This window comes from Actimicrobium antarcticum (assembly GCF_039536745.1).
GTDB classification, from domain to species: Bacteria; Pseudomonadota; Gammaproteobacteria; order Burkholderiales; family Burkholderiaceae_D; genus Actimicrobium; species Actimicrobium antarcticum.
Genome location: NZ_BAAAZE010000002.1, coordinates 1 through 57671, shown reverse-complemented (window position 1 = coordinate 57671; position 57671 = coordinate 1). Strand labels below are relative to the sequence as shown.

The 57671-nt window shown below is 58.9% G+C and carries 47 protein-coding genes, 1 tRNA gene and 1 pseudogene (1 of these 49 running past the window's edge); 22 read left to right on the top strand and 27 right to left on the bottom strand.

Annotated elements, in window-relative coordinates; translation table 11 throughout:
• The 4 genes in view from ABD720_RS01570 to ABD720_RS01555 are tightly spaced (at most 30 nt apart) and all read right to left on the bottom strand, a layout consistent with a single transcriptional unit that may run on beyond the window.
• Positions 1 to 2567, bottom strand: partial view of a nitrate reductase gene (locus ABD720_RS01570; RefSeq protein ID WP_344761460.1) — the 5' portion only. The gene continues 223 nt to the left of window position 1, outside the view; the window shows 2567 of its 2790 coding nt (coding positions 1-2567); it begins with the start codon at positions 2565 to 2567; the stop codon falls past the left edge of the window.
• The gene (gene nirD, locus ABD720_RS01565; RefSeq protein ID WP_344761459.1) at positions 2564 to 2893 is read right to left on the bottom strand and encodes a nitrite reductase small subunit NirD; all 330 of its coding nucleotides are present in this window, start codon (positions 2891 to 2893) and stop codon (positions 2564 to 2566) included. Before nirD ends, ABD720_RS01570 begins: the two co-directional genes overlap by 4 nt.
• 20 nt (positions 2894 to 2913) lie before the next feature.
• Positions 2914 to 5349 (bottom strand): nitrite reductase large subunit NirB, encoded by a 2436-nt coding sequence (gene nirB, locus ABD720_RS01560; protein WP_344761458.1) that lies wholly within the window; start codon positions 5347 to 5349, stop codon positions 2914 to 2916.
• A gap of 30 nt (positions 5350 to 5379) precedes the next feature.
• Positions 5380 to 5571, bottom strand: a complete 192-nt coding sequence (locus ABD720_RS01555) for a hypothetical protein (RefSeq protein ID WP_344761457.1) — start codon at positions 5569 to 5571, stop codon at positions 5380 to 5382.
• 15 nt (positions 5572 to 5586) lie between these two features.
• On the opposite strand from ABD720_RS01555, the gene ABD720_RS01550 reads away from it, so the two are divergent.
• The 3 genes from ABD720_RS01550 to ABD720_RS01540 all read left to right on the top strand — a co-directional run bounded on the left by ABD720_RS01550 (position 5587) and on the right by ABD720_RS01540 (position 10039).
• Complete coding sequence (locus ABD720_RS01550; protein ID WP_344761456.1) at positions 5587 to 6801, top strand: nitrate/nitrite transporter; 1215 nt, start codon at positions 5587 to 5589, stop codon at positions 6799 to 6801.
• A 4-nt stretch (positions 6802 to 6805) separates the two neighbouring features.
• On the top strand, positions 6806 to 8515 hold the full coding sequence (locus tag ABD720_RS01545) for a bifunctional protein-serine/threonine kinase/phosphatase (protein ID WP_344761455.1): 1710 nt from the start codon (positions 6806 to 6808) through the stop codon (positions 8513 to 8515).
• A 159-nt stretch (positions 8516 to 8674) separates the two neighbouring features.
• Positions 8675 to 10039 carry an NAD-dependent succinate-semialdehyde dehydrogenase gene (locus ABD720_RS01540; protein ID WP_344761454.1) on the top strand — a complete coding sequence of 455 codons (1365 nt, stop codon included), beginning with the start codon at positions 8675 to 8677 and terminating at the stop codon, positions 10037 to 10039.
• 295 nt (positions 10040 to 10334) lie between these two features.
• On the opposite strand, the gene ABD720_RS01535 is transcribed toward ABD720_RS01540, so the two are convergent.
• Positions 10335 to 10859, bottom strand: a complete 525-nt coding sequence (locus tag ABD720_RS01535; protein WP_344761453.1) for a hypothetical protein — start codon at positions 10857 to 10859, stop codon at positions 10335 to 10337.
• A gap of 226 nt (positions 10860 to 11085) precedes the next feature.
• Here ABD720_RS01535 and ABD720_RS01530 point away from each other — a divergent pair, with 226 nt between their 5' ends.
• The gene (locus ABD720_RS01530) at positions 11086 to 12849 is read left to right on the top strand and encodes a hypothetical protein (RefSeq protein ID WP_344761452.1); all 1764 of its coding nucleotides are present in this window, start codon (positions 11086 to 11088) and stop codon (positions 12847 to 12849) included.
• Between the two features lie 100 nt (positions 12850 to 12949).
• Here the strand turns inward: ABD720_RS01530 and ABD720_RS01525 are convergent, their stop codons facing one another.
• Genes ABD720_RS01525 through ABD720_RS01515 form a run of 3 tightly spaced genes read right to left on the bottom strand, consistent with a single transcriptional unit; the run spans position 12950 to position 15956 of the window.
• Complete coding sequence (locus ABD720_RS01525) at positions 12950 to 13756, bottom strand: ABC transporter ATP-binding protein (protein WP_344761451.1); 807 nt, start codon at positions 13754 to 13756, stop codon at positions 12950 to 12952.
• Between the two features lie 2 nt (positions 13757 to 13758).
• On the bottom strand, positions 13759 to 14691 hold the full coding sequence (gene ntrB, locus ABD720_RS01520; RefSeq protein WP_344761450.1) for a nitrate ABC transporter permease: 933 nt from the start codon (positions 14689 to 14691) through the stop codon (positions 13759 to 13761).
• An 11-nt stretch (positions 14692 to 14702) separates the two neighbouring features.
• Entirely contained in the window at positions 14703 to 15956 is a 1254-nt protein-coding gene (locus tag ABD720_RS01515) for a CmpA/NrtA family ABC transporter substrate-binding protein (RefSeq protein ID WP_344761449.1), read from the bottom strand.
• Positions 15957 to 16179: 223 nt separating this feature from the next.
• On the opposite strand from ABD720_RS01515, the gene tsaD reads away from it, so the two are divergent.
• Positions 16180 to 17223 carry a tRNA (adenosine(37)-N6)-threonylcarbamoyltransferase complex transferase subunit TsaD gene (gene tsaD / locus ABD720_RS01510; RefSeq protein ID WP_344761448.1) on the top strand — a complete coding sequence of 348 codons (1044 nt, stop codon included), beginning with the start codon at positions 16180 to 16182 and terminating at the stop codon, positions 17221 to 17223.
• A complete protein-coding gene (locus ABD720_RS01505) occupies positions 17220 to 18482 on the top strand; it encodes a putative Na+/H+ antiporter (protein ID WP_344761447.1) in 1263 nt (420 codons plus the stop codon). Before tsaD ends, ABD720_RS01505 begins: the two co-directional genes overlap by 4 nt.
• A gap of 151 nt (positions 18483 to 18633) precedes the next feature.
• Here ABD720_RS01505 and plsY read toward each other — a convergent pair whose 3' ends face one another.
• Both plsY and ABD720_RS01495 read right to left on the bottom strand, forming a co-directional pair.
• Positions 18634 to 19248, bottom strand: a complete 615-nt coding sequence (gene plsY, locus ABD720_RS01500) for a glycerol-3-phosphate 1-O-acyltransferase PlsY (protein WP_344761446.1) — start codon at positions 19246 to 19248, stop codon at positions 18634 to 18636.
• 83 nt (positions 19249 to 19331) lie between these two features.
• Positions 19332 to 19829 (bottom strand): aminoacyl-tRNA deacylase, encoded by a 498-nt coding sequence (locus tag ABD720_RS01495; protein ID WP_344761445.1) that lies wholly within the window; start codon positions 19827 to 19829, stop codon positions 19332 to 19334.
• Between the two features lie 36 nt (positions 19830 to 19865).
• Here ABD720_RS01495 and ABD720_RS01490 point away from each other — a divergent pair, with 36 nt between their 5' ends.
• Complete coding sequence (locus ABD720_RS01490) at positions 19866 to 20843, top strand: endonuclease/exonuclease/phosphatase family protein (RefSeq protein WP_344761444.1); 978 nt, start codon at positions 19866 to 19868, stop codon at positions 20841 to 20843.
• 6 nt (positions 20844 to 20849) lie between these two features.
• Here ABD720_RS01490 and ABD720_RS01485 read toward each other — a convergent pair whose 3' ends face one another.
• From ABD720_RS01485 to ABD720_RS01455, 7 genes are all read right to left on the bottom strand, one after another.
• Positions 20850 to 21068: a hypothetical protein gene (locus ABD720_RS01485; protein ID WP_344761443.1), complete on the bottom strand. Its 219-nt coding sequence runs from the start codon at positions 21066 to 21068 to the stop codon at positions 20850 to 20852.
• Between the two features lie 12 nt (positions 21069 to 21080).
• Positions 21081 to 21263, bottom strand: a complete 183-nt coding sequence (locus ABD720_RS01480; protein WP_344761442.1) for a hypothetical protein — start codon at positions 21261 to 21263, stop codon at positions 21081 to 21083.
• Positions 21238 to 22176 (bottom strand): site-specific tyrosine recombinase XerD, encoded by a 939-nt coding sequence (gene xerD / locus ABD720_RS01475; RefSeq protein ID WP_344761441.1) that lies wholly within the window; start codon positions 22174 to 22176, stop codon positions 21238 to 21240. Before xerD ends, ABD720_RS01480 begins: the two co-directional genes overlap by 26 nt.
• Positions 22169 to 22702: a methylated-DNA--[protein]-cysteine S-methyltransferase gene (locus ABD720_RS01470; RefSeq protein ID WP_344761440.1), complete on the bottom strand. Its 534-nt coding sequence runs from the start codon at positions 22700 to 22702 to the stop codon at positions 22169 to 22171. Before ABD720_RS01470 ends, xerD begins: the two co-directional genes overlap by 8 nt.
• 369 nt (positions 22703 to 23071) lie before the next feature.
• The gene (locus tag ABD720_RS01465) at positions 23072 to 24352 is read right to left on the bottom strand and encodes a TRAP transporter large permease (protein WP_344761439.1); all 1281 of its coding nucleotides are present in this window, start codon (positions 24350 to 24352) and stop codon (positions 23072 to 23074) included.
• Positions 24349 to 24912 carry a TRAP transporter small permease gene (locus ABD720_RS01460; protein ID WP_344761438.1) on the bottom strand — a complete coding sequence of 188 codons (564 nt, stop codon included), beginning with the start codon at positions 24910 to 24912 and terminating at the stop codon, positions 24349 to 24351. Before ABD720_RS01460 ends, ABD720_RS01465 begins: the two co-directional genes overlap by 4 nt.
• Before the next feature lie 113 nt (positions 24913 to 25025).
• A complete protein-coding gene (locus ABD720_RS01455) occupies positions 25026 to 26030 on the bottom strand; it encodes a TRAP transporter substrate-binding protein (RefSeq protein ID WP_344761437.1) in 1005 nt (334 codons plus the stop codon).
• Positions 26031 to 26168: 138 nt separating this feature from the next.
• Between ABD720_RS01455 and ABD720_RS01450 the strand changes: the two genes are divergently transcribed.
• From ABD720_RS01450 to ABD720_RS01440, 3 genes are all read left to right on the top strand, one after another.
• Positions 26169 to 28208 (top strand): PAS domain S-box protein, encoded by a 2040-nt coding sequence (locus ABD720_RS01450; RefSeq protein ID WP_344761436.1) that lies wholly within the window; start codon positions 26169 to 26171, stop codon positions 28206 to 28208.
• Positions 28209 to 28258: 50 nt separating this feature from the next.
• Positions 28259 to 28846, top strand: coding sequence for a response regulator transcription factor (locus ABD720_RS01445; RefSeq protein WP_344761435.1), 588 nt, complete (start codon positions 28259 to 28261; stop codon positions 28844 to 28846).
• 95 nt (positions 28847 to 28941) lie between these two features.
• Positions 28942 to 29832, top strand: coding sequence for an AEC family transporter (locus ABD720_RS01440; RefSeq protein WP_344761434.1), 891 nt, complete (start codon positions 28942 to 28944; stop codon positions 29830 to 29832).
• A 373-nt stretch (positions 29833 to 30205) separates the two neighbouring features.
• Here ABD720_RS01440 and ABD720_RS01435 read toward each other — a convergent pair whose 3' ends face one another.
• Complete coding sequence (locus ABD720_RS01435) at positions 30206 to 30415, bottom strand: hypothetical protein (RefSeq protein ID WP_344761433.1); 210 nt, start codon at positions 30413 to 30415, stop codon at positions 30206 to 30208.
• A gap of 566 nt (positions 30416 to 30981) precedes the next feature.
• Positions 30982 to 32076, bottom strand: coding sequence for a tRNA epoxyqueuosine(34) reductase QueG (gene queG / locus ABD720_RS01430; protein ID WP_344761432.1), 1095 nt, complete (start codon positions 32074 to 32076; stop codon positions 30982 to 30984).
• 39 nt (positions 32077 to 32115) lie between these two features.
• Here queG and tsaE point away from each other — a divergent pair, with 39 nt between their 5' ends.
• From tsaE to ABD720_RS01415, 3 genes are all read left to right on the top strand, one after another.
• Positions 32116 to 32601 (top strand): tRNA (adenosine(37)-N6)-threonylcarbamoyltransferase complex ATPase subunit type 1 TsaE, encoded by a 486-nt coding sequence (gene tsaE / locus ABD720_RS01425; protein ID WP_344761431.1) that lies wholly within the window; start codon positions 32116 to 32118, stop codon positions 32599 to 32601.
• Positions 32565 to 33935: an N-acetylmuramoyl-L-alanine amidase gene (locus ABD720_RS01420; protein ID WP_344761430.1), complete on the top strand. Its 1371-nt coding sequence runs from the start codon at positions 32565 to 32567 to the stop codon at positions 33933 to 33935. The genes tsaE and ABD720_RS01420 overlap by 37 nt, the downstream gene beginning before the upstream one ends.
• 95 nt (positions 33936 to 34030) lie before the next feature.
• Positions 34031 to 35764 (top strand): methyl-accepting chemotaxis protein, encoded by a 1734-nt coding sequence (locus ABD720_RS01415; RefSeq protein ID WP_344761429.1) that lies wholly within the window; start codon positions 34031 to 34033, stop codon positions 35762 to 35764.
• 95 nt (positions 35765 to 35859) lie between these two features.
• On the opposite strand, the gene ABD720_RS01410 is transcribed toward ABD720_RS01415, so the two are convergent.
• Positions 35860 to 36513 (bottom strand): VTT domain-containing protein, encoded by a 654-nt coding sequence (locus tag ABD720_RS01410; protein ID WP_344761428.1) that lies wholly within the window; start codon positions 36511 to 36513, stop codon positions 35860 to 35862.
• Positions 36514 to 36747: 234 nt separating this feature from the next.
• Here ABD720_RS01410 and mutL point away from each other — a divergent pair, with 234 nt between their 5' ends.
• From mutL to ABD720_RS01370, 8 genes are all read left to right on the top strand, one after another.
• Positions 36748 to 38610: a DNA mismatch repair endonuclease MutL gene (mutL, locus tag ABD720_RS01405; RefSeq protein WP_344761427.1), complete on the top strand. Its 1863-nt coding sequence runs from the start codon at positions 36748 to 36750 to the stop codon at positions 38608 to 38610.
• 13 nt (positions 38611 to 38623) lie between these two features.
• Positions 38624 to 39583, top strand: a complete 960-nt coding sequence (gene miaA, locus ABD720_RS01400; protein WP_344761426.1) for a tRNA (adenosine(37)-N6)-dimethylallyltransferase MiaA — start codon at positions 38624 to 38626, stop codon at positions 39581 to 39583.
• A gap of 48 nt (positions 39584 to 39631) precedes the next feature.
• Positions 39632 to 39708 (top strand) — tRNA-Met (locus ABD720_RS01395).
• Between the two features lie 165 nt (positions 39709 to 39873).
• Positions 39874 to 40866, top strand: coding sequence for an integrase arm-type DNA-binding domain-containing protein (locus ABD720_RS01390; protein ID WP_344761425.1), 993 nt, complete (start codon positions 39874 to 39876; stop codon positions 40864 to 40866).
• Positions 40863 to 42041: a PDDEXK nuclease domain-containing protein gene (locus tag ABD720_RS01385; RefSeq protein ID WP_344761424.1), complete on the top strand. Its 1179-nt coding sequence runs from the start codon at positions 40863 to 40865 to the stop codon at positions 42039 to 42041. The genes ABD720_RS01390 and ABD720_RS01385 overlap by 4 nt, the downstream gene beginning before the upstream one ends.
• Positions 42038 to 43153 carry a restriction endonuclease subunit S gene (locus ABD720_RS01380; RefSeq protein WP_344761423.1) on the top strand — a complete coding sequence of 372 codons (1116 nt, stop codon included), beginning with the start codon at positions 42038 to 42040 and terminating at the stop codon, positions 43151 to 43153. Before ABD720_RS01385 ends, ABD720_RS01380 begins: the two co-directional genes overlap by 4 nt.
• A 2-nt stretch (positions 43154 to 43155) precedes the next feature.
• Positions 43156 to 46923 carry an anti-phage defense-associated sirtuin Dsr1 gene (gene dsr1 / locus ABD720_RS01375; RefSeq protein ID WP_344761422.1) on the top strand — a complete coding sequence of 1256 codons (3768 nt, stop codon included), beginning with the start codon at positions 43156 to 43158 and terminating at the stop codon, positions 46921 to 46923.
• Positions 46920 to 49328, top strand: a complete 2409-nt coding sequence (locus ABD720_RS01370; RefSeq protein ID WP_425547895.1) for a TOTE conflict system archaeo-eukaryotic primase domain-containing protein — start codon at positions 46920 to 46922, stop codon at positions 49326 to 49328. Before dsr1 ends, ABD720_RS01370 begins: the two co-directional genes overlap by 4 nt.
• A 378-nt stretch (positions 49329 to 49706) precedes the next feature.
• Here ABD720_RS01370 and ABD720_RS01365 read toward each other — a convergent pair whose 3' ends face one another.
• Positions 49707 to 50198 (bottom strand): PIN domain-containing protein, encoded by a 492-nt coding sequence (locus ABD720_RS01365; protein ID WP_344761420.1) that lies wholly within the window; start codon positions 50196 to 50198, stop codon positions 49707 to 49709.
• A complete protein-coding gene (locus ABD720_RS01360) occupies positions 50179 to 51246 on the bottom strand; it encodes a helix-turn-helix domain-containing protein (protein ID WP_344761419.1) in 1068 nt (355 codons plus the stop codon). Before ABD720_RS01360 ends, ABD720_RS01365 begins: the two co-directional genes overlap by 20 nt.
• A gap of 611 nt (positions 51247 to 51857) precedes the next feature.
• Here ABD720_RS01360 and ABD720_RS01355 point away from each other — a divergent pair.
• A complete protein-coding gene (locus ABD720_RS01355) occupies positions 51858 to 52817 on the top strand; it encodes an IS5 family transposase (protein WP_425547897.1) in 960 nt (319 codons plus the stop codon).
• 280 nt (positions 52818 to 53097) lie between these two features.
• On the opposite strand, the gene ABD720_RS01350 is transcribed toward ABD720_RS01355, so the two are convergent.
• From ABD720_RS01350 to ABD720_RS01330, 5 genes and pseudogenes are all read right to left on the bottom strand, one after another.
• A complete protein-coding gene (locus ABD720_RS01350) occupies positions 53098 to 53460 on the bottom strand; it encodes an immunity 8 family protein (protein WP_344761417.1) in 363 nt (120 codons plus the stop codon).
• Positions 53460 to 54134, bottom strand: a complete 675-nt coding sequence (locus ABD720_RS01345) for a hypothetical protein (protein WP_344761416.1) — start codon at positions 54132 to 54134, stop codon at positions 53460 to 53462. The genes ABD720_RS01350 and ABD720_RS01345 overlap by 1 nt, the downstream gene beginning before the upstream one ends.
• 227 nt (positions 54135 to 54361) lie before the next feature.
• Positions 54362 to 54574, bottom strand: a pseudogene (locus ABD720_RS01340) (RHS repeat-associated core domain-containing protein); the annotation flags it as partial.
• Between the two features lie 30 nt (positions 54575 to 54604).
• A complete protein-coding gene (locus ABD720_RS01335) occupies positions 54605 to 54817 on the bottom strand; it encodes a DUF4926 domain-containing protein (protein WP_344761415.1) in 213 nt (70 codons plus the stop codon).
• The coding region (locus ABD720_RS01330; protein ID WP_344761414.1) for an RHS repeat-associated core domain-containing protein at positions 54814 to 57671 on the bottom strand (2858 nt) is incomplete at its 5' end. The genes ABD720_RS01330 and ABD720_RS01335, both read right to left, overlap by 4 nt.

Below are 57671 nucleotides of genomic sequence, written 5' to 3'. Positions count from 1 at the left end.
ACCGAGGTCGGTTGCAGCAGCAGGCGTCCCAGGGCAGCAACCGGTTGCTCGCTCTCCAGATAGTCCTTGAGCCAGCGTTCGGCGGCGATATCACCGGCCAGCGACAAGGCCTGCAACGCGCCGTCGCACACGAGGATATGGCGCGCATTGCCGCGTCGCTTGTCGTCGTAACGCAGCACCGTCGCACCGACAATACCGAACAGCGCTTCGATCGCGGCAGTCACTTCAGCGGCCGCCGGATAATCGTCCGCAGCGCGAAAAAATACCCCGACCCGGTCCCGTCCGAACAGCGTGCACGAGGCATACGCAAATTGCCGCAGGTAGGGCCGCAATGCGCTCTGCAAGCGCAGCACCTGCTCCGGTTCTACCCACCCGAACGCGACGAAGCGCCACGGCAATTCGGCCTTCAGGATTTTGATCGCGGCATGCTTGAGTTCGGGCTGTTTCGAGCTTGGGTCCAGCGCCGGTGAAGTCAGCGCATTGACGCCATGCGCACCCTCGCCGCCATGGCCGCGACCAGAGACATATTCTTCGCCCCAGTGCATGCCGATGAAGGCTTGCCCGGCGCGCATGTCGTCACCCGCCTGCACCGGAAAAATCTGCGAGCCGCGCCGACTGGTCACATGCACCATGTCACCGCCGCTCAACAGGCGACGATCCATGTCGGCTTGCGCCATCACGATGGCCGGTTCGGTGGCATGCGAAAACAGTTGGGCCACCGTGCCGGTACGACTCATGCCGTGCCACTGGTCCCGCAGGCGACCCGTATTCAAGCGAAACGGAAAGCGCGCATCGATCGGTTCAGCCACCGGTTTGTAAGGCGTGTTGACGAAATTGGCGCGTCCGCTGGCGGTCGGAAAAATGCCATCTTCGTACAGGCGCTTCTTGCCCGTCAGGGCACCGGTCGGGAATGGCCATTGTTGCGGCCCTTGCTCGGACAGCATGGCGTACGACAGGCCGGTGATATCGAGATCGCGTCCGCGGGTGGATTCGCGATGTTCGTTCCAGATCGATTCGGCGCTGTCGTAGGCAAACAGGTTGGTGCCGCGATCCAGCAATTTTTCGAGGCGCTGCGCAAAATCGACCACGATTTGCCAGTCATGGCGTGCTTCGCCCGGGCCGGCAATGGCGGCGTCGATGCGGGTGATGCGACGTTCGGAATTGGTGACCGTGCCTTCCTTTTCGCCCCACGATGTGGCCGGCAACAGGATGTCGGCATACGGCGCGGTGGCCGTGGTGGCGTAAGCTTCCTGCAGGATGACCAGCTCGGCATTGACCAGCGCTTCGCGTACCAGCTTCTGGTCCGGCATCGATTGCGCCGGGTTGGTACAGGCGATCCACAGCAGCTTGATCTGGCCGGTCCGTACCGCCTCGAACATGTCCACCGCGGTCTTGCCCGGCGTCGCGGGCACGCTATCGATACCCCACAGGCGCGCGACTTCGGCACGGTGCTGCGGGTTGCCCAGATCGCGGTGGGCCGACAACAAATTGGCCATGCCGCCAACTTCGCGGCCACCCATCGCATTCGGTTGTCCGGTCAATGAAAACGGACCGGCGCCGGGTTTGCCGATCTGGCGGGTGGCCAGGTGCAGGTTGATCAGTGCCGCGTTCTTGGCGGTGCCGGAGGCCGATTGATTCAGGCCCTGGCAATACAGCGACAAGGCCGCCGGCGATTCGCCGAACCAGCGCGCCGCCGTGACCAGGTCGGCTTCGCTGATGCCACAGATATCGGCGACGAATTTTGGGGTGTAATCGCGCACGGTGCGCTTGAGCTCGGCAAAGCCGTCGGTGTGCGCATCGATGAACGCGGTGTCCGTCAACTCTTCCCACAGGCACAGGTGCAGCATGCCATTGAACAGCGCGACATCGGTGCCAGGCAATATCTGCAGGAACAGGTCGGCGTCGCGCGCGGTATCGGTACGACGCGGATCGGCGACGATGACTTTCAGCTGCGGATTGTTTTTGCGGGCATCTTCCAGCCGGCGATACAGGATCGGATGGGCATACGCCATGTTCGAGCCGACAATGAAAATCAGCCCGGCCTGATCGATGTCTTCATAGCAGGCCGGCGGTGCGTCGGCGCCCAGTGTCTGCTTGTAGCCGGCCACCGCACTCGACATGCACAGGCGTGAATTGGTATCGACGTTATTGGTGCCGATCAGTCCCTTGGCGAGCTTGTTGAAGACGTAGTAATCCTCGGTCAGCAGCTGGCCGGAGATATAAAACCCGACACTGTCCGGACCATGCATGCGGATGGTGTCGGCGAACTTCTGCGCCATCGTGTCGAGAGTGGCATCCCAGCTGGTGGCGGTCCGAGGCAGGCTGCGCTCGGTGCGCATTTCGGGCACCAGCGCGCGCGCCTGTTGTTGCAACAGCGGTTGAGCGGTCAGCGCCAGCGTGCTGCCCTTGGTGCACAAGCGGCCGAAGTTGGCCGGGTGATCCGGGTCACCGCGCACGGCGGTAATCTGCGCACCGTCAGTCTCGATCAGCACACCGCAACCGACGCCGCAATAGCAGCAGGTCGCTTTGGTTTCGCGCCGCGCTGCAGTCAAGGATGGTGCACTCATGCAGCAGCCAACTCCTGCACATCAAGCGCAACGTCACCATCCTCGATGTGGACGGCAAAGCGCTGTGTGCAGCCTTCGTCCGGCGCCGTCGCACACCCGCTGCCCAGTTCGATATTCCAGTTATGCAGCGGACAGGCGACCTTTTCGCCGAACACGATGCCCTGTGACAGCGGCCCCCCCTTGTGCGGACACTGGTCCAGCAGCGCGAAGATCTTGTCTTCGCTGTTACGAAAAATGGCGACCGCCACCTTGCCGTCGCGCTGCACGATGCGGGCACCGAGGACGGGAATATCGTCCACCCGGCAAATGACTTTCCATTGATTCATGTGATTTTTCCTGTGCTGGATTAGACGGTCAAGGGCGAAAACTGACGCACGTCCACGCGGGCTTTTTCCGATTCGTGCCATGGGTCCGGCAAGCCATCCAGCGAGAACAGCAAGCGCTCATGGAGCTCCTTGCGATTGGCGTGGTTCTCGATCATCGCCTGCCTGACGTGTTCGAGACCAACCCGCGCCAGATAATGCACGGTGCGCTCAAGATACCAGCCTTCCTCGCGATACAGCTGCAGAAAAGCACCAGCGTATTCGAGCACTTCTTCATGGGTTTTCAGCTTCACCAGAAACTGCGCGACTTCGGTCTTGATACCGCCATTGCCACCGACATAAATTTCCCAGCCCGAATCGACGCCGATGACGCCGACATCCTTGATGCCGGACTCGGCGCAATTGCGCGGGCAGCCGGAGACGGCCAGCTTGACCTTGTGCGGCGCATACATCAATGCCAGCTGGCGCTCCAGTTGCTGGCCCATCAATGTCGAATTCTGCGTACCGAAGCGGCACCATTCGGAACCCACGCAGGTCTTCACGGTACGCAAACCCTTGGCATAGGCCAGGCCGGATGGCATGCCCAGATCGCTCCAGACTGCGCGCAGATCTTCTTTTTTCACGCCCAGCAAATCGATGCGCTGGCCGCCGGTGACCTTGACGGTAGGGATCTTGAATTTGTCGACCACATCGGCAATGCGGCGCAATTCGGCGGCATTGGTTTCGCCGCCCCACATGCGCGGAATGACCGAAAACGTGCCGTCCTTCTGGATGTTGGCGTGGGCCCGTTCGTTGATGTAGCGCGATTGCGGATCGTCCTTCGCTTCATGCGGCCAGGTCGACAGCAGGTAGTAGTTCAGTGCCGGCCGGCAGCTGGCGCAACCGTTGGGCGTGCGCCAGTTCATGAAGGCCATCGTGTCGGCAATGGTCAGCAATTTTTCGGCGCGGATGGCGTTGCGGGCTTCCTGATGCGTGTGGTCGGTACACGCACACATCGGCTTGTCCTTGCTGGCCTGCGAGTAATCGCCGCCGAGCGTAAACATCAGGATCTGTTCGACCAGGCCGGTACACGATCCGCACGAGGCCGAGGCCTTGGTGTGCTTGCGGACCTCATCGAGCGTGAACAGGCCTTTTTCATTGATGGCCTTGACGATGGTGCTTTTGCAGACGCCGTTGCAGCCGCAGACTTCGGCGGTGTCGGGCATGGCGGCGGCCTTCGTGAAGCCTTCGTGGCCGACATCGCCCGGACGGCCGGGATTGGCTTCGCCGAACATCAGCGTGTCACGGATTTCGGTGATGTCGCGGCCTTCACGCACCAGGCTGAAGTACCAGCCGCCGTCGACGGTGTCGCCATACAGGCAGGCGCCGATCAGCTTGTCGCCGCGCACCACCAGCTTTTTGTAGACGCCGCCGATCGGGTCGGAGAGGATGATTTCTTCGGTGCCCTCGCCGCCCATGAATTCACCCGCCGAAAACAGGTCGATGCCGGTGACTTTCAATTTGGTCGAGGTGACCGATCCCTGATAGCGGCCGATGCCGAAATTGGCCAGATGGTTGGCGCAGACCTTGGCCATCTCGAACAACGGCGCGACCAACCCATAGGCCGTACCGCGATGGTTGACGCATTCGCCGACCGCATACACGCGCGGATCATAGGTTTGCATCGTGTCATTGACGACGATGCCGCGATTGCAGTGCAGTCCGCTGGCTTCGGCCAGCGCGGTGTTCGGGCGAATACCGACGGCCATCACCACCAGCTGTGCCGGCACTTCGCTGCCATCCGTAAAGCGGATCGCGCTGACATGGCCATCGACACCGACCAGTTCCTTGGTGTTTTTGCCGAGCAGAAAATGCAGGCCACGGTCTTCGAGGGATTTTTGCAGCATCTTGCCGGCCACCGGATCGAGCTGGCGCTCCATCAGCCAGTCGGGCAAATGCACGACGGTGACGTTCATGCCGCGCAGCTTCAATCCATTGGCGGCTTCCAGTCCGAGCAAGCCGCCACCGATGACGACCGCATCGGTATGCGTCTGCGCCGCGGCGATCATGGCGTTGGTGTCGTGGATGTCGCGGTACGAAATCACGCCGGCCAGTTCCTTGCCGGGCACCGGCAACATGAACGGGGTCGAACCGGTAGCGATCAGCAGACGATCGTAGTCGGCGGTGGTGCCGTCGGCGGCGGTGACGATGCGCCGGGCGCGGTCGATCGAGACGATGGTTTTGCCGAGATGCAGCGTGATGTCGTTGTCGGCATACCAGTCGACATCATTAAGCATGATGTCCTTGATGGTTTGCTCGCCGGCCAGCACCGGCGAGAGCAGGATGCGGTTGTAGTTGGCGTAGGGCTCTGCACCGAATACCGTGATGTCGTAGATGTCCGGTGCAATCTTGCGCAGCTCTTCGAGCGTCCGCACGCCTGCCATCCCGTTACCGATCATGACCAACCTGGATTTTTTCATAGCGCACTCCCGAAGAATTCTTGCTTCACTCTAAGCAAAACCGGTGCCATGATTTTTTACGGACGACGCACCATCAGGATTATGAAACCGCACTGGTTTTGCGCGCACCGTCACTCTGTTTGGTGCAGCCGTGATTTCCGCACCAGAAAATTCTTGCAAACCACGCATGGGTCGAATTTTAGTTGGCACAAGCCTTGCAATAGCAGCTGCACCTTCATTCACTGCGACATCCCCATCATGCAAAAAACCTCGTTCTGGAAAGCCGGTCATACCCCGACCCTGCTGGCCGCCTTCTTTTACTTCGACCTGAGCTTCATGGTGTGGGTCATCCTCGGCCCGCTCGGCGTGCAGATTGCCAGGGACCTCGGCCTGACTGCGGCACAAAAGGGCTTGATCGTGGCCACGCCGCTGCTGGCGGGTGCGTTGCTGCGCATCGTCATGGGTGTGCTGGTCGATCATCTGAAACCCAAACGGGCCGGCGCCATCGGCCAGGTGATCGTGATCGCCGGGATGTTCTGGGCCTGGCAGGGCAAGCTCGACAGCTACCACAGCATCCTCGCGCTGGGGGTGATCCTGGGCGTGGCAGGTGCCGCCTTTGCCGTGGCCTTGCCGCTGGCATCGCGCTGGTATCCGCCCGAGCATCAGGGCACCGCACTCGGGATTGCCGGTGCCGGCAATTCGGGCACCGCCTTTGCCGCGCTGTTTGCACCGACACTGGCGCTGGCGTATGGCTGGCAAAACGTGTTTGGCCTGTGCCTGATTCCGCTCGGCGTGGCGCTGGTGGTCTACATGGTGTTTGCCAAGGATGCGCCATCGGCACCGCCGCCGAAGTCGATGCTGGAATATCTGCAGGTATTGAAAGACAAGGATGCGTGGTGGTTCATGTTCTTTTACAGCGTGACCTTTGGCGGCTTTTCGGGGCTGGCATCCTCGCTGACGATTTACTTCAACAGCCAGTACGGACTGTCGCCGGTCACCGCCGGTTACTTCACTGCTGCCTGCGTGTTTGCCGGTTCGCTGGTGCGGCCAATGGGTGGCCGATTGTCCGACCGCATCGGCGGTATCAAGACGCTGTCGATCATGTACGTGCTGGCGGCGATCTTCCTGTTCATTGCCAGCATCGGCCTGTCGTCGGCGGTGCCGGCGGTGATCGTGTTCGTGCTGGCGATGCTGGCGCTGGGCACCGGCAACGGCGCGGTATTCCAGCTGGTGCCGCAGCGCTTTCGCAAGGAGATCGGGGTCATGACCGGACTGGTCGGCATGGCCGGCGGTATCGGCGGTTTTTATCTGGCGTCGAGCCTGGGTTTCTCGAAGCAGATGACCGGCAGTTATCAGCTGGGCCTGACGATCTTTGCCTCGCTGGCCGTGGTTGCGCTGATCGGGTTGTCGTCGGTCAAGGGCCGCTGGCGCACCACCTGGGGCAGCGCCGCCATGACCAGCGCCCGGATCTGACGCGATGCCATTGACGCTCGCACTCGGCCACGCCACCCAGTCCGGACCGCGCCCGCGCAACGAGGACTTTGTTGGCATGGTCACGCCACGCGAACCTGAACTGTCGACCAAGGGTGTGCTGGCGGCGATTGCCGACGGTGTTTCGGGCAATCAGGGTGGACGGGAAGCCGCCGAGTACACGGTGCGCGGCCTGCTGTCGGACTATTACGCCACGCCGGATACCTGGCCGGTTGCGCAGGCACTGGACCGGGTCCTGAGCGCCACCAACAGCTGGGTCCAGCATCAGGGTTCGGTGCGGGCCGAACTGACCGGCATGGCGACCACGCTGACCTGCGTGGTGCTGCGCGGCGGCTTCTATCATTTTGCGCATGTCGGCGACAGCCGCCTGTATCTGTTGCGCGCCGGCGTGCTGACCCGGCTGACCACCGACCATGTCTGGGACAAACCCGAAATGCAGCATGTGCTGACCCGTGCAATCGGACTCGATTCGCGGCTGGCCATCGATCACGGCATGGGTGAACTGCAATTGCGCGACGTGCTGTTGCTGGTCACCGACGGCGTCTGGAGTGCGCTGCGCGATGTCGACCTGTGCAGCCGCCTGTCGACACTGGCGCTGGGTAATCCCGGCAACAGCAGCGCTGACGATACTGCAGCCGAGCTGGTCCAGGCCGCGCTCGATGCCGGTGGCGGCGACAATGCCAGTGCGCTGGTGCTGCGCATCGATGCGCTACCGGAACAGGATTTGCGCGATGCGCTCTCCAGCCTGCAATTGCTGCCCGTACCGCCGCGCTTCAAGCCGGGCCAGCAGATCGATGGCTACCGCATCGACAGCGTGTTGCACAACTCGCGCAGCACGCTGCTCTATCGTGTCACCGACCTGCGCAACCATCGCGCGCTGGTCCTGAAAACCCTGCAACCCGACTGCGGTACCGACCCGCAGGAACGGGCCGCCTTTGCGCATGAAGAATGGCTGGCCAAGCGTGCCGTGGCGCGCTTTTTTGCGCAGGTGATCCTGCCCGACAATCGCAGTGCCTTGTACTTCCTGACCACCTGGCATGACGGCAGCACGTTGCAGCAGCAGCTCGATGCCGCCACCCACTTCACGATTCCGGAAGTCATCGCGCATGGCACGCGACTGGTACGCGCGGCCGGTGCGCTGCATCGGCGCAGCATCCTGCACCGCGACATCAAACCGGCCAATATCCATATCGGGTCTGATGGAGAACTGCGCCTGCTCGATTTTGGCGTGGCCCAGTCGGGACTGGACGCGCCGCAGCGAGCCACCACCCAGGCCGGCACCCCGTCCTATCTGGCACCGGAGCAATTCGACGGGGCGCCAGCGTCGCGCCAGACCGACCTGTATGCAGTCGGCGTGACGCTGTATCAGCTGCTCACGCGGCGCTATCCGTATGGCGAAATCGAAGCCTTCCAGCGACCACGTTTTGGCGAACCGGTACCGCCCACGCGCACCCGCCCCGACGTACCCCACTGGCTCGAAAATGTGGTGCTGAAAGCCGTGTCCCGGATGCCGTCGGAACGCTTCGACACCGCCGAAGAATTCCTGCTGGCACTGGAGCGCGGTGCCACGCGACCGCTCAACAAGGCGCCACCAGCTCCCCTGCTGCAACGCGATGCACTGTCGATCTGGCGCAGCGTGGCGGTGGTGTCGGTAGTACTGAATCTGCTGTTGCTGTATCTGCTGGTGGTGCGCTGATCGCTGCAGCGCGCCGCCACCTTGTTCCTCGTCAGGCCGTCCTTCGTCAGCAGGCCGTTTTCATCTGTAAGTGCGCTGGCGCACGGCAGCACGATGCCAAATCGGCAATGATGGCAACCTGAGATTCCGATTGCCTCATTCAACCGACGAAGGACACTTATGGCCTACCAAAGCACCAATCCCTACGATGGAAAAGTACTGGAACAGTTCAAAGAATCCGACGCTGCCCAGCTTGAAACCCAACTCGCCACGGCCGTCGATTGCTACGCCGCATGGCGCACCACCAGCTTCACGGAGCGGCGCGAAGTACTCCAACGCGCGGCCGCCATCCTGCGCGAACGCACCGATGAATTCGCCAAACTGATCACGCTCGAAATGGGCAAACTGATCGACCAGAGCCGCGGTGAAGTCGCGCTCAGTGCTGCGATCCTCGACTACTACGCACAGAACGCCGAAGAGTTTTTGTCGGCCGAAAAACTGCACACCAAAACCGGTGAAGCCATTGTCGAAAGCAACCCGATCGGCGTGCTGTTCGGTGTCGAGCCATGGAATTATCCGTACTACCAGATCGCCCGTTTTGCCGCACCGAATCTGATGGCCGGCAATGTGGTGATGGTCAAGCATGCCTCGAACGTGCCGCAATGCGCCCGTGCCTTCGAGCGGCTGATGACTGAAGCCGGCGCACCGGCCGGTGCCTACACCAACCTGTATATCTCGAAAGATCAGGTCAGCCAGGTCATCGACGATCCGCGCATCAAGGGCGTGGCATTGACCGGTAGCGAAGCCGCCGGTGCCGTCGTCGCCGCCCGCGCCGGACAAAACCTGAAAAAAACCACCATGGAACTGGGCGGCAGCGACGCCTTCATCGTGCTCGACGATGCCGATCTGGACGAGGCCGTCAAGCAAGGCGTAATCGGACGCATGGGCAATTCGGGGCAAGCCTGTACCGCCTCGAAGCGCTTCATCGTAGTCGAGTCACTGGCCGACCGGTTTCTGGCGCAATTCACGGCCGCACTGGCAGGCTTCGAGCCCGGCGATCCGATGAACCCGGCCACCACCCTGGCACCACTGTCATCGCAAGCGGCGCTGGACAACCTGCTCGAGCAGGTGCAACGCGCGGTAGCAGCCGGCGCCAAGGCAGTGGTGGGCGGCGCGCGCAGCGACGTACCGGGCGCATTCATGCAGCCAACCATCCTGACCGACATCGACAAGAACAATCCGGCGTACAAGGAAGAATTCTTTGGTCCGGTGGCGCTGTTCTTCCGGGTGGCGGATGAGAAGGCCGCGATTGCGCTGGCCAATGATTCGCCGTTCGGGCTTGGTGGCTCGGTATTTACGAAAGACCTAGAACGCGGCAAGCGGGTGGCACGCCAGATCGAAACCGGCATGGTGTTCATCAACAAACCGAATTCGTCGTCACCGGAACTGCCGTTTGGCGGGATCAAGAATTCGGGGTACGGACGTGAATTGTCGAGTGCAGGGATACAGGAGTTTGTGAACAAGAAGCTGATTCGGGTGGAGTGATGCTCACCGGGACGGTTGCGGTTGCGCTGTGAATCAGCGTGGCGCGGCAACCGGCTCTTTTCATCGGTATTAGAAAAGCCACCCGAAATGTTCAGGGTGGCTTTTTTGTGGGTAACGCTCGGTACGATCAGATTAATTGCCCGGTAGTTACGGAACTGTCTGCCCGGTAGCGTCACACACGGTAACTGCAGCACGCAACCCCCTCTTGTTGCCGATGCCTTGGCAGACAACTTTTGGGACTACCCATGTCAAATTTCATTTTCAGATACTTTACAGGAACGCGCTACGATAACGTTCACAACGGAGAGTCGCGGCGATCGCCGGAAGTACAGGAAACACAGGAAACACAGCAACCAAGACAAGGCACGTCCGAATCGGTCAAGGCGCGGGTCAAACTTAAAGTTGCTTCGACGTTTGCGAGATTGACCGGTCGACGCGGTGTTTCAAGCGCCCGGTCCAAGCCCGAACCTGTCGGGGAAGCAAACAGGGGTGACACCCAAAGTCGTGCTGTCCACAGTCTTGACGCCGACAGGAGCATTGCTTCAACGCAAGCATCGCCCACAAATTCGGACACTTCTTCAGTGCGAGACAGCACCGCCACAATTGGCTTGAGCAGTGTGGGTTCATCATCAGCCAGTTCGGCAAACAGCTCACCGCTGGTTGGTAGCGACTCAGCGCCATACGCAGGGTTCAACCTCAATCCGATGTTCAGCTTGTTTAGCGAACCGCATACCACGGGCAATACACCGCCGCTATCACGTGACAAAAACGCTAAGTTGCGTGAAACGCATACTGGAAACAGTATCGAGGACGAGGACATATGGTCCCCCGCAGCGCTAGGCACGCACTCCGAGGGTTCATCTCCTCTTTTCTCAACGGAGTCAGACACTTCTGTTCAGAACCCAGTCCTGCTATCAACGAATTCCAGCACCGGGAGTAGCAATGGCAGTTGCGACAGAGACGACCACCATGAGATTGGCGCTGAAGGGCGTGACCGCGTCCGGTTAGATCTCGATGAGCTTCCGTTCCGGGCCAGGCAAACGCGAATGCCCCAACCTGAGTTGGAAACCATCCTCGAAAACACGGAGTCACTCCACAGTGAATCCAGCCTTGCGAGCAAAAGTGTCCTGACGACGGACGAGGCGCAAACGTCATCGCGCCACCAAGGCAGACTCCCGATGTCACAGCAGATCATCGCGGCAGGAACGCATCTCGCAGAGTGTCAATTGGCTGTCAATGAGGCACTGACACTGATTCCGATGTCGCAAATCATACGCGCCAGCAGCACGCGCGAGGCGCCACGCGTTCTGATCGAGATCAAGTCGGTAACCGACTACCAGGCCGGTCTCAACGCCTATCTGATGACGCTTCAGGTGCGCCTGGACGCCATGGAGCAGCAAATCCAACTCCCTGCAACGGAACAGACACCAGAAATACTGGCTGCCGAATTGTCAGTCATGAGAGGGCATGCAGATGAGACCGTAGCAAATGCGAGGCAGTGCCAGCAAGACGTCGTCACGAAGCTCAACAGACTGCCGATACCGAGTGACACAAGCCAACTGGCGGAGCCCAGCAACCGGGGCGAAAATCCACCGCCGCGACGGGAAACCGTTTCCGGCTCCGATTTTTTTCCCGGTATGTCCGCGCACGCACCAATCAGTGTGCTGAATACAGAAAGTCCGGAGGCTGCACTCGCACCACCTGGCGGCATTGTCGTGGCACGTGGCCAGACTGAAATTACGCCGCTGCCATCGCTCAGCGGCGAATCACCCATATTGGGAGTCGTTCACCAAACGGGCGTCGTTTTCCCAAGAGACGACCAGACTGAACACGGGTCTTCATCGCGGGATTCTGATTTTTCATCATTGTCGACAGTCTCATCCATCCCGCTTTCCGGGAGCCAGCCGTCTTCATCGGCCAGTGATGCGATTGCCCCTAACCGACTATCCAGGCTTCTGCGTGACATGGAAGCAGGGCTTGCTCGCTCCGAATCAGAGATTGCGGCCTACATCAACGCGGGTGGTCTGAACAAATCTACCGCGGTCAAGATGCGCGACTTGCAATTGGAAATGGAGGATATGAGGACGGCACTTCCGGCGATGACAAAGGCGGAGCTGTTAGAAGCCTCGAAAGAGGCGATGGCGATGGCCGATGAGGTCACATCGCTGGTCAGCAAAACGAAATCTTCCCTAATCACCGAAAGCACAAAAAAACGGGACCAATTCAACGAAATGCGGCTTCACAATCTCGCCGTAGGTACTGTCATTCATGCTTTGAAGAACTTCGATAGAGAGTCTTTGCACACCACGACAACGCCCATCAATCCGGCCAAAGCACTGCAGTACCTGAAGGAGCTGGCTGAAATGCTGCCACCGCCCAGCCTGACAGAACAGCAATACACGGCATCACCGAGCCGTCAGAAAAACCAGAAATTAATGGGCGAGCAGCTCGTTCGCAATTCCGCTTTGGCAGGGCTGGATAAACGACTGCGCAATGCTGCTCGACAAGTATTTGAAAGTAACTTGAGCCAACTAGAGGATCAGTACGGCAATCTCAAACCAGTCGTGATGAATCCGACGGAAGCTCTGGCTTTCAGGAACGCCCTGTCCGGCCTGTTGCAGTTCGCCAGCACGCGGGAGCAACCAGAATTGGCCGCGGTTGCGACGCTAGTGGAACCGACCTTGACAGAGGCGACATCCTCCCGGCGCAGCAAGACTGACGGAAGGTCACGACGTTCGGAGTCGTTGCGTGAGGTCATCGCCTTAAGGCGACAGCTGCAGTCGGATGCGCTACTTCCCCCGCGTGCGTGATAACCATGTACCGATGTCCGAACCATGCAGAGCAGCGCCGTTCGCTCCACGAAGTCCGCACCCCTCGCCAGCCAAGAATGTGCCCCGCCAGAACGCGTCCTCAAGCCGCCTCTTTCGCCACCGGCCGCGCTTGCCGGTGATACAGAAACTCTAGCACCGAGGTCCGGTATTCCATGTACAGCGGGTCAGCCGCCAGCGCCACCCGTTCGCGCGGACGCGGCAGGCGCACTGACAGAATCTCGCCGATGGTGGCCGACGGGCCGTTGGTCATCATGACGATACGGTCCGACAGCAAGACCGCTTCATCCACATCATGCGTGACCATCACCACGGTCGATTGGGTATTGGCGACGATCTTCAGCAATTCATCCTGCAGATGGGCGCGGGTCAGGGCATCGAGTGCACCGAATGGCTCGTCCATCAACAGCACTTTCGGCTCCATCGACAAGGCGCGGGCAATGCCAACGCGCTGCTTCATGCCGCCCGAGATTTCATGCGGGCGCTTGTGTTCGGCGTGCGTCAATCCCACCATCGCGAGCGCGGTGCGGGTGCGTTCCTGCAACCGGGCTTTCGGCTCGACTGCGCCGAACACGCGCTCGACCGCGAGGTAGACGTTTTCATGGCAAGTCAGCCAGGGCAACAGCGAATGGTTCTGGAACACCACGCCACGCTCTGGCGACGGCCCCGAGATTTCGCGGTTAGCACACAGCAGCATGCCGCCGGTTGCGGTGGTGAGTCCGGCAATCATGTTCAACAAGGTCGATTTGCCGCAACCGGAGTGGCCGATCAGCGTGATGAATTCGCCCTTGCGCACATTCAGGTTGACGTTGACGAGCGCCTGGAACGTGCCCTTCTTGACCGGAAACGACATTTCGGCATTCTGGATTTCAATGAATTTGTCGCTCATGATCAGGTCCCCGCGTCGTCGTAAGTAAATGCCCGTGCCAGCGCCACCAGTGCCTGTTCGAGGATCAACCCGACCAGCCCGATGACGACGATGGCGATGATGATGTGTGGCACGTTCAGGTTGTTCCATTCATCCCAGACCCAGAAACCGATACCGACGCCGCCGGTCAGCATTTCTGCGGCAACGATCACCAGCCAGGCCGTGCCGATGGCCAGACGCACACCCGTCAGCATGTACGGCAGCACCGACGGGAACAGAATCTTGGTGAGGATTTTCCATTCCGACAGATTCAGGACGCGCGCCACGTTCATGTAATCCTGCGGCACCCGCTGCACGCCGACGGCGGTGTTGATGACCATCGGCCAGATCGAGCAAATGAAGATGGACCAGATTGCGGCCGGGTCGGCCGCCTTGAACACCAGCAGGCCAATCGGCAGCCAGGCCAGCGGCGAGACCGGTTTCAGGAGGCTGATGATCGGACCAAACATGCCGGCCATGAACTTGAAGCGGCCAATGGCAAACCCGAGCGGTATGCCCACCAGTGCAGCCAGACCGAAACCGACCGCCACACGCTGCAGCGAGGCAAGAATGTTCCAGCCGATACCCTGGTCGTTCGGCCCCTTGCGATAGAACGGATCTGAAAACAGCCGGATCGCTTCCTGCAGCGTCGTCAGCGGCGACGGAAACCCGCTGGTACGAGTCGAGATGATTTGCCACAGCAGGATCAGCAGCGCCATTCCCACGAGCGGTGGCAATAACGCCATCACGTAGGGCCGCAATGGGGATTTGCGCAACGGGCTGCGCACCACGTCGGCACCAACGGCACGTCGGCGTTTGCTTTCGGCCGAGACGTCTGGAGCATGGTCGGTGGACGTGGTGGCGGGATGCGGCGACGGTAGCGCCGCGTGACTCCGGGTGTCGATGACGGCACTCATGGTGATTGTCCTCAGGCGTTGATCTTGAATGAAGCTGCGTAGGCTTGCGGGTTTTTGCCATCCCAGACCGTGCCATCCATGAGCTTGCTGCTGCGCATGGGATCTTTCGGCACGCTGACCTTGGCCATGGCAGCGGCGTCTTTATAGACATCGATGTGGTTGATGGCTTTGGCGACAGCGAGGTAGTCCGGTTCGGTTTTCGACAGGCCCCAGCGCTTATGCTGGGTCAGGAACCACATGCCGTCCGACAGGTACGGAAAATTGACCGCACCATCACCGAAGAACTTCATGAAATTCGGATCATCCCAGGACTTGCCCAGGCCATTCTGGTAGCGGCCGAGAATGCGCTGGTTGATCACGTCGACCGAGGTATTGACATACGACTTGTCGGCGATGGTTTCGGCCATCTTGTTCTTGTTCGACAGCGATGCATCGATCCAGCGGCTGGCTTCCAGCACGGCGGCAGTCAGCGCACGGGCAGTGTTGGGATATTTCCTGACCCATTCGGCGGTGGTGCCGAGTACCTTTTCGGGATGGTCTTTCCAGATGTCCTGGGTGGTCGCTACGGTGATGCCGATGCCGTCGACGATGGCGCGATGGCCCCAGGGCTCGCCGACGCAAAAGCCATCCATGTTTCCGACGCGCATGTTGGCGACCATTTGCGGTGGCGGCACGGTGATGACCTTGGCGTCTTTCATCGGGTTGATGCCGTTGGCGGCCATCCAGTAGTACAGCCACATCGCGTGCGTGCCGGTCGGGAAGGTTTGCGCAAAGGTGTATTCGCGCTTGTCGGTCGCCATCAGTTTGGCCAGCGATGGACCGTCCACGGCGCCCTTGTCTGCCAGTTTTTTTGACAGCGTGATGGCCTGGCCGTTCTGGTTGATGGTCATCAGGACAGCCATGTCTTTCTTGGCGCCACTGACACCCTGATGCACGCCGTAGATCAGGCCATACAGGACATGCGCGGCATCGAGTTCGCCGTTGACCAGCTTGTCGCGCACGCCGGCCCACGAGGATTCCTTGGTGGGCACGATCTTGATGCCGTATTTTTTGTCGAAGCCGAGGACCGATGCCATGACCACCGAGGCGCAATCAGTCAGCGGAATGAAGCCGACCCGGACTTCCTCTTTTTCGGGCTTGTCGGAACCGGCGGCCCAGACGCCCCGGGTGGCGAGTCCGCCGAAAGCGCCAATGCCGGCAGCAGCGCTGGCCTTGAGTACGGTGCGGCGTGTCAGGCTTGGAGTCGGGGCTTGTTTACTGGTCATGGAATCCTCGGGGAATAACAAAGAAAGACATCGCCATTGCTGGCCTCACTGACGTATTGCAATTGGTATGCCAGCCAAAATGGACATTTTTCGATCGGATCTGCGCTGAAACAGCCCACGGACGCATCACGATTGTGCGGCGCACCAACCGGGGGCTCGCACGATTGCCACGGGTCTATCCCTTACAATGTCGTTTCTTAAAAACCTCCCCCCAATTTTCATCATGATCGTTCTTGGCGTTGAATCCTCCTGCGACGAAACCGGGCTGGCGTTGTACGACACGTCCGCCGGCCTGTTGTCGCACGCCCTGTATTCCCAGGTCGCCATGCATGAACAGTACGGCGGCGTGGTACCCGAACTGGCGTCGCGCGACCATATCCGGCGCGCCATTCCGCTGCTGCAGCAAGTGCTGGACGACGCCGCCCTCACGCGCGACCGGATCGATGCGATCGCCTATACACAGGGTCCGGGCCTGGCCGGTGCGCTGCTGGTGGGTGCCTCGGTGGCCTGCGGTCTCGGGCTGGCGCTGGGCAAGCCCGTTCTCGGCATCCACCATCTCGAAGGGCATCTGCTGTCACCGCTACTGGCCAGCGACCCGCCGGCGTTTCCGTTCATTGCGCTACTGGTCTCGGGCGGCCATACCCAGCTGATGCGGGTCGATGGCGTCGGGCGCTATACCTTGCTCGGCGAAACTCTCGACGACGCCGCCGGCGAAGCCTTCGACAAGTCGGCCAAATTGCTCGGACTCGGCTATCCAGGGGGGCCGGCAATTTCACGCATGGCCGAGTTCGGTGATCCATTGGCCTACAAGCTGCCGCGGCCGATGCTGCATTCGAAGGATTTCAATTTCAGTTTTTCAGGACTCAAGACTGCGGTGCTCACCGTCGTCAAGAATCACCCCGGCAATGTTTGCGAGCAGGACAAGGCCAACATCGCACGCGGTTTTGTCGATGCGATGGTGGACGTACTGGTCGCGAAGTCGCTCAGTGCGCTCAAGCACACCGGCCTGAAGCGTCTGGTGGTGGCCGGCGGGGTTGGCGCCAACCGGCAACTGCGGGATGCGCTCAATGCCGCTGCCGTCAAAAAACACTTCCGGGTCTATTACCCCGAACTGGAATTCTGTACCGACAACGGCGCGATGATCGCGTTTGCCGGTGGCTTGCGTCTGAAGCAGGACCCGCGTCTGGCCACGCACGATTATGCGTTCAATGTCCGGCCACGCTGGCCGCTGAGCGAACTGACCGCACCCAATGAAAGCGCCGCATGACTGCACCCACTCTGATCCAGCTGATCGGTACCGCGCTGTTCGGCATTGCGGTATTGCACACTTTTTCGACCAAATGGTTCCAGCATCTCGCGCATACGCAACCGCGTTTTGCCGGAGTCTGGCATTTACTCGGCGAGGTCGAGGTGGTGTTCGGCCTGTGGGCGATGGTGCTGGTGTTGTGCATCGCCGGACTGGCCGGACCGACCGATGCCATCACCTACATCGAAGAACAGAACTTTACCGAGCCGCTGTTCGTCTTCGTCATCCTGGTTATTGCCGGCACCCGGCCTATCCTGGTGCTGACACAAGGCCTGGTCGAATCCCTGACGCGCTGGCTGCCGTTGCCGGCGTCGTTTGCCTGTTATGTGCTGACCCTGGCACTGATTCCACTGCTCGGCTCGTTCATTACCGAACCGGCCGCCATGACGCTGGCCGCACTGATGCTGCGCGAGCGTTACTACATCCGGGGCATGTCCGCCAGGTTCATGTACGGGACGCTGGCAGTGCTGCTGGTGAATGTCTCGATAGGCGGCGTCCTCACGCCCTACGCCGCACCGCCGGTCCTGATGGTGGCCGATGCCTGGGGCTGGGATCTGGCCTTCATGAGCAGCATGTTCGGCTGGAAAGCCGCCATCGCGGTGGTGTTCAATGCCATCGGCGTGGCACTGCTGTTTCGCAAGGAACTCGCCGCGCTGCCAGTACCGGTGGTCGCACCGGTCAGCGCACCGATGCCGGTCGCCATGATTCTGGTGCACGTGCTGTTTCTGGCCGGGGTCGTGTTGACCAGTCACCATCCGGTGGCTTTTCTGGGGCTGTTCCTGTTTTTTCTGGGCTTCACGGAAGCCTTTGAAAAGCACCAGGACACGCTGATGCTGCGTGAAGGATTGCTGGTCGGATTTTTCCTGGCAGGCCTGGTGGTGCTGGGCAAACAACAAACCTGGTGGCTGCAACCGATCCTGGCCGGGCTGGATGCCACCGTTCTGTTTTTTGGTGCGGTGGGGCTGACAGCCATTACCGACAATGCAGCGCTGACGTATCTGGGCTCGCTGGTCGATGGCATGAGCGATACGGCCAAATACGCGCTGGTTGCCGGTGCGATCACCGGCGGTGGACTGACCGTGATCGCCAACGCGCCGAATCCGGCCGCGTTTTCGATTTTGCAGGATAGCTTTGACGAGCAGTCGATCAATCCGCTGCAGCTGTTTTTGTCGGCGCTGGTGCCGACGATGGTGGCGGGGCTGTGTTTTATGGTGTTGTGAGCTTGGGGTGGGCCGATGCTGGGGGTATGCGGCAGCTGGTTCGTGGACCAGCGTTCCTGCAGGTCAGGCTTCACAGCCAAACCCGGCGCAAGCTGGCGCGCACCTCATGCTGCTGGCAGTGAACGCAGGCATCCTTGCTGACCTCTGGCCCTCACTTCTTCGCGCCCAGCCGCCCTTCCTTCCCGCTCAGCAAATTCGCAATATTCGCCCGATGCCGATACACCAGCAACGCGCTCATCACCAGCACCGCCAGCAGCATCGCATCCACCCCGAACAACAAGCCGTAATAGAACGGCGCAAAGATGCTCGCCACCAGCGCTGCCAGTGACGAATAGCGGAACGCAAATACCACCGCCAGCCAGGTCACCAGCGTGCCCAGGCCCAGCCACGGATTAATCCCCAACAGGATGCCCAGCGCCGTGGCGACGCCCTTGCCACCAACGAAGCTGAAAAATACCGGCCACAAATGTCCCAGAAAAACCGCGACCGCGACCAGTGCGATGGCGCCCTCTTCCAGTCCGTATTGCGGCCCGAACCGGTACGCCAGCCAGACCGCCAGCCAGCCCTTGAAACCATCGCCAAGCAAGGTCAGCACCGCGGCGGCCTTGTTACCGCTGCGCAGGACATTGGTCGCGCCGGGATTTTTTGATCCGTAGGTGCGCGGGTCGGACAGGCCGAACAGTTTGCTGACGACGACAGCGAAAGAAATCGAGCCGACCAGATAGGCCGCGATGATGGATAGCACAGTGAGCAGGAAGGGTGACATGAGGTATTCCGAAATGAATTAGGTAAAACGGGCGCGGCCAGGACATTGCGTCACATGGCTACGCAGAATGCCGATGACGCGCATCAGCCGTGCTCTTCCAGCGCGCACGTCACGGCAATTGCACCGACCACGTCGGTCAGCACCGCTGGCGCAATGCCGATCAGGTAACCGCGACGACCGCCGTTGATGTAGATTTTTTCGAGAGCCAGAATACCCTGCTCGACATAGACCGGCATCGATTTACGGGTGGCGAAGGGCGAGGTGCCACCCACCTGATAGCCGGAATGGCGCTGTGCCACGTCGGGTTTGCAGGGCTCGACCGACTTGCAGACGATCTGGCGCGCCAGGTTTTTAGTCGAGACCTTGCAGTCGCCATGCATCAGCACGATCAGCGGTCTGGCGGCATCGTCCTGCATCACCAGTGTCTTGACGACAGCATGTTCGTCGACGCCGAGTTCGCGCGCCGAGACACTGGTGCCGCCATGTTCTTCATAGGTGTACGGATGTTCGGTAAACGCCACGCCGCGCTTGCGCAACAGCGCCGTGGCGGGGGTTTCCGAGATGTGATCTTTCTTTGCCATGCGTGCTACGCTCACTTCAACACAGGGAGCCCGATTATGCCGCATGAACTCCGCTTCGCGACCTTCAATGTATTCAATCTCGCGTTGCCGGGAAGCCGCTTTTACGCAGGTCAGGAGCCGTGGTCGATTGCGCAATACGACGCGAAGATCAGCTGGCTGGCGCAACAAATCGACCGGCTCGATGCGGACGTGATCGGCTTCCAGGAAATCTTTTCGCAGGATGCCCTGAAAGACGTCCTGGCGCGCACCCGCCATTATCGCCATGCGCACCATATCGGTAGCGATCCGCAACCGCGCGACGGCCATCTGTCACCGAGCGTCGCGCTGGTATCGCGCCTGCCGCTGCTGGTACCACCCATCCTGCACGATCGGTTGCCACGCAATTTATCGGTCGTGCTGCCCGATACCCCGTTGCCAATGACCCGCTTCACGCGGCCCGTCCTGCAGGTCGAACTGGCCTTGCCGGGCCATGGCAGCCTGCATGCATTCGTGGTGCACATGAAATCGAAACGCCCGGACTGGAATCCCGATGAAGCCGACGACGATCCATATCATCTGGGCATGGCGTCGTTGCGTTCGCTGATCCGGCGCGGCACCGATGCGCTCGGGCTGCGGTATCTGATGACGGACCTGCAGTTGCGCCAGCGCGTGCCGCTGGTGGTGCTGGGTGACTTCAATGATGATGCCGCCGCAGTCACGACCCAGCTGGTGATGGGCAGCGGGCGACGCGACAGGAGTGCGTTGTATGAACGGCTGTTCGACAGTTACCGGATCCAGTCAGGCCGCGATCCGTCGCGTGACGTCGGTTTCAGTTACCTGCATGAGGGTGTTTACCAGACGCTGGACCATGTCCTTGTCTCGGAAGAATTCCATCCGCGTTCGCCGTATGCGATCGGCGAAGTGCTGGAAGTGATCTACCTCAATGACCATGTCGGACTCCGCCTGGCGGCGGCATCGGATCATGGTCAGGTGGTTGTGCGGGTGCGGTTGTTTGATCAGGACGGGGTGTCCTGACGGGGCTTACTTTGGCTCGGCGACCGGTTCGGCGTCACCGTCTTTGTTTTCTGCATCGTCATCATCGGGCGCTTCGGTTTCTGCGCCGGCTACGTCTTCAGCACCTTCGACACCCTCGCCCGGCTCATCTTTCTTGTCGGCCTTGCGCTTGAGCTTTTCCTCTTTCTTGCGCTTTTTTTCCAGGTCTTTTTGTCGACGCTCGTATTGAAAATTAGTCTTTGCCAATGTGTCACCCTCTTAAGCAATACCGATAGTAGGAATTTGCCACCAGTCGCGCTGTTCTGTCGCTAGCGGCACCGTGGACGCAGGATACAGGATTAAGCCGGGCCGAGAAACCATCGCCGTGAAATCGTTTATATCGATTCCTGTGCACGTCCAGCGAATCAGGTCGGCTTCAGCCACGCGGATGATGCGCGGCATGCAATACCTTCAGCCTCTCGCGCGCGACATGGGTATAAATTTGCGTGGTCGAGATATCGGCATGCCCCAACAGCAACTGCACCACGCGCAGGTCGGCGCCGTGATTGAGCAGATGGGTGGCGAAGGCATGGCGCAGTGTGTGCGGCGACAGCGGGGCATGGATCTCGGCCAGCGTGGCGTATTTCCTGACCAGTATCCAGAACATCTGGCGTGTCATCGGGCCGCCGCGCGCCGTCACGAACAGGGCGTCACACATCTGACCATCGAGGATCGCCGCACGTGCGTCCTTCAGATAACGCTCGATCCAGCTGCGCGCTTCTTCACCAAACGGAACCAGGCGGGTTTTACTGCCCTTGCCGGTCACGCGCAGCACGCCGTCGTTCAGGCTGACTTCGATCGATTTCAGCAGTACCAGTTCGGTCACCCGCAAGCCACTGGCATACATCACTTCGAGCATGGTGCGGTCGCGCAGGCCGAGCGGCGTGGTGACGTCCGGTGCCTGCAGCAGCGCCACCACATGGGCCTCCGACAAGGTCTTCGGAAAGCGTGGCGGCTGCCTGGCCGACAACAGCCGCAGGCACGGGTCGTCGCTGATCTGCTGGTTGCGCAGCGCAAGCTGATAAAAGCGCTTGAGCACCGCCAGCCGGCGATTCGCCGAGGTCGCCTTGGACGCATCATGGCGCGCAGCGAAGTAGCTGTTGATGTCGGCACCGGTCACCGCCAGCAGCGCTGTCGGCGTGGCCTGTGCCAGCCAGAGTGCGAACGCGGTCATGTCGCGCCGGTAGGCATCCAGCGAATTCTTTGCCAGGCCATCTTCCAGCCAGAGCGTGTCGCAAAAGGCATCGATCAGGTTGCGGCTGTCGGCGCTGAGCACTGCCGGACCGGGCGGCTTCGCAGCTGGCTGTTCAGACATCGGTCACGCCCTCGTGGGCCAGCAACCAGCGCTTGACACCAAGGTGAAATCCGGTGGCATCGTCTTGATGCGAAAACCCGCCCAGCCCGCCGGCAGCGGTCACGCGATGACAGGGAATCGCCAATGGAAACCAGTTGGCACCGCAGGCCTGGCCGACTGCGCGCGGCGCCGACTGAATGATTCGCGCGACTTCGCCATACGTCAATATGTCGCCGCGCGGAATGGCGGAAATCACGGCCCACACCTTGCGCTGGAATACCGTGCCGACGCTGGCCAGCGGCAAGTCGAAGCGAAAATCAGGATCGGCCAGAAAGCGTTCGATCTGGTACGCGGCTGTTTCGGCCACTGTGCTGCCGGGCGCCTGCGCCGGGAACGAAGGCGGCAGATAGACCAGCTCCTGCACCACATCGGCATCACTGCGTATGCCAACCGCACCAAAAGGAGAAACAACCACAGCCGAGAAGAAGGAATTGACCGGGAAATTTCCGGGAAAATTGCGGGAAGTGAGAGAGGCGGAAGAAGTCATAACCCGGAGCATAAAATAAAAAAGGCGCATCGTGCGATGCGCCTTAAACCATGCTGGTGTTTCCGTGCTGTTAAGACAGCTTTATTGAAACACGCGTCTCCTCGTCACTTCGGTATCGATACCGTTTTTTTGCGTCATCCACCCCATATATTGCATGCGCACTTTCTGCTGCAAGGGCAATAAAGTGGTGCAATTTCAAAACCATTTGCGCACCATTTAATTGCCATTTTCAAATCTTGCCCGCAGTCTCGAACAATTTCCATGCTGCGTCAAGCAAGATATTGCACTATGCAAAATCGCGTTTCATGACGATCGACACCTTTGATTCCATTCAAAAAAATGACTTTCAGGTCAGTTAAAAATCGGCTGTCAGTTGTAGACCAGATTGGGCAACCACAACGAAATTGCAGGCACGTACGTGACCAGTCCGAGGAAGGCCAGCATGGTCAGCAACCACGGCCAGACGGCGATCGTCAGTTCGGTAATGCCCATCTTGGTAATCCCCGAAGCCACGTACAAATTCAGGCCCACCGGTGGATGACACATGCCGACTTCCATGTTGACCACAATCAAAATACCGAAGTGCACCGGATCGATACCCAACTTCATGGCCACCGGGAACAGGATAGGCGCCATGATCAACACGATCGATGAGGGCTCCATCACATTGCCTGCCATCAGCAGCAAGACATTCACCACCAGCAGAAAACTGATCGGCCCCATGCCCATGTCCGTGATCACGCTCGCCATTGCCTGAGGAATGTTCTCGCTGGTGATGAGGAACGAGAACAGCACCGCGTTCGTGATGATGTAGAGCAGCATCGCCGACATCGCCGCCGAATCCAGCAGGACTTTGGGAACCTGCTTGAGCGTCATGTCCTTATAGACAAAGACCGCAATCACGAACGCATAGACCGCTGCCATCGCTGCGGCTTCGGTTGGCGTGAACTTGCCGCTGTAGATACCGCCCATGACGATGACGATCAGCAGCAAGCCCCAGGCGCTCTTGCGGAACGCCGCGCCGCGCTCGGCCCAGTTGGCTTTTGGCAGCTTCGGATAGTTGTGCTTGCGCGCCAGATACCAGGTGGTCAGGCCCAGGAAAAACGCCAGCATCAGTCCCGGAATCACACCGGCCATGAACAATTTTCCGACCGAGGTATTGGTCGAGACCGAGTACATCACCATCACGATCGATGGCGGGATCAGGATGCCGAGTGCGCCGGACGTGGTAATGACACCAGCGCCGAAACCCTTCGGATAGCCTTGCCGCACCATGGCCGGCAAGATGATCGAGCCAATCGCCACCACGGTGGCAGGCGACGACCCCGAGACTGCGGCGAACAACGCACAGGCCAGTACGCCGGCCAATGCCAGACCGCCATGCCAGTGTCCTACCATCGACGAAGCGAAGTTGATCATGCGGCGCGCCACGCCGCCATGGGTCAGGAAATTACCGGCCAGAATAAAAAACGGAATCGCCATGATCTCGAACTTCTCGATCCCGGTGAACAGCTTCAGCGCCACCGATTCGATCGGCACATCGGTCATGGTGAACAGGAACGTCAATACCGTCAGTCCGAGCGAAATCGAAATCGGCATGCCGGTCAGCATCAGCGTGAACAGCAGGACAAAAATAATCAATGCATTCATGCCTTGCCTCCAGCGGCTACTTCTTCATCGAGACCTTCGACAAACGAATGGTCATGCTTGGGTAATTCGCCGGTACGCACGAACGCCCAGGTCACTTGCAGGAAACGGAACGACATCAGATACGACCCGAGCGGAACCGCCATGTAGACCATCCACATCGGTATTTCGAGCACTTCGGACGTACTCGAATGCTGCGCGATCTGGTACACGAAGCTCGCGCCCAGCGTGCCAACGATGCCGGTAAATGTCGCGCCGGCCAGCAAGCCGAAAATCACGAATTTGTTACGCCACGGCGTATTGAGTTGATTGATCAGGACATCGACACCGACGTGGATGCCGGTCCGCACGCCATAGGCGGCGCCAAATTTGGCCATCCAGACGAACATGTAGATACAGAGTTCTTGCGCCCAGCTGGTGTTGATGCGGATCAGTGCATCCTGTACTACCGGAATCGGCAAGCCCGACAGATAGCGATGCACCACGGCGACAAAGATGATCACGGTGGCACTGGCCATCAGGGTGGCGATCAACCACTCTTCGAGATGGTCGAGGAATTTCATGGGGGGTTCTCCCTGAAGGATGATTTTTTGATTGTGAAGCGCTGACGAAGCCACCGCGGGGCACGGTGAGGCCCTGCCCGTGCGGTGTTATTGCAATGAAGGACTACCGATAATTATTTATAACCGAGTGCCGTGGCTTCCTTTCCCACCGCACTGATCAGGTCCTTGCCGATGCGCGACTCCATGTCTTTCTGGACCGGCAGCAAGGCCTTGCGCCATTCGGCTTTTTCCTTGTCGTTCAGGACGTAGACTGCAGTCTTGCCGGTTTTGCGTACCGCTTCGAGCGCCTTGTCGTTCTCTTGCTGCGCGATGGCATTGGCGTATTTGGTGGCATCTTTCATGGCCACTTCAAGACCGGTACGTATGTCCGCCGGCAAGCCATCCCAGAACTTCTTGTTGACGATGACGGCATAGCCCAGGTAACCGTGATTGGACACCGTCACGTTGGATTGCACTTCATGCATTTTCTGGGTGTAGAGGTTCGATGGCGGGTTCTCGGTGCCGTCCACCACGCCGGTCTGCAAGGCCTGGTACACCTCGGAGAATGCCAGCACTTGCGGGTTGGCACCCAGTGCGCGCATTTCGGCATCCAGCACTTTGGACGACTGGATACGCATTTTCAGACCCTTGAAATCGGCCGGGGTTTTCAGTGGCTTGTTGGCCGACATGACCTTGAAGCCATTATCCCAATAGGCCAGTCCGGTGATGCCTTTGGGTTCGAGCTTCTTGAGCAGTTCCTTGCCGATCGGGCCTTCGGTCACGCGATACAGCACGTCCTTGCCCGGAAAAATATACGGCAAGTCGAAGACTTCGAATTCTTTCACGCCGAGCGGACCGAACTTGGCCAGCGACGGGGCCAGCATCTGTACCGCGCCAAGCTGCAGGGCTTCGAGTTCTTCCTTGTCCTTGTACAGCGTGCTGTTCGGATACAGCTCGATCTTGACGCGACCCTTGAGGGATTGTTCGGCCAGTTCCTTGAAACGCTCGGCGGCTTTGCCTTTTGGCGTGTCGTTGGCGACCACGTGGCTGAACTTGATGACAATCGGGGTTTGCGCGAAGGCGGTGCCGGTCAGCAGGGTAGCGGCTGACAAGGCGAGGATCAGGCGACGTAATTTCATGAAGATCTCCGTTGTTTGTTTGGTTGCACTGTTTTGTGTGCGTATTGTCCTGAGCCACTCGATTGCAAACAAGTGTGGATAACCACAATCTGACATGCCTGTCGGCTACACTGAAAACCTCATTTTCTCGGGCTGCCCATGTCGTCATTCACCGCTTTCCTGCTGCGTCCGTTCGGTGTGCCACGCCGCCAGGCATGGCGCTGGGTCTTGCCGGTCGTGCTGGTGCTGCTGTTTCTGGCGATCCTGACCGGCCTGCCATGGCAAGCGCAACGCATGGAAGCCAATGAGCGTCAGGAACAGCTGATTGCCGATACCTTGTGGGTCGAGCAGACGATCCGCTTCCAGCTCGACCGCAATGACGAAAGCCTGCAGCTGATCGCCACCGAAATTCTCGACGGTCAGCTGCTGCCCGCCAAATTCAATGAGCGTGCCGCCACCCTACTGAAAAACGGACGCGAGCTCAAGCATGTGCGCTGGCTCGATGCCAACGGTGACACGCTGGTCAGCACGGACGGCAGCAAACTGTCGGCACAGGAGCTGTCAGCCGCCACCAAAGATGCGATTGCCCGTGCGACCGCCAGCCGCATGCCGCGCTACAGCCAGCCGTCGCTGGTGCCCGGCACCACCAAGTCGTTCCTGCTCGACGATGTCGTGCCACTGTTCGCGGGCAAAAATTATCTGGGCGCCGTGGTGATGTCGTATTCCGCAGTGGCGATACTCGATGAAATGGTGCCATGGTGGTTCGCGCAGGAACATCAGGTCGATCTGCTCGACAGCGACGACAAGCTCATTGCGCGACGTGCTGCCGGTGGTCCCGGTCGCGGTGTCTATACCCATTTGCGCACGCTGGATCTGAAAGGCCAGAGCCTGACGTTGCGCACCAATAGCATCAAGGGCACACCACGCCTGTTGCCGAACCTGCTGGTCGGCTCGGTGATTGCGTTGTCGATTGGCCTGGCCTGGAGTTTGTGGGCACTGTGGCGCGACATCAATCGTCGCCTGGCGACCGAAGTCGCCCTGCGCGAGCAAGTCACGTTTCGTACCGCCATGGAGAACTCGCTGGTGACCGGCATGCGTGCCCGCGATCTGGCAGGGCGCGTGACTTACGCCAATCCGGCATTCTGTGACATGGTCGGCATGTCGCCCAATCAGCTATTGGGCAAGATGCCGCCGATGCCGTACTGGGCACCGGAAGCGATGGACGATTACCAGAAACGCTTTGCCGAAGTGCTGGCCGGCACCGTCACGCAAAAGGGATTCGAGACCATTTTCCAGCGCGCCAACGGCGAACGGTTTCCGGTCCTGATCTTTGAATCGGCGCTGCGCGACGCCGCAGGCAAACAGACCGGCTGGATGGGTTCCATCCTCGATATCTCGGAACGCAAGCAAGCCGAAGAACTCAATCGCCGTCAGCAGGAACAGCTGCAGATCAGCGCGCGCATGGCCAGCATGGGCGAGATCGCCTCGACGCTGGCGCATGAACTGAACCAGCCGCTGGCCGCGATTTCCAGTTACACCACCGGTGCGCTGAATCTGCTGGCGGGTGCCGATGATGCCCGCATCACCCTGCTCAGACCGGCGCTCGAAAAAGCCGCCGCCCAGGCACAGCGGGCCGGCCAGATCATTCGCAGCGTGCATGCCTTCGTCAAGCAACGCGACCCGCTGCGCGAAGCAATCACCATCGAGGCCATACTCGACAGCGTCGAGCCGCTGATCGCACTGCAGGCACAGCCCACCTTCACCACCGTCGAGATCGCCATCAGCGCCGGTCTCGGGCCTATCCTCGGCGACCGCGTGTTGCTGGAACAAGTGCTATTGAACCTGACCCGCAACGCCATCGAATCGATGCAACAGACACCGCCCGAACGCCGCGTCCTGCGCATCGAGGCAACGCGAACCCTGACGGCTGCCAGTCAACCGGCCATCATGGTATCGGTGATCGATCGCGGTCACGGCATTCCGGAAAAAGTTGCAGAGCGGCTATACTCGCCGTTCTTTTCGACCAAAGCGGAAGGCATGGGGATGGGCTTGAACATCTGCCGTACCGCGATCGAATTCCATGGCGGCAGGCTCACGCATGTCATCAATCCGGCCGGCGGTACGATTTTTCAGTTCGCGCTACCGATGGTCGATGACGGCGTACCCGGCAACGGGGCCGACCAGCAAGGGGTTGCATAGCCCCACCATATAGCGCCGACGTTTCCATAGACAACCAGACAGGACACAGCATGCTCCACATAGTCGACGACGAAGAAGCGATCCGCGACTCGCTGGCCTGGCTGGCACGCACACGCAACATCGAAGCCCGGACCTACGAGAGCGCGGCGGCCTTTCTGGCTGCCGTTGATCAGGCGGTGTTCGCGCCACAAGGCGATTGCGTGGTGCTCGATATCCGCATGCCCGACACCAGCGGCGCTGTCCTGTTCGACATCCTGGCCAATCGCAAGCTAACGCACCGGCTGCCGGTAATTTTCCTGACCGGCCACGGCGATGTGCCGATGGCGGTCGACAGCCTCAAGCGCGGCGCCTTCGATTTTTTCGAAAAACCGTTCAATGACAACAAGCTGATCGACCGGGTCGAGGAAGCGCTGGCCGCCTCCCGCGAGGCCGGTGCCCAGGCCGTGGTGCAGGCGCGCCTGGCGAATTTGTCGGCGCGCGAACGCGAGGTGCTGGACCTGATTCTGATCGGAAAAATGAACAAGGTCATCGCCGACAAACTCGGCATCAGCATGCGTACCGTAGAAGTGCACCGCGCCCATATTTTCGACAAGATGAATGTCAAGACCGCGGTCGAACTGGCCGGCTTGCTGAAGTAAAATTCCGCATTGCCACCATTGCCCCATCGCCGCCGGCTTGCGGCGATGCACAGTGTGTTTCCCCCTTTTACCCTGCCCCGCTGATCGCTCCCTCCATGTCGCTTGCCTTCCTGCTGTTGCCCGACTTCACTCTGATCCTGCTGGGTGCCCTGCTGTTTCGATTTACGGACTGGGACGCCGCATTCTGGAGCGGCCTCGAAAAACTGGTCTATTACGTCCTCTTCCCCTGCCTGCTGTTTTACGCCACTGCACGCGCACCGCTCGACTTTGCCAGCACCGGCAAATTGTTGCAGGTCGCGCTTGCCACGACGTTCATCGGAATTGCCTTCGGCTGGCTGGCCAAACCGCTGTTTCGTCCGGGACCGATGCTGTTCGAGTCCGGCGTACAGACCGCCTTCCGTTTCAACTCCTACATCGCGCTGGCGATTGCGTCACGACTGGGCGGTGAATCAGGCACTGCCTTGATGGCGCTGATCATCGGTTTTGCGGTGCCACTGTGCAATCTGGCAGCCGTTCACGCGCTGGTGCATCGCAACGGTGGGCTGTTGCAAGCGCTGGTGCGCAACCCGCTGCTGCTGGCGACGGTGTTTGGCGTGCTTTGCAACTTGCTGGGTGTCCCGATACCGGAGGTGCTCGGCGCCACCCTGTCGCGCATCGGCAATGCGGCCATCGCCATCGGGCTGATTGCGGTCGGCGCCGGCTTGCGTCTATCCGGCTTGCACGAAGCCAAAGGAATGGCAGCGTATTTCATCGCCATCAAATTGCTGGTACTGCCATCCATGGCATGGTTGCTGGGAGTGCTGCTCGGCTTGCCGCCGCTGCAACTGCAGATCGCCGTCATGTTCAGCGCCCTGCCGACGGCCTCTAGCGCGTATGTGCTGGCGGCGCGGATGGGCGGCAACGGACCGTTCGTTGCATTCCTGATTTCGGCGGGGACGCTGATTTCGGTGGTGACCTTGCCGCTGTGGCTGGCGGCGCTGCATTGATCCGAAGCCGAACGGTCAACCACCACCAATCCCCTGCGCCAGCGCCCAAACCACATGCTCCCGGAACAGCGTCGTAGGTTGGGCTGCGAAGCCCAACATGCGTCAGGTTGCTTTGCGGGTCGCCACGACGCGCGGTCTGCGGTAGCTAAAACGGTTGTTGCTCCGTGGTGCCAAGCCGGGTGCGGCCCGGCAGCCGGTCACTTCTTTTTGCTTCGCCAAAAAGCAGTAACCAAGAAAAAGGCGACCGCAAGACCGCTGCCCTGCGGGTTCCCAAAAACCGGGTACGGCAAGAGGGAAGCCCGCAAACTCGCTGCGCTCAGACAGTGCGGGCTTCTGATCCTCTTACCGTACCCGATTTTTGGCAGCGGCCTTTTTATGCGGAATTCAACGTCAAAACCAAGCCCAGCCTTGGAGATTGGTTGATGGCCAGGCTCGCTTTGCGCGAGAAAACTTCCTCGTCGGGATCGACATCGAGTTCAAAACCAACGTCAAAACCAACGTCAAAACCAACATCAAAACCAACATCAAATCCAACATCAAAACCAACGCCAAACTCAAAATCTACAAGGCTTTTACAAGCCATCTTTCTCGCGCAAAGCGAGCCTGGCCATCAATCAATCATCAAGGCTGGGCTTGGTTTTGACCTTGAATTCCGCATAAAAGGCCACTGCCAAATACCGTGTCCGGGCAGGGGATAAGAGGGCCGCACTGTCTGAGCGTAGCGAGTTTGCGGCCCTCCCCCTGACCGGGCACGGTATTTGGGAACCCGCAGGGCAGCGGTCTGGCGGTCGCCTTTTTTTGCTTACTTTATTTGGCGAAGCAAAAAAAGTGAGCGGCTGCCGGGCCGCACCCGGCCTGCATCAACGGAGCGCAACCCGTTTTAGCCACCGCAGACCGCGCGTCGTCGCGACCCGCAAAGCAACGTGACGCATGTTGGGCTTCGCAGCCCAACCTACGACCCAAGGCCGCAACGCCGCTACGCAAAGAACCGGCTGCCGGGCCGCACCCGGCTTGGTTCCACGGAGCGCAACCCGTTTTAGCTATCGCAGACCACAGACCGCGCATCGTGGCGACCAGCAAAGGAACCTGACGCAGGCGGGCACGTTGCCGCTGCGGCTGGCGGCGTTGCATTGATCCGAAGCCGAACGGTCAACCACCACCAATCCCCTGCGCCAGCGCCCAAACCACATGCTCCCGCACCAGCCCGGAGGCATGCTCAGCCCGCCCCTGCAGCGCCGCCACGATCGGCCCGGCCGACGCGCCGGCCCGTAATGCATTCCCCAACCCCACCGCCATATTGCGCAGCCAGCGCTCATGCCCGATACGGCGGATCGCACTGCCCTCCATGCGCCGGTTGAATTCCTCGTCGCTCCAGCCGAACAGCGTGATCAGGCTGGCCGCATCCAGCCCATGCCGCACATCGAAATCCGGCAGCACAGCCAGCTGCGCGAATTTGTTCCACGGGCAGACGGTCTGGCAATCATCACAGCCATAGACCCGGTTGCCGATCAGCGGCCGCAGGTCCACCGGGATACTGCCTTTGAGCTCGATGGTCAGATACGAAATGCAGCGCCGCGCATCGAGCTGATACGGCCCGATGATGGCCTGGGTCGGACAGACCGTGATACAGGCGCTGCACTGGCCACAGTGCGCAGTCACCGGTGCATCCACCGGCAGCGGCAAGTCGGTCAATAATTCGCCGAGAAAGAACATCGACCCGGCATCGCGATTGAGCAGCAACGTGTGTTTGCCGCGCCATCCCAAACCGGCTTTGGTCGCCAGTTCGACCTCCATCACCGGTGCGGAATCGGTGAAGACGCGGTAGCCGAAGTCACCGATTTCAGTGCTGATGCGCGAGGCCAGCTGCTGCAGTCGGGCGCGCAGGACCTTGTGATAATCGCGACCACGTGCATACACCGAGATCACCGCCGCGCCCGGATCGGTCTGGCGCTGGACTTCGCGCTCGCGCCAGTCATCAGCGGTTGCACCCGGCAGATAATCCATGCGCGCCGTGATCACCCGCAAGGTGCCCGGCACCAGCTCGGCCGGCCGCGCGCGTTTCAGGCCATGGGCTGCCATATAATCCATCTCACCGTGATAGCCCGCAGCCAGCCATGCCAGCAATCCTGCCTCGGCATGCTGCAGATCGATATCGGTAATGCGCAGGTCGCCAAAGCCGAGCTCGCGCCCCCAGGCCTTGATCGTCAACGCTAGTGCAGCCAGATCGGCAGCCGGTATGGTCATGAGGCCAGTCACAAGGAAAATGGAAAGGTATTTTACGAGATGCAGCACTTTACAACGCACCTGCACGACGAAGCCGGCACCATCGCACTGGGCGCCTCTCTGGCGCGCGCACTGGCACCTGGTCTGACGATATACCTGCACGGCGACCTCGGTGCCGGCAAAACCGCACTGACCCGCGCTTTGCTGCATGCAGCCGGACATACCGGCCATGTCAAAAGTCCCACCTACACACTGGTCGAGCCGTACACGATTGCATTGCAGGATCGAGCAGTGGAGGTGCTCCACTTTGATCTGTACCGGATGATCAGTGCCGATGACTTTCTGGATGCGGGATTCCGGGAGTATTTCAACTCCAACAACATCTGCATCGTCGAGTGGCCCGAGAAGGCCGATGGGGTACTGCCAGCGGCAGACATCGATGTTTTTTTGACGGTAACAGGAACAGGTCGTGATGTAGAATTGTCCGCGCATTCCGACCAGGGTTATCAATGTCTCGACCGTCTCAAATTCGCACCAAATCTCTGACTGCAGTCTCCGGCAAGACGCGCCGCACCGTCCTGAAAGCTGGCGGCACGTTGCTGCTGTCGGTATTTGCGACGGGCGTTGCGCACGCCGCGCAAATTCTTGCAGTGCGGGTCTGGCCCGCCGCAGACTACACCCGCGTTACGCTCGAAAACGATAGCAACCTGAAGGCCACCCACTTCGTCGTGAAAGACCCCGAGCGGCTGGTGGTCGACATCGAAGGGCTCGAACTCAGTGCCACGCTGAAGGGCCTGGTCGCCAAGATCCAGTCGAATGATCCGTACATCCGGCAGGTCCGGGTCGGACAGAACCGGCCCAACGTGGTGCGCCTGGTATTCGATCTGAAAGAAGAAATCACGCCGCAAGTCTTCACGCTGGCACCGGTAGGCGACTACCAGCATCGGCTGGTGTTCGATCTGTATCCGGCCAAAGAGCTCGATCCGATCGCGGCACTGATCGAAAAAGGCGAATGGTCACGTGACCAGAAATTTGATCCGACACCGCTTGCTCCGCAGGCCGAGCTCAGACCAGCGCCGAAGCTGGAACCCAAACCCGATCCGCTACTGAAATATCTCGATCCAAAAGTAGCGCGACTCGAACCGCGCGAAGAAAAAATTCCGGCCCTGACGCGCCTGTTGACCATCGCGCTCGACCCCGGCCACGGTGGTGAAGACCCCGGTGCCATCGGCCGTGGCGGCAGCCGCGAAAAAGACGTGGTGCTGGCCATCGCCAAACGCCTCAAGGCCAAGATCGAAGAGCAACCGAACATGCGCGTGATGCTCACACGCGACGGTGACTTTTTTGTGCCGCTGCACATGCGTGTCGAGAAGGCCCGCAAGGTGCAGGCCGACCTGTTCGTATCGATCCATGCCGATGCCTTTGTCGAGCCGACGGCACGCGGCTCATCGGTCTTTGCGCTGTCAGAAAAAGGCGCGTCGTCGACGGCGGCACGCTGGCTGGCCAACAAGGAAAACGCGGCCGACCTGATCGGCGGCGTCAATATCAAGAATCACGACAGGCAACTGGCCAGCGTGTTGCTGGACCTGTCGACGACCGCCCAGATCAGCGACAGCATGAAGCTGGCCAAGGCTGTACTCGGCGAGATTGGCGGCATCAACCGTCTGCACAAAGGCGCGGTCGAACAGGCCGGTTTTGCGGTACTGAAAGCACCGGACATCCCCAGCATCCTGATTGAAACCGCCTTCATCTCGAATCCTGAAGAAGAAGCCAAATTGACTGACGATGCCTATCAGGACCAGATGGCGATTGCGGTCCTCAAGGGCATCCGCAAATACTTCGCCAGGAATCCGCCGTTATCCAAAAACCGCATGACCTGAGTTGTGACGCGGGATCCTGCATCACGGTTCGACAACGTTGTTTGCTGCATGCAATGCATGGTCTGAACAACCGACTAATTTTAAGGAAACGACAAATGAAGTTATCAAACATGACCGTCAGAAACCGCCTCAAAATCGGTTTCTCCTTGCTGCTGGCGTTGCTTTTGCTCGTCACGGTTATTGGTTTGAACCGGATGGGACAAATCCAGGCAAGGTTGCATAACATCGTCAACGTCAATAACGTCGAAACCCAGCAGGTACTGACTATGCGTATTACTGTGTATGACCGCATGATTGCCGTACGCAACCTGGCATTGATGACCGAGACCAGCGAGATGCAGGCGGAACTCGACCGTCTCAAGACCAATCTGACAAGCTATGTCGCTGCCGAAACCGAACTCAACAATATGTTGGCAGCATCCGGTCAACCCAGGGCCGAACAAAAAACGCTGCTGGCAAAAATCAAGGAATCAGAAACCGCTGCGCTGCCGCTGATCGCCAAAGCCACCGAACTGGGCTTGCAGAATAAATCGGCCGAGGCCACTACCGTACTCGTCAAGGAATTACGGCCAATACAAAGACAATGGACTGACGGCATCACTGCACTGGTTAAATTCGAAGAACAACAGAATGCGCGCGACATGCAATCTGCCGAAGACCAGTATGCCAGCGCACGCATCCTGATGATTTCGCTGGCGTCGGTCGCACTGCTGATCGGCTTGGCCGCTGCGCTGTTGATTTCCCGCTCGCTGGCACAACAACTCGGCGGCGAGCCAACGTATGCCGCCGAGATCGCCAACAAAATTGCCGGCGGTGATCTGACCGTCGCCGTGCTGGTGCGACCCAACGACACCTCCAGTCTGATCTATTCGATGAACCAGATGCGTGACAACCTCGCCAATATCGTGGGCCAGGTGCGCATGGGGACCGACACCATCGCCACTGCATCAGCCGAGATCGCCAGTGGCAATCTGGACCTGTCGTCGCGCACCGAACAGCAAGCCAGTTCGCTCGAAGAAACTGCCTCGTCGATGGAAGAGCTGACCGCCACCGTCAAGCAGAATGCCGACAATGCGCGGCAAGCCAACATCCTCGCCAAATCGGCCTCCGAGGTGGCCGTCAAGGGCGGCGCGGTGGTGTCACAAGTAGTCGAGACGATGGGCTCGATCAATGAATCCGCCAAAAAAATTACCGACATCATCAGCGTCATCGATGGCATCGCCTTCCAGACCAATATCCTGGCCTTGAACGCAGCGGTCGAAGCGGCGCGCGCCGGTGAACAGGGCCGCGGCTTTGCCGTGGTTGCGTCGGAAGTACGCAGCCTGGCCCAACGCTCTGCCGCGGCCGCCAAGGAAATCAAGATCCTCATCGCCGACTCGGTCGACAAAGTCGATAGCGGCTCGAAGCTGGTGGATGAAGCGGGCCACACCATGATCGAGATCGTCAACAGCGTCAAACGCGTCACCGATATCATGGGCGAAATCACTTCGGCCAGCCAGGAACAAACCGCCGGCATCGAGCAGATCAATCAGGCGATTACGCAAATGGATGAAGTGACCCAGCAAAATGCGGCACTGGTGGAACAGGCTGCAGCGGCGGCGCAAAGCCTGCAGGATCAGGCCGGGGCGCTATCGAGCGTGGTCGGCATCTTTCAGGTTGCAGGCGGGACTGCACAGCGTCTGACGACACCGGTGCGGCAATCGGCACCACAAAGAACGATGACTGCGCGACGCGCTCCAATCATCGCCAAGCCAGCGACATCGACGACACGCGCATTGCCAGGAACCGCAAAAACCGGCACGGACAATTCGGACTGGGAAGAGTTTTAAAAGAGTTTCAAAAGGCGTTGCAAGCGACTTGACCAATACAGCAAAACACCGAGTCGTCGGCACTGGCAATCTCCCGCCAGTGCCGATTCAACCGGTCAGACCGTTTTGACGCCAGTGATTTTTTTGTAGAATTTCCACAATCCGGCCAGGACCACTGGCACCACGGCAGCGCCGACACCGACCAGCACGATTGCGCTCAGGTGATCGCGGATGACCGGGATATTGCCGAAGAAGTAGCCCGCCACGGTCAGGCCGCCAACCCACAATACCGCGCCAGTAATGTTGTAAAACTGGAAGGTGGTAAAGCGCATCTCCGACACACCGGCCACGAACGGCGCGAAGGTCCGCACGATCGGTACGAAACGCGACAGCACGATGGTTTTGCCACCGTGTTTTTCATAGAAGGCATGGGTACGTTTCAGCGCTGCCTGATCCAGCCAGCGGTAATTGTGCGTAAAAACCTTTTGTCCGATGGCGCGTCCCACAAAATAATTCACGGTATTGCCCGCCACCGCGGCAATGATCAGCAGCACATTGAGCACCAGCAGATTGATCTGTCCTTCGGCACTGAATGCACCGGCGATGAACAGCAAGGTGTCGCCCGGCAAAAACGGCAACACGATCAATCCGGTCTCGCCGAAGATAATCCCGAATAGCACCGCGTAGACCAGCGTGCCGTATTCCGCGATGAAGGTGCCAAGGTATTTGTCCACATGCATGACCATGTCGAGCAGTTGCATGAAATCCATAATTTTCCTGGTGAGTCTGACGGGGGGTGTTGGTTGTAGCGGTGCTTGCTAAGTGCGGCGAAATCATACACCACCACTCAAGCGCGACTGGCAATCGCCTTGACCTGTGCCGATAACCAGCGTTCGAACCTATTTACAGCTACCGCATTCTGGCGCACAAGATGTTGCGCAGACCGCGAGTGACACGCTTTCTGCGGCCTCGTTTGCACCGGGACGCAACGGTATAATCCGCCGATGAATCCAACCGCTCCAGATACCGCCGCTGCCCCACGCGCCATTGCCGCCCTGCCCGACCAGCTGATCTCCCAGATCGCCGCCGGAGAAGTGGTCGAGCGTCCCTCGGCCGTAGTCAAGGAATTGCTGGAGAACGCGCTCGATGCCGGTGCCACGCAGATCAGCATCCGCCTCGAACAGGGTGGCATCAAACGCATCGCCATCACCGACAACGGCCGCGGCATTCCGGTCGAGCAAATCCCGCTTGCGCTGGCACGCCATGCCACCTCGAAAATCGGCTCGCTGAGCGATCTGGAAAACGTCGCCACGCTCGGCTTTCGCGGCGAGGCACTGGCCTCGATTGCCTCGGTGGCGCAACTCACGCTGATCACCCGCACCGCCAGCGCCGCGCATGCCTGGGAAATGGGCGCACTGCAGTCCAGCCCGGTACCGTCATCGGGCGCAACCGGCACCACCATCGAAGTGCTCGACCTGTACTACAACACTCCGGCCCGCCGTAAATTCCTCAAGTCGGACCAGACCGAATACGGCCATTGCGCCGAGGTCGTGCGACGCATCGCGCTATCGCGCCCGGACGTGACGTTTTCATTGACACACAACGGCAAGACCATCGACCACTGGAATCTGGCCGACATGGACAAGCGCAGTGCGCAAATCCTCGGCACGGATTTCAGTGCCGCGCGGCTGGCGCTGGACGAACAGGCCGGACCATTGCGCCTGCATGGCTATGCCGGTTTGCCGACCGCCTCACGCGGCCGCGCCGATGCGCAGTATTTTTACGTCAATGGCCGCTACGTGCGCGACAAGCTGCTCACGCATGCGGTGCGCTCGGCCTATCAGGATGTGCTGCATGGCGACCGCTATCCATCGTATGTGCTGGCGCTGGATCTCGACCCGGCGCTGGTCGATGTGAATGTCCACCCGTCCAAAATCGAAGTGCGTTTTCGGGATAGCCGGGCGGTCCATCAGTTCGTTTTCCATGCCGTCACGCGCGCGCTGTCGCAGACCTCGGCCACGGCCGATGGGCAGGTACCGGCACCGCAACCGGCCGGTGCCATGCCGTGGCACAGCAAGCCGTACACGCAACAGGCCGGCTTCGGGCAACAGCTCGGCGGTGGCGTGGCGCAAAATACGACCGCGTATGGCGCGCTGTTTGGCGATAGCAATGAAGCCTTCGAGCAAGTCGCGGTTGGCAGCCAATGGCAATCGGGGCTCGCTACGGGAGCCGCGCAAGTGCCGCAGTTTTCCGGGCAGCCGGCGACGGCGACGCAGGGTGCCGAGTTCCCGCTCGGCTTTGCGCTGGCCCAGTTGCAGGGCATTTACATCCTCGCGCAGAACCTGGCCGGACTGGTGCTGGTCGACATGCACGCCGCGCACGAGCGCATCCTGTACGAACAATTCAAGACCGCGCTCGACAGCGATGCCGTCGCGCTGCAATCGCTGCTGATTCCGGTGACCTTCCACGCCGACGCCATCGAAGTTGGCACCGCAGCCGAGAATCAGGCCACGCTGGCCGCGCTCGGCTTCGACATCGCCGCCCTGTCACCGACCACGCTGGCCGTGCGTGCCATTCCCGCCTTGCTCAAGAACGCCGATGCCCAGTCGCTGGCGCGCGATGTCCTGCGCGACGTGCGCGAATACGGCGGCTCGCGCGTGCTGGTGGAGCGGCGCAACGAATTGCTCGGCACGCTGGCCTGCCACACCGCCGTGCGGGCGAACCGCATCCTGAGCCTGCCGGAAATGAATGCGCTGCTGCGCCAGATGGAAGCCACCGAACGCGCCGACCAGTGCAATCACGGTCGACCGACCTGGGTGCAACTGGCGCTGGCCGATCTGGACCGCCTTTTCCTGCGCGGTCAATGATGCCGGCGAGCGCATGAGTATCCTGCCGCGCAAGCCGCTGGCCATCGCCATCATGGGCCCCACTGCGTCCGGCAAAACCGCCGCGGCTCTCGCCATCGCACGCGCCATCCCGTCAGAAATCATCTCGGTTGATTCGGCACTGGTGTATCGCGGCATGGACATCGGCACCGCCAAGCCCACCGCTGCCGAACGCGCCGCCGCGCCGCATCACCTGATCGACATCCTCGATCCGGCCGAGTCGTATTCGGCCATGCAATTTCGCGCCACCACGCTGCAACTGGTCGACCAGATCATTGCGCGCGGCAAGCTGCCGCTGCTGGTCGGCGGCACCATGCTGTACTTCAAGGCACTGCGCGACGGCCTCGACACGCTACCCGAAGCCGACCCGCAAGTACGTGCCGCGCTGGACGCCGAAGCCGCGCTGATCGGCTCGCCGGCGATGCATGCCAAGCTGGCACGGATCGACCCCGACACCGCCGCCCGCCTCAAACCGAACGACGCCCAGCGCATCCAGCGCGCGCTGGAAATCCACCAGCTCACCGGCCAGCCAATGTCGAACCTGCTGGCCAAAGCCGCGCCGGTCGACCTGCCCTTCAGCTTGCTACAGATCGGTCTGGAGCCGTCCGACCGCAGCGTGCTGCACCAGCGCATCGCCACCCGCTTCGATGCCATGCTGGACCCGTCCATCAGGCCCAACCTGATCGACGAAGTCATCGCCCTGCGCCAGCGCGGCGACCTGCACCTCGGCCTGCCATCGATGCGCTGCGTCGGCTACCGCCAGACCTGGGACTACCTCGACGGCCAGCACGACCTCGCCACCCTGCGCGAGAAAGGTCTCGCCGCCACCCGCCAGCTGGCCAAGCGCCAATTGACCTGGCTGCGCGCGATCCCGGAACGGCATGTGATCGACTGCCTGGACCCGGCAGCCAGCGCGCTGGTCCTCGACACCATCGAAATTGCCCTGCAAACCTAATTTAGCCTTGACAGCAAAAGCCGGAAACACGATACTCTCGGGCTGTTTGGTGATATAGCTCAGTTGGTTAGAGCACAGCACTCATAATGCTGGGGTCGGTGGTTCAAATCCACCTATCACCACCAAGAACACGTTTGAAGACGTCCAAAGACGTACATAAAACCCGCAAAAGCCTAGTGCTGATGCGGGTTTTTTGTTTATTGCCGTACTTTAGCGTCCATGTACAGCCAAAGTTTTAACGGGTACATTTGCGGGTATCAATTCATACCCACAAAAACGGTACCCGCAAAATGCCGAAACTCGCCATTCCGCTGACCGACATTCAGCCGCGAACTGCAAAGCCGAAAGAAAAACCTTACAAGCCAGGCGATGGCGGCGGCTTATACCTGCTTGTGAATCCTGACGGATCGAAGTACTGGCGCATGAGCTGCCGTTTTGAGGGTATCGAGCGCCTGCTCTGGTTCGGTAAGTACCCTGACGTTTCACTGAAGGATGCGCGCAATAAGCGCATCGCCGCGCGCGACAAGATGGACAACGGCATCTACCAGGCACAGGCGAAGCGCTTGGAGAAAAGGCAAAAGGCGATCAGCGCCGCCAATACCTTCGAGGCTGTCGCCCGAGAGTGGGACGCGAACAAGCTAGTGGAAGTCTGCGATCACATCGCGCCACAAGTGAGCACGCCCGATCAGCGTCGCGCCCTGCAACGATCAAGCTTGTATGGCCAAGAAGCAAAGCCGCTGCCATATAGGCTGGCACAAATGAACCTGCTACTGCACGGCCTCGAAGCACCGCAGATCGCCTACGGCAACACACCGCAACGGCGCGTCAGCGAAATCGGCCACAGCGAGCGTGTCGACGTCATCTTCACCAACCCGCCTTTTGGTGGCGAAGAAGAGGCCGGCATCAATGCCAACTTCCCACCCGACATGCAGACGGCGGAAACCGCGCTGCTGTTTCTGCAATACATCATGCGTAAGTTGCGGGTGGCTGGTTTCGGTGCCGAGCGCGGCGGCCCGATCGACACCGTTTGGCACTACGAATTGCCGCTGCCAGAAGGTCGCAAGAAATACAGCAAAACCGCACCGCTGCAATTCGAGGAATTCGCCCCGATGCAAGCGTGGTGGAATGCCCGCGAAGAAAGCCCGCAGGCTTGGAAGATAGATTTCGCTGCCAAGCGTGCCGCTGCCATTGATGCCGCCACGCCGCATTGGCAGCGCGCCGAGGCCGAAGTGATGCGGCTTTTGGGTGAGATTGAAGTGTTGGTGAATGAGGTGCAGGCATGACCGATCTGACACCGAATCAGGCCGATTACGTAACAGTCCACGCCGATATCGTCGCGCTGCTGGAAGCTGCCCGGCGGGCTGCCGCACGCAGCGTCAATGCGGTGATGACGGCCACTTACTGGGCCGTTGGTCAGCGCATCGTGATTTTTGAACAAGCTGGGCAGGAACGTGCCGCCTACGGGGAGGCATTGATCGAGCGCTTGTCTGTTGACCTGTCCGGCCGGTTTGGCCGCGGCTTCAGCAAACAGAACCTATGGCAAATGCGAGCTTTTCACCTCGCGTGGCCTGCCGACCAGATTTTGCAGGCGCCATCTGCAAAATTGTCGGCCCCAATTCTCCAGACGCCGTCTGGAGAATCTTTACCGCCCCAAATTCTCCAGATAGCGTCTGGAGAATCTCCGGATCTGTCCGCACTCGGCCTAGCATTCCCGCTGCCATGGTCGGCCTATGTACGGCTGCTGTCGGTCAAGAATCCGCAAGCCCGTGCCTTTTACGAAACCGAAGCTTTGCGCGGCGGCTGGACCGTCGCCCAACTGAATCGGCAGATCGGCAGCCAGTTCTACGAGCGTACCGCGCTGTCGCTCAACAAGGCGGCGATGCTGCAAAGAGGCGAAGCGACCGAACCGGGCGATGTACTCACGCCCGAGCAGGCCATCAAAGACCCGTTCGTGCTGGAGTTCCTCAACCTCAAGGACGAATACTCCGAATCCGATCTCGAAGAGGCGCTGATCCAGCATCTGGCCGACTTCCTGCTGGAATTGGGCGACGACTTTACCTTCGTCGGTCGCCAGCGCCGCCTGCGCATTGACGACAACTGGTTTCGCATCGACCTGCTGTTTTTCCACCGCCAGCTCAAGTGTCTGGTGGTGATCGACCTCAAGGTCGGCAAGTTCAGTTATGCAGACGCCGGGCAGATGCACCTGTACCTGAACTACGCCCGCGAGCACTGGATGAAGCCGGGCGAAAACCCACCGGTCGGTCTGATTCTGTGCGCCGAAAAAGGCGCTGCCGAAGCCCATTACGCGCTGGAAGGCCTGCCCAACAAAGTGCTAGCTGCCGAATACCAGATGGTGCTGCCCGGTGAAAAACTACTGGCCGAGGAGCTGGACAAGACGCGGCGGGAATTGGATGCACGACGTTTGGATGGTGCTGTCGACGCGGAGGGCGCTGCATGAAGGCGTGGCCCAAAGTGGCATTGGGGGAACTATTTCAGGTTGAAAAAGGAAAGATCGGCATCATGGCCGCCATTCCCGGCGGCTTTCCTCTCGTGACAACCGCAGAAGAGTTTCTTTCTCACGTTGAGCCGCACTTTTCTGGTGATGCCGTTTGCATTCCGCTAATTTCCGCAACTGGTCATGGTCACGCAAGTCTCAAGCGATTGCACCATATCGAAGGCGATTTTTCTGTCGGGTCAATCCTCTGCGCTTGCGTCAATCAGTCGCCCAACCGCGTAATGGCTCGCTTTGCCTATTACTACTTGACCGCTTGCAAGGACTCAACTTTGGTCCCGCTGATGCAGGGCACGGCCAATATGTCGATGAAAATTCAAGATGTTGCTGGCGTACAGATACCACTGCCGCCATTGAAGAAGCAACAAGCCATCGTCGCCCGCTTCGACGCTCTGGCCGAGAAAACCCGCGAACTCGAAGTGCATCTGGATGCAGCAGACAATGCTTCGGCCGCCCTGTTATTGAGCCTGCATCACAAGTTGGGCTCGGACCGGACGGTTCGTTTAGGCGACATCATTGAGTTGCATGAGGTAACGGAACCCATAAGGGCTGAAGGCCAATATACGCAGGTTGGCGTGCGTGGCTTTGGTGGTGGTCTGTTCGCCAAAGCGGCGATCGCCGGTTCGGGTACTGCGTACAAGTCCTTCAATCGCCTCTACACCGACGCCATCGTACTGAGTCAGGTCAAAGGATGGGAAGGCGCCCTTGCGCTTTGCTCTGCCGAACTGGCCGGGATGTTCGCTTCGCCGGAATACCGCACTTTCCGATGCAAACCGACTGTGGCAAACGCAGCCTACCTCGGTGAACTATTCAGAACCGAGTGGTTCTGGCCTCAACTTCAAGCAGCGACCTGGGGGGTTGGTGCAAGAAAGGAGCGCACTCGGCCAGAGCAGTTTCTGAATATCCAGTTGCCCATGCCAGCGCTGGTGGATCAATTGAAGATTGCCGAGATACTGGCCAAGCAAGTTCCATTGAAAGCCAAACACACCGCCATCCGCGCCGCCAACGCCGCGCTGCTGCCCGCCACGCTGGAACGCGTGTTTTCGGAACCGGCCTGACGATGCAGTTTGTTCAACACGGCCCGGACATTCCCGAGCGCTTGCTACAAGCGCAGGAAGAAGGCCGTGTGGTGTTTTTCTGTGGTGCGGGCATTTCGTACCCGGCAGGCTTGCCCGGTTTTTCGCGATTGGTCAGCAAAATTTACGATGCAGTGGGCGAGCCACCGAGTGCGCTTGAGCAAACAGCGATCAAAGCGGGCCAGTTTGACACCACCATTGGCTTGCTCGAAGCGCGCCTTATGGGTGGCCGCGAAGCGGTTCGCCGTGCGGTCGCCTGCATTTTGCAGCCTGACCTCACGGCCCGCCATGCCACATCAACCCATGAGGCATTGCTGACACTGGCCCACTGCCGCAATGGCCGAACCCGGCTGATCACCACCAACTTTGACCGCTTGTTCGAGGAAGTGATCCAGCGTAAAAGCGCAATCGTTCAGCGCTTCCAGGCACCATTACTCCCTGTACCCAAAAACCGCTGGGACGGACTGGTTTACCTGCACGGCTTGTTACCCGCCACACTCAGCGCTGGTGAACTGGACAGGCTGGTACTGTCCAGCGGTGATTTCGGTTTGGCTTACCTCACCGAGCGCTGGGCGGCTCGCTTTGTCAGTGAGCTGTTCCGCAACTATACGGTTTGTTTTGTCGGTTACAGCATCAACGATCCAGTGCTGCGTTACATGATGGACGCGCTGGCCGCCGACCGCCTGTTAGGCGAATCCCCGCCAGAGATGTTTGCCTTTGGCAGTCACGCCAAGAGTAAAGAGGAGAAAACGGCCGATGAGTGGCTGGCCAAAAACGTTACGCCGATTTTGTATCGCGAACACAACCGCCATGCTCATTTGCACAAAACCATCAGGGCTTGGGCCGCGACCTACCGCGATGGCGTGCAAGGCAAGGAGCGTATCGTCAGCGATTACGCCATGACGCTGCCTACCGCAAGCACGCGACAGGATGACTATGTCGGTCGAATGCTTTGGGCCCTGTCGCACGACTCAGGCTTGCCCGCCAAACGGTTTGCTGATTTTGATCCGGCGCCTTCGCTGGATTGGCTGGGGCCATTGAGTGAGGAGCGTTTTCGGCAAGCTGATTTGCCACGCTTTGGCGTCGCGCCCTTGCGCAAGCCAGACGACAAACTGGCGTTTGGCCTGACCCGTCGCCCCGCGCCCTACACTTACGCGCCGTGGATGATGCTGACCGCTCGGGGCAGCAGCGGTTGGGATGATGTGATGTTCCATCTCGCCCGCTGGCTCACTCGTCACCTGAATGATCCGGAACTGGTGCTTTGGCTGGCCAAGCGTGGCGGCCAACTGCATGATCGGCTGGTGTGGTTAATCGAAAGCGAGCTCGACAGATTCACCCTTCTAGAGCGCAAGGGAAGCACGGCTGAGCTTGCGCGCATCCGGGCCAATTCGCCCAATGCCATTCCCGGCCCGTTAATGCGCACGGTGTGGCGCTTGCTGCTTACCGATCGGGTGAAGTCACCGTGGCGTGACCATGACCTTTACCGCTGGAAAGATCGTTTCAACCGTGATGGCATGAGCACCACACTACGCCTCGATCTGCGTGCATTGCTCACGCCCAAGATCACCCTGAAAAAGCCCTTCCGCTGGGGCGAAGATAGCGCGCAGGCAAAGGGACCAACCCGGGTTAAAGATCTGGTCGATTGGGAGCTGGTGCTGGCAACAGACCATGCCCACTCGGCGCTGACCGATTTGGCGCAGTCAGAAACGTGGCGCGCCGCCTTACCGTTGCTGCTGGATGATGTTCAGCAACTGCTACGTGATGCGCTGGACTTGATGCGCGAACTGGACGAGGCCAATGATCAGAGTGATCGAGGGCATTGGGATTTGCCGTCCATCAGCCCTCACTGGCAAAACCGGGGGTTTCACGACTGGATAGCATTGATTGAATTGCTGCGCGATGCCTGGCTCTGTGCTCTCCAGAATCAGCCGATGCAAGCGATACGTATTGCGCACGACTGGAACACTCGCTCATACCCCACCTTCAAGCGTTTGGCATTGTTCGCCGCCACGCACGATGGCATAACGCAACAAGGCGAATGGGTGGACTGGCTGTTGGCCGATGCGTGCTGGTGGTTGTGGTCGGTGGACACGCGACGCGAAACCATGCGCTTGCTGGTATTGCGCGGACAGTCCCTTCCTGCTGACGCGCGGGCGCGACTTGAGATCGCGATTTTGGCTGGGCCACCCCGTCAGATGTACCGGGGCGACATTGAAGCAGAACGATGGCTGGAGCTGGTGGATCGCTCAGTGTGGCGCCACTTGGCAAAACTCGCTTCCGGTGGCGGCATCCTTGGGGATGACGCATCCGCAAAGCTGGCGGCACTTTCTGCAGTCCATCCGAATTGGCAATTGGCGGCCAACGAGAGCGACGAGTTTTCTCATTGGATGAGTGGGACTGGCGATCCTGATTACCAGGATCGGCGCGAACTCGACAGGGCTCCGCGTAGCAGACGAGAACTGGTCATTTGGTTGCAGCAGGAAGCAGTACGCGAGGACGATTGGCGTGACCTCTGTCGGGATAAATTCTCGACAGCGGCCTGCGCGTTGTATGCGCTGGCCGCAGAAAACCAGTGGCCTGCAGAACGTTGGCGCGAAGCACTGCAAGCCTGGAGCGAAGAAAAGCAGACCAAACGCTCGTGGCGCTATCTGTCGCGCTGGCTCATGAAAATGCCAGATGATGTCCTTGCCACCATCGCGCAAAGCGCGACGTGGTGGCTAGAAGCCATTTCAAAGCTTGTGATTGAAAACGAATCCGGCTTTATTGAACTCTGCGGACGCTTCCTGTCGCTCGATCTTCAAGGTAGCGTTGTTGAGGATCGTCCCGTCAGCCGCGCAATCAATCATCCGATTGGGCACATTACTCAAGCATTGCTAAACCGCTGGTTTCAGCGTCAGCCCAATGACGACGATGGTCTGCCTGACGATTTAAAACCTCTATTCTCACTGCTGTGCGATACCCAAATGGCCCAGTATCGCCATGCAAGGGTGTTACTGGCGTCGCGTTTGATCGCATTGTTCCGCGTCGACCGGAACTGGACAGAGCAGTACCTCCTGCCCCTATTCAACTGGCAACTTGCAGAAAATGAAGCGCGCGGCGCTTGGGATGGGTTTCTTTGGTCGCCCCGCCTGTATCGCCCCTTGCTGGCCAGCTTTAAGGCGGATTTTCTGGAAACCGCTCGACACTATGCGGATCTGGGTGACCACGGTCGCCAATACGCCGCAATCCTGACGCATGCCGCTATGGACCCTGCGGACATCTTTACGAGCGCTGAGCTTTATTCAGCGACCAGCGCCTTGCCGCAGAACGGGCTTGTGGAAGCCGCTCAAGCATTGGTTCACGCGCTGGAAGGTGCAGGCGAACAAAGGGAAGCACATTGGAAGAATCGCATTCAGCCTTATTGGCGAGCGGTTTGGCCGAAGTCAAAACAGTTGGCGTCGAAACCAATCGCCGAGCAACTGACGCGCCTTGCCATTGCCGCACGTGGAGAGTTTCCTGCTGCCTTGGCGACTGTGCGTGACTGGCTGCAGCCCCTTGAGCACCCTCACTACACGGTTCATCTCCTGCAGCAATCCGCCCTTTGCACAAGGTTTCCTCGTGAAGCGTTAACGCTGCTGGATGCGATCATCGCTGATCAGCCTTTGCCACCGACGGAATTGGAGGATTGCTTGACCGCGATCATCCAGTCTTGGCCGGAAGCCCAGCCCGACCCACGATATCAGCGGCTGCTGGAATACCAGCGCAGGGGATGACTATCGAGAAGTTACCAATTGCGGCGTCTCTGCCTGAACCCAATCCGCTCACGGCACTGCAAACCGAAAACGCCCGCTTGATCGCGCTGCTTGAAAGTCACAGTATCGAATGGCGTTTGACGCCTCAGCCAATCTCGCTTGAATCAGCTCCGCCAGTCCCGGAGCCAGAACCATCCCGTTTGTCCACCGCCGAGAAAGTAGCACTATTTCGCAGGATGTTTCGAGGTCGCACCGACGTTTACCCCATACGCTGGGAAAGCAAAACTACAGGCAAATCTGGCTACTCACCAGCCTGTGGCAATGAGTGGCTGGCGGGTGTTTGCGAAAAGCCGCGCATCAAATGCGGTGAATGCAACAACCGTCTGCTGATTCCCTTGTCAGATCAGGTGATCTACGAGCACCTCGCAGGCAAGCGCACTATTGGCGTCTATCCGCTGCTGGCTGACGACACCTGCCATTTTCTCGCCGCCGATTTCGACGAGGCAGAATGGCGAGGGGATGCCAAGGCGTTTTGCCAGTCGTGTCACGAACTGGGCGTGCCGGTCGCCCTTGAAATTTCACGCTCCGGCAATGGTGCGCATGCATGGATCTTCTTCACCGGCAGCGTATCGGCCCGGGATGCGCGCCGACTCGGCACTGCCATCATCAGTCACACTTGCGCCCGGACTCGCCAACTCAAACTCGAATCCTATGATCGGCTGTTCCCCAATCAGGATTCGATGCCCAAAGGCGGTTTTGGCAACCTGATCGCGCTGCCACTGCAGAAGCATCCGCGTGAAAACGGATGTAGCGTGTTCGTCGATGCTGATTTGCGGCCTTACCGGGATCAGTGGGCGTTCCTGGCCTCCATCCTGCCAATGCCTGCACACGATATCGAACCCACTATCCTGCGGGCGACGGGCAATGCGCACCCACTCGATGTCACGTTCATCGATGAGGAGGATCACAAGGAGCCGTGGAAGCGATCAGCGTCGGTCAGCAAAAAGCTGGTCGGGCCAATGCCGAAGTCGCTCACGGTGACACTGGCCAACCTGATCTATTTTGAAAAGGCACAACTGCCGCAGTCACTGGCCAACCGACTGATTCGTTTGGCGGCCTTCCAGAACCCGGAGTTTTACAAGAAACAGGCGATGCGATTTTCAGTGTGGGATGAGCCGCGCGTCATCGGCTGTGCCGAGAACTATCCCAATCACATCGCATTGCCGCGCGGCTGCCTGGATGCTGCGCTGGAGCTACTTCGTGACAACACGATCGGTTGCGAACTGATCGACGTGCGATATGCAGGCTCGCCGCTGGACGTGGCTTTTGCAGGTACTTTGCGGCTGGATCAAGAATTCGCTGTGGCTGCCATGTTGCATCACGATGCTGGCGTCCTGTGCGCACCGACGGCATTTGGCAAAACGGTCACGGCTGCTGCGATGATTGCGCGCCGTGGCGTGAACACGCTGGTGCTGGTGCATCGAACCGAACTGCTCAAGCAATGGCAGGAGCGCTTGCAATCATTTCTGGGCGCTGGCAAGGGCGTGGTCGGCACCATCGGTGGCGGCAAAGCCAAGCTGACAGGAAAAATCGACATCGCGGTGATGCAATCCTTGTCGCGTCAGGGTGAAGTCAATTCGCTGGTCGAAAACTACGGCCACGTGATCGTGGACGAATGCCATCACGTGGGGGCGGCATCGTTCGATGCGATTTTGAAGCAGGCTAAAGCCAAATACGTGCTCGGCCTGACGGCGACGCCAATTCGCCGTGATGGCCAACAGCCGATCATTTTCATGCAATGCGGGCCGACTCGGCACACAGCCGCCAAGCCCACGGGTGCGCCGCACGATCTGGCGGTCACGCCGTGCACCTTGCACTCGCGGATTGACTTGCCGCAGGCAACGGGAATTCAGGATGTATTCCGGCACCTTGCCATTGACCAAGCCCGAACCGACGCGATTGCCGCTGAGGTAGTAAACGCCTATGGTCAGGGCCGCAAGGTACTGGTGCTGACCGAGCGCACCGAACATCTCGATGCCATCCAGACCGCCCTGGACGGCAAGGTTACAGCTTTATTTGTCCTGCACGGACGGATAGCCAAAAAGCAGCGCGCCACACTGATTGCGGAACTCAACGCGCTGCCGCCCGACGCCCCACGCGTTCTGCTGGCAACCGGCAAACTGGTTGGTGAAGGATTCGATCATCCACCGCTTGATACCTTGGTGCTGGCAATGCCGGTTTCGTGGAGGGGGACGTTGCAGCAGTACGCAGGCCGACTGCACCGAGAACACGCCACCAAGACCGACGTGCGCATCATCGACTTCGTCGATACCGGCCACCCGGCGCTGCTGCGAATGTGGGAAAAACGCCAGCGAGGATACCGGGCGATGGGCTACCGGATGGTAGATGAAAAGGGTGCGAATTGACCGCGAAACCCACACTGTTCCTCGCAATCCCGCACCATTGCTTCTAATCTGAGGAGTCCCCCAAAAAAGCTTAGTCAGCCACATGCCACCAAAATTCAGAACCTGAAAGCCTCTGGGTCGGCAACGATTCAGAAGCTTTTTTTATGGTGGGGGGCTTGTCTCAAGCCCTATCAAAGACCTCCACTACGTAAGCTGCCAGCCGATCTACCTTCCATAAGCTTTTAATGCTGTGTAGATTTCGCAAACGATAAAAAAGAGTCGATCTTGCTGGCTCGAATACCCAAGGAAAAATCCATCAAGCGCTGTAGTCCAATCGAAATTGGTCGTGCCTCGCGGGTCGCCATTGCCTTTGTTATTCAGTCTAAAAATAGTTTCTTATTAGTATCCAACATCCAATTCCGCCAGCATTTTTTCTGCGGTATCCCACGGCAATCTGCGTCCTTGGGCGCGCATTTTTTGAAATGCGGCACGTGCCACATGCACGGTGATTGTCCCTGCACGCACCATTACACTGACCAGCCAAAGCGTTCCCCGAACTTCAACGTTTTCGCTTTCCGCAGCCATCTTTAAAGCCTTGTCACCTGTCAGCAGCGGACATGTTTCCTTCTCCGCCAATGCCAGTGCAAATAGATCGTTACGACCGGGTCTTGGATATTTTGCGGCCAACGCAATTACTCGCCTCACCATTTCCTCATCGAGAACTCTGGCGGAGAGACCCATTTCAAGCAGGTAATTATGTTGCTCTTCCAACTCCTCGTAAAAGAGAACGTCAGGAACAGCGAATTGATATTCAAGACTGAACATGGGTGCAACAAGCCCGCCAATCTCGATATCAATCAAGATATTTGCATCACTGATGAGTAGCAGCATCGCTGCCCTCCAGAGACCGAATTGCCTGGAACGAAGTCAGGGATAGTTTCATCAGCTCCGCCGCTTTCGACTCGCCGATATACTCTTCGGCCAGCGCGTGAAAAATCATCTGCTCGAAGACATGCGCCTTCTCGGTCGGATATTGCTTTCCCGGTTCCTTGAGGTGCCATCCCTTTATTCGGAACAATTTGGCCTGCTCGTCCCGCCAAGCCGGTGTGACAATGCCGAGATCGCGCGCGCGATAAAGGATGCCGGCCATGCTGAGGCCAAACTCCTCCTTGAGTAATGCGAGTTCTTTAGGTTCAATATCATTTCGGTGTACGCCAAGTTCCCGTTCGACGGATTTTCGGGGAATTAAGAATGCACCGGCAAATCGGTTGCACGCAATTTCCTCGTCGATGTCGTCTGCGAGTAAGCCCGACAGCATGAGATGACCCAGTTCATGTGCTAACGTGAAGCGCTGACGGTCTCCTGGCCAATTGCTGCCAACGACAATGATGGGCATCCGATTGACTGACGCCGCCAGGCCATCGAATTTATGATCTGTATTCGTATCGATCATGAAAACGCGAATGCCGTGAGTTTCGAGAACGTCAATCAGATCGAGGATAGGGTCATATCCCAGATCCCATGCCTTGCGCACATTCTCGACGACACTTTCAATTTGTTCAAGATCGGTGATTTGGTGAGACAGTCCATGAACCGGCGCAAACGGAAAAACAGGAGACGTAGGGAATAAATTTTCCAACTCGATCCGGCGCTCAATCTGATCAATCACTTCGTGCTCGATGGCTTTTAGCTGCTTTTTTGGTAACGAACTACGTTTGCGGTACTCGATGCCATCGAGCGCTACCGTTTCCGGACGGAAGAAATATTCCGTGCGCACATTGAGCGCACGGGCGAGCTTGATCAATGTTGCCGACGTGGGCGTCGCTTGCTCATCCTCATATTTTTTGATTGAGGCATGTGTCAGGCCGACCTGCGCACCGACGTCACGCAGCGAAAGTCCAGCCGCTTTTCGAGCTCGGGAAAGTCGTTGACCAATCATGTCAGCTACTCCTTTAGAGGTTTACATTTTTAAGGATTATAGTTTGTTTTGTAAACCTGAGTCCGGCCCCTGCTGAGATTTTTCAGACCTTTTGCACAGTGTTGTCTTTTTTGACAGCAGCCGTCTTTCTTGGCTTCGGTGGGTGCATCGACATTTCAATTTTGAGTCAATGGTGGCCATGGACTTGAAAAATCCTGAATTGTTCGATGTGTGGCAGACAGTCGAGCCAGATTTTCCCCGGTCAAATTACGTTGCAGACGACGGTCGCCGGGGAATGCTAAGACAAGCAGAAAATGCTCTGTTCAAGGTCGTCACCACAACCGGTAGCTCAACCAAATTCGTAGGGTGTCAGTAAGCCAGGCGCATTGGGAATCGGGCTGTACTTGTATCGGTTACGACCTTGGCAAAGACTCATGGTCAAAAATCCAGCAGTCGTTAACACACCAGTCATGACGGAAGTTCGGCATCGCCAGAAATTGGCACAGACTCGTTGGCTGGACTACACACTCCAACATTTGAAGGCCAAGTTCCTAAGGAAGCGCTGATTTAATCACCCGATTTTTGGCGGTAAAATTCTGCTGACATTCAATTTCAACGAGACCGCCATGGCCATGAAGCAAACCAGTTTTTCGAGTGCCGAATTTGCTGCGAAGAAGCGCGTCACGCGGCGCGAGCAGTTTCTTGCGGACATGGAGCAAGTCGTGCCTTGGGCTGAACTTGAGGCGGTCATCGCTCCCGTCTATCCGACCGGCATGCGCGGTCGCCCACCGATAGGTTTGTCGCGGATGTTGCGCGTGTACTTCATTCAGCAGTGGTACAGCCTGTCGGATGAAGCGGTCGAAGATGCCATCTACGATAGCCAGGCCGTGCGGGCGTTTATCGGCGTAGATCTGGCACGCGAGTCGGCACCGGATGCGACGACGTTGCTGAAATTCCGGCGCTTACTGGAGACCAATGAGCTGACCCAGCGCATGTTCATCGCCATCAACGCCACACTGACCGAGAAGGGCTTGCTGATGCGCTCGGGTACCATCGTTGACGCCACGATCATCAACGCACCACCCTCGACGAAGAACGCTGAACACAAGCGCGACGCCGATATGCACCAGACGAAGAAAGGCAATCAGTGGTACTTCGGCATGAAAGCGCATATCGGCGTCGATGCCGAAAGCGGCCTGGTGCACAGCCTGACCACCACGGCGGCCAACGTTGCCGACATCGTTGAGACGGCAGCGCTGCTGCATGGCGACGAAGAAACGGTGTTTGCCGATGCGGGCTACACCGGCGTGGCGAAGCGCGAAGAAATGAACGACGTCAAGGTGCAATGGCAGATTGCTGCCACGCGTGGCACGATCAAGAAGGTCAACGAAAAGCGACCTCTGCGCGCCATTCTCGACGAACTGGAGCATGCCAAGGCGAGCATTCGGGCAAATGTTGAATATCCGTTTCATGTGATCAAAAATCTCTTTCGTCATCGCAAAACCCGCTACAAGGGTCTGCCGAAAAACACCGGGCACGCCTTCATGTTGTTCGGCTTGGGAAATCATGTCATCGAAAAATCAAGCTGTTGAACTGGCAGGCCCAAGTTCAGTCTATTGCGTGAAAGCAGGACGAAAGGGACATCGCTTGTTCGTTTTTTAGCCCGTTTCTTCGGCTTGTAATCCATTTTTTCGAGAATAAAATTTGCTGGAGGGGCAATCAGCCATTTTCATTCTTGGAGTCGGCTTTATTCAGCGGTTTCCTAGCCTATCATTGCCTTTCCGTCATTGACGATATTGAATAACGCTATGAGTTCAATGATGTACTGAGCTTGAAAGAGCTGGCTTCGTATCGTAGCACCGACCGATTAACTTACGTTGTGCGTTGATAATCTTCAAATTCCCAAGCTGCAAATTTAGCAACTTTCTGTGTGATGGTCGGCCAATCCGTACCTACACAACTTTCAATGCATCGATAAATTTCGTTCTTAATTACATCAAGATCGTACTCAAATACAATCAACATGTGCCGTCCCCAAACAGCTTTCTTAAAGAAGTATTCTTTTTTTAGCCAGTCAGGCGTGCAAACTAATAACTGATAGTCATGCGAACCCTCTTCCTCATTTTGACCCACTCGTAAATTTATCCATAATCCGAAGCATTCCCGATCATTTGGGGAATAGGTCTCTAAACTAATTGTTGCACTGTCAATCCAAATACCTTTAACAATTGCCATCATGGCTTCACTACCAAATGACCATTGCTAATCACTTGTCCTGTTTGAGTTTGTTGCACGAAATTCGCTTGTAATCCAGTAGGATTGAATTCAACTGGAGTGTTTGGTTTGAAACTTGGTGGTCGGTAAACTCTCAATCCATCCGCGCTTATTAAGCATCCAGGGCAGTCTTTCTGGCCACGTATCAGTCGCGCACCATCACCTACCCAGACTTGCCCTAACTGATTTGCCTCCGCTGTTGTACCAGTGCCAATCGTGAAATTTTTGCCCTTGCCACTTAATGCGGCCGCCAATCTTGGGTCTTGAACAGCAATATTCGCAAGATTTTCTTTTGCGAGTTGCGCTTTTAACCCTTGACTCGTTGCGGCATTCGCAGTTCCTTCGGCGGTGACTATTCCATCGACCTCGAGGTTTGTAATTACGCCTTTCGCCCTACTACCTCTCCTATCAAAAATCCGCTGCAACAACGCCTGCACCTTCTCCGTCCGCAACGCCTGCGTACTCCCCGCCAACGCCGCCCCCGCACCCAGCGCATTCATCAAACCGCTGGCCAGCAAATCACCCGCCTTCTGCAAGTCCGCTTCACATTTTGCGCGCAATGTGAATACCGCTGCCTTGAATAATTCCTCCGCCGCAATAACTGCGTATTTGCCAAAAAAATAGTAGCCAGCCACAGCGAGTGCGGCGTCAACAGCCGGACCGATCGGGGTGAGTTGTGTCCGGCCCAGACGCCAAAAACGATCGCTGTCGTTCTGAGGGATTCCGGTTTGACCAGCTCACGCAGCATGTCGCCGATCACGCCGGGAATCTGGCTGCCTGCGCGCAGGAGTACGTATTCGACACGCTGCTGGGTGTCCCACCCTGAAACATCCACCACTGGTTTCGCCTGCAACCCGAGCGGATCAACATTGGCTACCGGATTGTTGTCAGCAAACGCATACAGATTCAATCCGCCCGATAGCCCGCTCGGGTCCGCGCTCAGGTACCGCCCGCTGCGCACGTCCAGATACCGGTGATGGTTGTAGTGCAGGCCGGATTCGGCATCGTAGTACTGGTTGGAGCCGCGTAGATGGAGTGGCATCGCGACGTTTGCGGTATTCGCCCAGCTCTTCAAAATCTGGAGTTAATGCTACTTTGAAAATAATCAACAATCGGCACGCTGTACAAGCTCTAAATCTTCCTCCTTCACTGTCATCACACTAAGCGACTCCCCCGCTGCATCGACAAACTCAACTTCATATTGAGGGTGAGTTGATGAAAATACCATCAGCACGGCTCCAGATGTGCCGCTTGGTACATCCTCACCGAGAGTTCGAATTGATCTTACGACATCATATTCAAAGAATTTGGTATTCATTTTTTGGTAGGAATAGCTGTTGTTAGTCTAACGATGTCGTCCTTGTTGCGAATCCAACCAAATGTGACGTCAATCACTTTGCCATTTGCACCGGTGATGGGAATGACTTGATTAAATTTGACACCTTGTTCAATGACTGCTGTCTGAACTGCTACGGTTTCGTTGAAGACAATTTGCTTTGCAAGCTGGTCAGCATTACTTCGATTAAATCCAAGAGCTGAATCAAACCATTTCGCTTTGGAACCACCGATCGGATGATCGGCATTCAATAGATAGCGAAACAATTTATCATCAACGCTTGCTCGAGTAGCGGCGAGTGCAGCACTATTTGTCCCACTTCCCACCCTACTAAAAACCCGCCACAACAATGCCTGCACCTTCTCCGTCCGCAACGCCTGCGCACTCCCCACTAATGCCGCGCCCGCACCCAGCGCATTCATCAGCCCGCTAGCCAATAAATCCCCCGCCTTTTGCAAGTCCGCTTCACATTTTGCACTCAATGTGAATACCGCTGCCTTGAATAATTCCTCCGCCGCAATAACCGCGTATTTACCAAAAAAATAGTAGCCAGCCACAGCGAGTGCTGCATCGACAGCCGGACCGATCGGGGTGAGTTGTGATCCGGCCCAGACGCCAAACACGATCGCTGTCGTTCTGAGGGATTCCGGTTTGACCAGCTCACGCAGCATGTCGCCGATCACGCCGGGAATCTGGCTGCCTGCGCGCAGGAGTACGTATTCGACACGCTGCTGGGTGTCCCACCCTGAAACATCCACCACCGGTTTCGCCTGCAACCCCAGCGGATCAACATTGGCCACCGGATTGTTATCGGCAAACGCGTACAGATTCAACCCGCCCGATAGCCCGCTCGGGTCCGCGCTCAGGTACCGCCCGCTGCGCACGTCCAGATACCGGTGATGGTTGTAGTGCAGGCCTGATTCGGCATCGTAGTACTGGTTGGAGCCGCGTAGGTTGAGGGGCATCGCGGCGTTGGCGTCCGGGATCAGTTCGCCGAAACCGGTCACGCTCGAACGCCAGACAACGTGCTTGCGGTCGTTGATCAGCGCACGTGGTGCGCCGGTGTGGTCGGCGACGATGGCGAAGACGTCGTTGCGCGTGGCCTGGCCGATGGCGCGGGTAGTGTCTGTCGGGATGCTGTTGAGCGCCTGGCCGGCCAAAGCGGTGATGCCGCTGTCGCGCGCTTGCAGCATCGCGATGGGCCGGCTGCCGCTCTGGTCGTCGAGCCAGACGTACTGGCGCGTGATGGAGCTAGGGCTGTCGGGGTGAGTGGCGGTGCTGCTATGGTTGCCGCCAGCGTCTTTCGGGCTGCCCTGCGCTTCGGCGACCAGTTCGCTGCCATCGTAGAAGTAGTACGTGACGGCTTTTTGGCCACCGGCATAGCTGACTTTTTTGATGCGCTCGCCGAAAGCGTTGTAGGCGTAATCGGCGACAGGCTGGCCGTGCTGGCTGACACGGATCAGGCGCTGCTGGCTATCCCATAAATAGTCGGCGTCGCCGGTTCGGGTGATGCTGCCGGCAGCGTTGTAGTCGTAGGGGATGTTGCGGTCATCGGCCTGCGCAGCGGTAATGCGGTTACTCGCCGGATCGATGGTGTAGCCGGTGGACAGGGTGCCGCGACCATCGGCCAGCAGGTTGCCAGTCTGATCGTATCGGTAGGCGTGGTCGGACGGTCGGCTGCTGCGGTCATCGCCGACATGCGTGACACCCGTCATGCGACCGGCAAGGTCATAACCGTACCGGGTACTTTGCTTGCCAGTCGACTCCGTCGCGTTGCGTTGCGTGAGCTGGCCGAGGGTGTCGCGCTGGTGCTGTTCTTCCCAGTTGCCGACACTGCCGATACGGGTGATGTGCCCGGTCTGGTCGAGTTGGCGCTGGTAATTGGCACCATTGGCCAGTTGATACTGCTGGTTTGCATAACGGTCATCGGCATCGTTGAGCCCGTCGAGCAAGACGGTATTGCCGAACAGATCTTCGCGCGTGATTGCAGTCAGCAAACCGGCTTTCGCATGGATGGCGCCGTTGTACCGGTAGTGCAGAATTTGACCATCGGGCAAGGTTTTACGCAGTAACTGGCCGCGCCCGTCGTAGGCATACCGGGTCTCGACACGCTGCTGGTCGATCAGGCGCACGTGGCTGGTCAGGCGGGCGGCGTGGTCGTAGCTGAACTGTTCTTCGCCAGCGGGATAGCTGATCCGTACCGGTCGTCCCTGCTGACCGTAGACGATGCGCGTGTCGCCTTCTTCGGTACGTTGTCCGGTCACGCGGCCGGCCACGTCATGGCGGAAGCTGACGGTTTTGCTTTGTTCGCTGCCGTGGCCGGTGGTCTTGCTGACCAGATGGTCGGCGGCGTCATAGGCCAACACGGTCACGCCGCCATCAGGGCTGCCGACCCGAACCAGCCTCCCGAAGTCATCGAAGGTCTGGTCAGTCTGGTGCTTGCGCGCATCGGTGACGCGGGCCAGCCGGCTTTGCTGGTCGTACTGAAACCGGGTGACCGTGTTGTCCGCGGCGAAGAGGATATCGGGCACGGCGCCGTCCCGTTGCGCGCCGCTCTTGCGGTCTGCTTCGATATCGAGCAGCGACAAATTCGTGGTCTGCGCGATGCTGCCATCGGGATTGAGGAGCGTGCGCGAAACCAGCGTGCCTTCGGTATCGCGCTGCAGGCGAATGCGATTGCCCTGCACATCCGACAATTCACGCATCCTGCCGTCGGCACCGTAGCGCAGCGTCAATCGCTGGCCCGTCGATTGCACGACACCCGACAATTGGCCGAGTCCGTTGTAGCTGAAGAATTCACTGATGCCGGCGCTGGTGACCCGGGTGAAATGGCCGG

Bases quoted from the DNA above. Each gene is read 5' to 3' on its own strand.
- nirD (WP_344761459.1), bottom strand. From the start codon at position 2,893: ATGAATCAATGGAAAGTCATTTGCCGGGTGGACGATATTCCCGTCCTC.
- nirB (WP_344761458.1), bottom strand. From the start codon at position 5,349: ATGAAAAAATCCAGGTTGGTCATGATCGGTAACGGGATGGCAGGCGTG.
- ABD720_RS01550 (WP_344761456.1), top strand. From the start codon at position 5,587: ATGCAAAAAACCTCGTTCTGGAAAGCCGGTCATACCCCGACCCTGCTG.
- ABD720_RS01545 (WP_344761455.1), top strand. From the start codon at position 6,806: ATGCCATTGACGCTCGCACTCGGCCACGCCACCCAGTCCGGACCGCGC.
- ABD720_RS01540 (WP_344761454.1), top strand. From the start codon at position 8,675: ATGGCCTACCAAAGCACCAATCCCTACGATGGAAAAGTACTGGAACAG.
- ABD720_RS01535 (WP_344761453.1), bottom strand. From the start codon at position 10,859: ATGTCCTCGTCCTCGATACTGTTTCCAGTATGCGTTTCACGCAACTTA.
- ABD720_RS01530 (WP_344761452.1), top strand. From the start codon at position 11,086: ATGCCCCAACCTGAGTTGGAAACCATCCTCGAAAACACGGAGTCACTC.
- ABD720_RS01525 (WP_344761451.1), bottom strand. From the start codon at position 13,756: ATGAGCGACAAATTCATTGAAATCCAGAATGCCGAAATGTCGTTTCCG.
- ntrB (WP_344761450.1), bottom strand. From the start codon at position 14,691: ATGAGTGCCGTCATCGACACCCGGAGTCACGCGGCGCTACCGTCGCCG.
- ABD720_RS01515 (WP_344761449.1), bottom strand. From the start codon at position 15,956: ATGACCAGTAAACAAGCCCCGACTCCAAGCCTGACACGCCGCACCGTA.
- tsaD (WP_344761448.1), top strand. From the start codon at position 16,180: ATGATCGTTCTTGGCGTTGAATCCTCCTGCGACGAAACCGGGCTGGCG.
- ABD720_RS01505 (WP_344761447.1), top strand. From the start codon at position 17,220: ATGACTGCACCCACTCTGATCCAGCTGATCGGTACCGCGCTGTTCGGC.
- plsY (WP_344761446.1), bottom strand. From the start codon at position 19,248: ATGTCACCCTTCCTGCTCACTGTGCTATCCATCATCGCGGCCTATCTG.
- ABD720_RS01495 (WP_344761445.1), bottom strand. From the start codon at position 19,829: ATGGCAAAGAAAGATCACATCTCGGAAACCCCCGCCACGGCGCTGTTG.
- ABD720_RS01490 (WP_344761444.1), top strand. From the start codon at position 19,866: ATGCCGCATGAACTCCGCTTCGCGACCTTCAATGTATTCAATCTCGCG.
- ABD720_RS01480 (WP_344761442.1), bottom strand. From the start codon at position 21,263: ATGCCGCGCATCATCCGCGTGGCTGAAGCCGACCTGATTCGCTGGACG.
- xerD (WP_344761441.1), bottom strand. From the start codon at position 22,176: ATGTCTGAACAGCCAGCTGCGAAGCCGCCCGGTCCGGCAGTGCTCAGC.
- ABD720_RS01470 (WP_344761440.1), bottom strand. From the start codon at position 22,702: ATGACTTCTTCCGCCTCTCTCACTTCCCGCAATTTTCCCGGAAATTTC.
- ABD720_RS01465 (WP_344761439.1), bottom strand. From the start codon at position 24,352: ATGAATGCATTGATTATTTTTGTCCTGCTGTTCACGCTGATGCTGACC.
- ABD720_RS01460 (WP_344761438.1), bottom strand. From the start codon at position 24,912: ATGAAATTCCTCGACCATCTCGAAGAGTGGTTGATCGCCACCCTGATG.
- ABD720_RS01455 (WP_344761437.1), bottom strand. From the start codon at position 26,030: ATGAAATTACGTCGCCTGATCCTCGCCTTGTCAGCCGCTACCCTGCTG.
- ABD720_RS01450 (WP_344761436.1), top strand. From the start codon at position 26,169: ATGTCGTCATTCACCGCTTTCCTGCTGCGTCCGTTCGGTGTGCCACGC.
- ABD720_RS01445 (WP_344761435.1), top strand. From the start codon at position 28,259: ATGCTCCACATAGTCGACGACGAAGAAGCGATCCGCGACTCGCTGGCC.
- ABD720_RS01440 (WP_344761434.1), top strand. From the start codon at position 28,942: ATGTCGCTTGCCTTCCTGCTGTTGCCCGACTTCACTCTGATCCTGCTG.
- ABD720_RS01435 (WP_344761433.1), bottom strand. From the start codon at position 30,415: ATGGCTTGTAAAAGCCTTGTAGATTTTGAGTTTGGCGTTGGTTTTGAT.
- queG (WP_344761432.1), bottom strand. From the start codon at position 32,076: ATGACCATACCGGCTGCCGATCTGGCTGCACTAGCGTTGACGATCAAG.
- tsaE (WP_344761431.1), top strand. From the start codon at position 32,116: ATGCAGCACTTTACAACGCACCTGCACGACGAAGCCGGCACCATCGCA.
- ABD720_RS01420 (WP_344761430.1), top strand. From the start codon at position 32,565: ATGTCTCGACCGTCTCAAATTCGCACCAAATCTCTGACTGCAGTCTCC.
- ABD720_RS01415 (WP_344761429.1), top strand. From the start codon at position 34,031: ATGAAGTTATCAAACATGACCGTCAGAAACCGCCTCAAAATCGGTTTC.
- ABD720_RS01410 (WP_344761428.1), bottom strand. From the start codon at position 36,513: ATGGATTTCATGCAACTGCTCGACATGGTCATGCATGTGGACAAATAC.
- mutL (WP_344761427.1), top strand. From the start codon at position 36,748: ATGAATCCAACCGCTCCAGATACCGCCGCTGCCCCACGCGCCATTGCC.
- miaA (WP_344761426.1), top strand. From the start codon at position 38,624: ATGAGTATCCTGCCGCGCAAGCCGCTGGCCATCGCCATCATGGGCCCC.
- ABD720_RS01390 (WP_344761425.1), top strand. From the start codon at position 39,874: ATGCCGAAACTCGCCATTCCGCTGACCGACATTCAGCCGCGAACTGCA.
- ABD720_RS01385 (WP_344761424.1), top strand. From the start codon at position 40,863: ATGACCGATCTGACACCGAATCAGGCCGATTACGTAACAGTCCACGCC.
- ABD720_RS01380 (WP_344761423.1), top strand. From the start codon at position 42,038: ATGAAGGCGTGGCCCAAAGTGGCATTGGGGGAACTATTTCAGGTTGAA.
- dsr1 (WP_344761422.1), top strand. From the start codon at position 43,156: ATGCAGTTTGTTCAACACGGCCCGGACATTCCCGAGCGCTTGCTACAA.
- ABD720_RS01370 (WP_425547895.1), top strand. From the start codon at position 46,920: ATGACTATCGAGAAGTTACCAATTGCGGCGTCTCTGCCTGAACCCAAT.
- ABD720_RS01365 (WP_344761420.1), bottom strand. From the start codon at position 50,198: ATGCTGCTACTCATCAGTGATGCAAATATCTTGATTGATATCGAGATT.
- ABD720_RS01360 (WP_344761419.1), bottom strand. From the start codon at position 51,246: ATGATTGGTCAACGACTTTCCCGAGCTCGAAAAGCGGCTGGACTTTCG.
- ABD720_RS01355 (WP_425547897.1), top strand. From the start codon at position 51,858: ATGAAGCAAACCAGTTTTTCGAGTGCCGAATTTGCTGCGAAGAAGCGC.
- ABD720_RS01350 (WP_344761417.1), bottom strand. From the start codon at position 53,460: ATGGCAATTGTTAAAGGTATTTGGATTGACAGTGCAACAATTAGTTTA.
- ABD720_RS01335 (WP_344761415.1), bottom strand. From the start codon at position 54,817: ATGAATACCAAATTCTTTGAATATGATGTCGTAAGATCAATTCGAACT.